This window comes from Pseudomonas sp. GW821-FHT01C01, assembly GCF_059422645.1.
The window spans coordinates 1-54,957 of the sequence record NZ_JBWKXF010000041.1 but is presented as its reverse complement, the minus strand read 5'-3'; the positions used below and the strand labels follow the sequence as shown (position 1 = coordinate 54,957).

The 54,957-nt window shown below is 60.9% G+C and carries 51 protein-coding genes; 27 read left to right on the top strand and 24 right to left on the bottom strand.

Going from position 1 to position 54,957, the window contains the following annotated elements; translation table 11 throughout:
• Positions 1-193: 193 nt before the first annotated feature.
• Positions 194-2,632, bottom strand: a complete 2,439-nt coding sequence (locus AC07XF_RS21515) for a penicillin-binding protein 1A (protein WP_495028075.1) — start codon at positions 2,630-2,632, stop codon at positions 194-196.
• A 216-nt stretch (positions 2,633-2,848) separates the two neighbouring features.
• Between AC07XF_RS21515 and AC07XF_RS21510 the strand changes: the two genes are divergently transcribed.
• The 24 genes from AC07XF_RS21510 (at position 2,849) to AC07XF_RS21395 (ending at position 30,495) form a co-directional block, all read left to right on the top strand.
• Entirely contained in the window at positions 2,849-3,913 is a 1,065-nt protein-coding gene (locus tag AC07XF_RS21510) for a pilus assembly protein PilM (RefSeq protein WP_495028073.1), read from the top strand.
• A complete protein-coding gene (locus tag AC07XF_RS21505; RefSeq protein ID WP_495028072.1) occupies positions 3,913-4,479 on the top strand; it encodes a PilN domain-containing protein in 567 nt (188 codons plus the stop codon). The genes AC07XF_RS21510 and AC07XF_RS21505 overlap by 1 nt, the downstream gene beginning before the upstream one ends.
• Complete coding sequence (gene pilO / locus AC07XF_RS21500; protein ID WP_495028071.1) at positions 4,476-5,099, top strand: type 4a pilus biogenesis protein PilO; 624 nt, start codon at positions 4,476-4,478, stop codon at positions 5,097-5,099. Before AC07XF_RS21505 ends, pilO begins: the two co-directional genes overlap by 4 nt.
• Complete coding sequence (locus AC07XF_RS21495; RefSeq protein ID WP_495028070.1) at positions 5,096-5,623, top strand: pilus assembly protein PilP; 528 nt, start codon at positions 5,096-5,098, stop codon at positions 5,621-5,623. The genes pilO and AC07XF_RS21495 overlap by 4 nt, the downstream gene beginning before the upstream one ends.
• Positions 5,624-5,636: 13 nt before the next feature.
• Positions 5,637-7,706 carry a type IV pilus secretin PilQ gene (locus AC07XF_RS21490; RefSeq protein ID WP_495028069.1) on the top strand — a complete coding sequence of 690 codons (2,070 nt, stop codon included), beginning with the start codon at positions 5,637-5,639 and terminating at the stop codon, positions 7,704-7,706.
• A 4-nt stretch (positions 7,707-7,710) separates the two neighbouring features.
• Positions 7,711-8,229: a shikimate kinase AroK gene (gene aroK / locus AC07XF_RS21485; RefSeq protein ID WP_033063498.1), complete on the top strand. Its 519-nt coding sequence runs from the start codon at positions 7,711-7,713 to the stop codon at positions 8,227-8,229.
• A gap of 150 nt (positions 8,230-8,379) precedes the next feature.
• Entirely contained in the window at positions 8,380-9,480 is a 1,101-nt protein-coding gene (gene aroB, locus AC07XF_RS21480; RefSeq protein ID WP_007999227.1) for a 3-dehydroquinate synthase, read from the top strand.
• Between the two features lie 10 nt (positions 9,481-9,490).
• Positions 9,491-11,080 (top strand): AAA family ATPase, encoded by a 1,590-nt coding sequence (locus tag AC07XF_RS21475; RefSeq protein WP_495028068.1) that lies wholly within the window; start codon positions 9,491-9,493, stop codon positions 11,078-11,080.
• A 349-nt stretch (positions 11,081-11,429) separates the two neighbouring features.
• Positions 11,430-15,875 carry a glutamate synthase large subunit gene (gene gltB / locus AC07XF_RS21470; RefSeq protein WP_495028067.1) on the top strand — a complete coding sequence of 1,482 codons (4,446 nt, stop codon included), beginning with the start codon at positions 11,430-11,432 and terminating at the stop codon, positions 15,873-15,875.
• 32 nt (positions 15,876-15,907) lie between these two features.
• Entirely contained in the window at positions 15,908-17,326 is a 1,419-nt protein-coding gene (locus tag AC07XF_RS21465) for an FAD-dependent oxidoreductase (RefSeq protein WP_007975602.1), read from the top strand.
• 209 nt (positions 17,327-17,535) lie between these two features.
• Positions 17,536-18,603: a uroporphyrinogen decarboxylase gene (gene hemE / locus AC07XF_RS21460; RefSeq protein ID WP_495028066.1), complete on the top strand. Its 1,068-nt coding sequence runs from the start codon at positions 17,536-17,538 to the stop codon at positions 18,601-18,603.
• Positions 18,604-18,894: 291 nt separating this feature from the next.
• Complete coding sequence (gbpA, locus tag AC07XF_RS21455) at positions 18,895-20,361, top strand: N-acetylglucosamine-binding protein GbpA (protein WP_495028065.1); 1,467 nt, start codon at positions 18,895-18,897, stop codon at positions 20,359-20,361.
• 78 nt (positions 20,362-20,439) lie between these two features.
• Positions 20,440-20,988 carry a cytochrome b gene (locus tag AC07XF_RS21450; RefSeq protein WP_495028064.1) on the top strand — a complete coding sequence of 183 codons (549 nt, stop codon included), beginning with the start codon at positions 20,440-20,442 and terminating at the stop codon, positions 20,986-20,988.
• A gap of 4 nt (positions 20,989-20,992) precedes the next feature.
• On the top strand, positions 20,993-21,535 hold the full coding sequence (locus tag AC07XF_RS21445) for a hypothetical protein (protein WP_495028063.1): 543 nt from the start codon (positions 20,993-20,995) through the stop codon (positions 21,533-21,535).
• Positions 21,536-21,543: 8 nt separating this feature from the next.
• A complete protein-coding gene (gene gspD / locus AC07XF_RS21440; protein WP_495028062.1) occupies positions 21,544-23,463 on the top strand; it encodes a type II secretion system secretin GspD in 1,920 nt (639 codons plus the stop codon).
• Positions 23,464-23,467: 4 nt separating this feature from the next.
• Complete coding sequence (gene gspE / locus AC07XF_RS21435) at positions 23,468-24,940, top strand: type II secretion system ATPase GspE (protein WP_495028061.1); 1,473 nt, start codon at positions 23,468-23,470, stop codon at positions 24,938-24,940.
• A 3-nt stretch (positions 24,941-24,943) separates the two neighbouring features.
• Positions 24,944-26,152: a type II secretion system inner membrane protein GspF gene (gene gspF / locus AC07XF_RS21430; RefSeq protein ID WP_495028060.1), complete on the top strand. Its 1,209-nt coding sequence runs from the start codon at positions 24,944-24,946 to the stop codon at positions 26,150-26,152.
• A 150-nt stretch (positions 26,153-26,302) separates the two neighbouring features.
• Positions 26,303-26,734, top strand: coding sequence for a type II secretion system major pseudopilin GspG (gene gspG, locus AC07XF_RS21425; RefSeq protein ID WP_495028059.1), 432 nt, complete (start codon positions 26,303-26,305; stop codon positions 26,732-26,734).
• Positions 26,735-26,737: 3 nt separating this feature from the next.
• Positions 26,738-27,205, top strand: a complete 468-nt coding sequence (gene gspH, locus AC07XF_RS21420) for a type II secretion system minor pseudopilin GspH (RefSeq protein ID WP_495028058.1) — start codon at positions 26,738-26,740, stop codon at positions 27,203-27,205.
• Complete coding sequence (gene gspI / locus AC07XF_RS21415) at positions 27,198-27,581, top strand: type II secretion system minor pseudopilin GspI (RefSeq protein ID WP_495028057.1); 384 nt, start codon at positions 27,198-27,200, stop codon at positions 27,579-27,581. Before gspH ends, gspI begins: the two co-directional genes overlap by 8 nt.
• Positions 27,574-28,116, top strand: coding sequence for a type II secretion system protein GspJ (locus tag AC07XF_RS21410; RefSeq protein ID WP_495028056.1), 543 nt, complete (start codon positions 27,574-27,576; stop codon positions 28,114-28,116). The genes gspI and AC07XF_RS21410 overlap by 8 nt, the downstream gene beginning before the upstream one ends.
• Positions 28,113-28,964: a type II secretion system protein GspK gene (locus AC07XF_RS21405; RefSeq protein ID WP_495028055.1), complete on the top strand. Its 852-nt coding sequence runs from the start codon at positions 28,113-28,115 to the stop codon at positions 28,962-28,964. Before AC07XF_RS21410 ends, AC07XF_RS21405 begins: the two co-directional genes overlap by 4 nt.
• Positions 28,961-30,067, top strand: a complete 1,107-nt coding sequence (gene gspL, locus AC07XF_RS21400; protein WP_495028054.1) for a type II secretion system protein GspL — start codon at positions 28,961-28,963, stop codon at positions 30,065-30,067. The genes AC07XF_RS21405 and gspL overlap by 4 nt, the downstream gene beginning before the upstream one ends.
• On the top strand, positions 30,064-30,495 hold the full coding sequence (locus AC07XF_RS21395; RefSeq protein ID WP_495028053.1) for a type II secretion system protein M: 432 nt from the start codon (positions 30,064-30,066) through the stop codon (positions 30,493-30,495). Before gspL ends, AC07XF_RS21395 begins: the two co-directional genes overlap by 4 nt.
• On the opposite strand, the gene AC07XF_RS21390 is transcribed toward AC07XF_RS21395, so the two are convergent.
• The gene (locus tag AC07XF_RS21390) at positions 30,488-31,768 is read right to left on the bottom strand and encodes an MFS transporter (protein ID WP_495028052.1); all 1,281 of its coding nucleotides are present in this window, start codon (positions 31,766-31,768) and stop codon (positions 30,488-30,490) included. The two genes, AC07XF_RS21395 and AC07XF_RS21390, sit on opposite strands and share 8 nt — an antisense overlap.
• A gap of 119 nt (positions 31,769-31,887) precedes the next feature.
• Here AC07XF_RS21390 and AC07XF_RS21385 point away from each other — a divergent pair, with 119 nt between their 5' ends.
• Positions 31,888-32,787 (top strand): LysR family transcriptional regulator, encoded by a 900-nt coding sequence (locus AC07XF_RS21385; protein ID WP_495028051.1) that lies wholly within the window; start codon positions 31,888-31,890, stop codon positions 32,785-32,787.
• A gap of 75 nt (positions 32,788-32,862) precedes the next feature.
• Here AC07XF_RS21385 and AC07XF_RS21380 read toward each other — a convergent pair whose 3' ends face one another.
• Complete coding sequence (locus AC07XF_RS21380; RefSeq protein ID WP_495028050.1) at positions 32,863-33,273, bottom strand: hypothetical protein; 411 nt, start codon at positions 33,271-33,273, stop codon at positions 32,863-32,865.
• A gap of 63 nt (positions 33,274-33,336) precedes the next feature.
• Positions 33,337-34,278 carry a lipid II-degrading bacteriocin gene (locus tag AC07XF_RS21375; protein ID WP_495028049.1) on the bottom strand — a complete coding sequence of 314 codons (942 nt, stop codon included), beginning with the start codon at positions 34,276-34,278 and terminating at the stop codon, positions 33,337-33,339.
• Between the two features lie 716 nt (positions 34,279-34,994).
• Between AC07XF_RS21375 and AC07XF_RS21370 the strand changes: the two genes are divergently transcribed.
• Positions 34,995-35,258: a DUF6124 family protein gene (locus AC07XF_RS21370; protein ID WP_429489062.1), complete on the top strand. Its 264-nt coding sequence runs from the start codon at positions 34,995-34,997 to the stop codon at positions 35,256-35,258.
• 117 nt (positions 35,259-35,375) lie between these two features.
• On the opposite strand, the gene AC07XF_RS21365 is transcribed toward AC07XF_RS21370, so the two are convergent.
• The 20 genes from AC07XF_RS21365 to AC07XF_RS21270 form a co-directional block, all read right to left on the bottom strand.
• Positions 35,376-36,608: a beta-ketoacyl-ACP synthase gene (locus AC07XF_RS21365; protein ID WP_495028048.1), complete on the bottom strand. Its 1,233-nt coding sequence runs from the start codon at positions 36,606-36,608 to the stop codon at positions 35,376-35,378.
• Positions 36,608-37,336 carry a 3-oxoacyl-ACP reductase FabG gene (gene fabG, locus AC07XF_RS21360; RefSeq protein ID WP_495028047.1) on the bottom strand — a complete coding sequence of 243 codons (729 nt, stop codon included), beginning with the start codon at positions 37,334-37,336 and terminating at the stop codon, positions 36,608-36,610. The genes AC07XF_RS21365 and fabG overlap by 1 nt, the downstream gene beginning before the upstream one ends.
• A complete protein-coding gene (locus tag AC07XF_RS21355; RefSeq protein ID WP_495028046.1) occupies positions 37,333-37,794 on the bottom strand; it encodes a hotdog family protein in 462 nt (153 codons plus the stop codon). The genes fabG and AC07XF_RS21355 overlap by 4 nt, the downstream gene beginning before the upstream one ends.
• Positions 37,791-38,987 carry a beta-ketoacyl-[acyl-carrier-protein] synthase family protein gene (locus tag AC07XF_RS21350; protein ID WP_495028045.1) on the bottom strand — a complete coding sequence of 399 codons (1,197 nt, stop codon included), beginning with the start codon at positions 38,985-38,987 and terminating at the stop codon, positions 37,791-37,793. The genes AC07XF_RS21355 and AC07XF_RS21350 overlap by 4 nt, the downstream gene beginning before the upstream one ends.
• Positions 38,984-39,601 carry a hypothetical protein gene (locus AC07XF_RS21345; protein ID WP_495028044.1) on the bottom strand — a complete coding sequence of 206 codons (618 nt, stop codon included), beginning with the start codon at positions 39,599-39,601 and terminating at the stop codon, positions 38,984-38,986. The genes AC07XF_RS21350 and AC07XF_RS21345 overlap by 4 nt, the downstream gene beginning before the upstream one ends.
• Positions 39,601-40,326, bottom strand: coding sequence for a class I SAM-dependent methyltransferase (locus AC07XF_RS21340; RefSeq protein WP_495028043.1), 726 nt, complete (start codon positions 40,324-40,326; stop codon positions 39,601-39,603). Before AC07XF_RS21340 ends, AC07XF_RS21345 begins: the two co-directional genes overlap by 1 nt.
• Entirely contained in the window at positions 40,323-41,570 is a 1,248-nt protein-coding gene (locus AC07XF_RS21335; RefSeq protein ID WP_495028042.1) for an NAD(P)/FAD-dependent oxidoreductase, read from the bottom strand. The genes AC07XF_RS21340 and AC07XF_RS21335 overlap by 4 nt, the downstream gene beginning before the upstream one ends.
• A complete protein-coding gene (locus AC07XF_RS21330; protein WP_495028074.1) occupies positions 41,557-42,714 on the bottom strand; it encodes a sodium:proton antiporter in 1,158 nt (385 codons plus the stop codon). The genes AC07XF_RS21335 and AC07XF_RS21330 overlap by 14 nt, the downstream gene beginning before the upstream one ends.
• On the bottom strand, positions 42,714-45,053 hold the full coding sequence (locus AC07XF_RS21325; protein WP_495028041.1) for an MMPL family transporter: 2,340 nt from the start codon (positions 45,051-45,053) through the stop codon (positions 42,714-42,716). Before AC07XF_RS21325 ends, AC07XF_RS21330 begins: the two co-directional genes overlap by 1 nt.
• Complete coding sequence (locus AC07XF_RS21320; RefSeq protein ID WP_495028040.1) at positions 45,037-45,741, bottom strand: outer membrane lipoprotein carrier protein LolA; 705 nt, start codon at positions 45,739-45,741, stop codon at positions 45,037-45,039. Before AC07XF_RS21320 ends, AC07XF_RS21325 begins: the two co-directional genes overlap by 17 nt.
• Complete coding sequence (locus tag AC07XF_RS21315) at positions 45,738-46,163, bottom strand: acyl-CoA thioesterase (RefSeq protein WP_495028039.1); 426 nt, start codon at positions 46,161-46,163, stop codon at positions 45,738-45,740. Before AC07XF_RS21315 ends, AC07XF_RS21320 begins: the two co-directional genes overlap by 4 nt.
• Positions 46,156-47,700 carry an HAL/PAL/TAL family ammonia-lyase gene (locus AC07XF_RS21310; protein ID WP_495028038.1) on the bottom strand — a complete coding sequence of 515 codons (1,545 nt, stop codon included), beginning with the start codon at positions 47,698-47,700 and terminating at the stop codon, positions 46,156-46,158. Before AC07XF_RS21310 ends, AC07XF_RS21315 begins: the two co-directional genes overlap by 8 nt.
• Complete coding sequence (locus AC07XF_RS21305) at positions 47,681-48,622, bottom strand: lysophospholipid acyltransferase family protein (RefSeq protein WP_495028037.1); 942 nt, start codon at positions 48,620-48,622, stop codon at positions 47,681-47,683. Before AC07XF_RS21305 ends, AC07XF_RS21310 begins: the two co-directional genes overlap by 20 nt.
• Positions 48,619-49,353 carry a glycosyltransferase family 2 protein gene (locus AC07XF_RS21300; RefSeq protein WP_495028036.1) on the bottom strand — a complete coding sequence of 245 codons (735 nt, stop codon included), beginning with the start codon at positions 49,351-49,353 and terminating at the stop codon, positions 48,619-48,621. Before AC07XF_RS21300 ends, AC07XF_RS21305 begins: the two co-directional genes overlap by 4 nt.
• A 131-nt stretch (positions 49,354-49,484) precedes the next feature.
• Positions 49,485-51,164, bottom strand: coding sequence for an ApeI family dehydratase (locus AC07XF_RS21295; protein ID WP_495028035.1), 1,680 nt, complete (start codon positions 51,162-51,164; stop codon positions 49,485-49,487).
• Entirely contained in the window at positions 51,161-51,706 is a 546-nt protein-coding gene (locus tag AC07XF_RS21290; protein WP_495028034.1) for a COG4648 family protein, read from the bottom strand. Before AC07XF_RS21290 ends, AC07XF_RS21295 begins: the two co-directional genes overlap by 4 nt.
• A complete protein-coding gene (locus tag AC07XF_RS21285) occupies positions 51,703-51,957 on the bottom strand; it encodes an acyl carrier protein (protein ID WP_110965992.1) in 255 nt (84 codons plus the stop codon). The genes AC07XF_RS21290 and AC07XF_RS21285 overlap by 4 nt, the downstream gene beginning before the upstream one ends.
• 9 nt (positions 51,958-51,966) lie before the next feature.
• Positions 51,967-52,242: a phosphopantetheine-binding protein gene (locus tag AC07XF_RS21280; RefSeq protein WP_495028033.1), complete on the bottom strand. Its 276-nt coding sequence runs from the start codon at positions 52,240-52,242 to the stop codon at positions 51,967-51,969.
• Positions 52,220-53,032: a lysophospholipid acyltransferase family protein gene (locus tag AC07XF_RS21275; protein ID WP_495028032.1), complete on the bottom strand. Its 813-nt coding sequence runs from the start codon at positions 53,030-53,032 to the stop codon at positions 52,220-52,222. Before AC07XF_RS21275 ends, AC07XF_RS21280 begins: the two co-directional genes overlap by 23 nt.
• A complete protein-coding gene (locus tag AC07XF_RS21270) occupies positions 53,008-53,733 on the bottom strand; it encodes a beta-ketoacyl synthase chain length factor (RefSeq protein ID WP_495028031.1) in 726 nt (241 codons plus the stop codon). The genes AC07XF_RS21275 and AC07XF_RS21270 overlap by 25 nt, the downstream gene beginning before the upstream one ends.
• A gap of 356 nt (positions 53,734-54,089) precedes the next feature.
• Here AC07XF_RS21270 and AC07XF_RS21265 point away from each other — a divergent pair, with 356 nt between their 5' ends.
• Positions 54,090-54,860: a ParA family protein gene (locus tag AC07XF_RS21265; RefSeq protein WP_442096037.1), complete on the top strand. Its 771-nt coding sequence runs from the start codon at positions 54,090-54,092 to the stop codon at positions 54,858-54,860.
• Positions 54,861-54,957 lie beyond the last annotated feature (97 nt).

Sequence of the window (54,957 nt, the reverse complement as noted above, 5' to 3'; positions counted from 1 at the left end):
CTACACTGGTATACCATCTTCGGCGGCGTCAGAGGGGTAGAAGAGACAGAGCAAGCCCGCTCCCACATTGGAACGCATTCTCCTGTGGGAGCGGGCTTGCTCGCGAAGAGGCCGGACCAGACAACATCAAAACCGGTAGGCAAAAAAAGCCCCGCACTTCTTTCGAAGGCGGGGCTTTTCATCATTACTGCAATCAGAACAAATCGATCGGTGCCGCTTCATCCGCCGGCAGCGGGCTGCCCGGTACATTGCCGTTGCCCAGTTCGTTGACCGACGGGGGCGTGTCTTCAGCCTTGAACAGCTCGAAGTAGGCGCCAGGCGTGCCCGGGCTGGCTGCGCGCCCGCTGACCGGGTCGACGCGCAGGCTCAGGATGCCTTCCGGCTCTGGCTGCGTGTGCGGCGGTTTGCCTTTGAGCGCGGCGCCCATGTAGTTCATCCAGATCGGCAGCGCGACGGTGCCGCCGAATTCCTTGCGGCCCAGGCTTTCCGGCTGATCGAAACCGGTCCACACGGTCGTCACGTAATCGGCGTTGTAACCGGAGAACCAGGCGTCCTTCGATTCGTTGGTCGTGCCGGTCTTGCCGGCAATGTCAGGGCGGCCCAGGGCCAGCGCGCGGCGACCGGTGCCGAGCTTGATCACGTCCTCAAGCATGCTGTTGAGAATGAAGGTGGTACGTCCGTCGACAATGCGTTCGGCCACGGCCGGAGGTTGTGGCGCCGGCGTGGTGCCCGGGGCATCACCCGGCGTCACGTTGACCGTGAAGGCCTCGGCGACCGGTGCAGCAATGCCGTCACTCGCCGCGCCACCCTTGGGCACGCTTGGCGGGTTGGCGACGAACAGCGTGTCGCCGTTGCGGCTTTCGATCTTGTCGATGATGTACGGGGTGATCTTATAGCCACCGTTGGCGAAGGTGCTCCAGCCAGTGGCGATCTCCATTGGCGTCAGGGTCGCGGTGCCCAGGGCCAGCGACAGGTTGGGCGGCAGGTCCTGCTTGTTGAAACCAAAGCGCGTGATGTAGTCAATGGTCTTGCCAACGCCCATCGCCTGCAGCAAGCGGATCGACACCAGGTTGCGCGACTTGTACAGCGCTTCACGCAGGCGAATCGGGCCGAGGAAAGTGTTGGTGTCGTTTTTCGGGCGCCATACCTTGTCCAGGTACTCGTCGACAAACACGATCGGTGCGTCGTTCACCAGGCTGGAGGCCGTGAAGCCGTTATCCAGTGCGGCGCTGTAGACGAACGGTTTGAAGCTCGACCCCGGCTGGCGCTTGGCCTGCAATGCGCGGTTGTAGTTGCTCTGCTCGAAGGCGAAACCGCCGACCAGCGAACGAATGGCGCCGTTCTGTGGGTCCAGGGAAACCAGCGCGCCCTGGGCCTGCGGGATCTGGCTGAACTTCAGTGAATTGTCCGGCTGACGCTGCACGCGAATCAGATCGCCGACCTGCGCAACATCCGAAGGCTGCTTCGGATTGGCGCCCATGCTGTTGGTGTTCAGGAACGGACGGGCCCATTTCATGGTGTCCCAGCTCACGTGTTCCTGGCCGGTGCGGGTCAGTACTTGCAGGCCATTCTTGTCGACCTGGGTCACGATGGCCGGTTCCAGGCTGCTGATGGTGCGTTGTTTGGTCAGTTCGGTCGCCCAGGCTTCGCGAGTCTTGCCCGGCAGGCGCGACTCAGGCCCGCGATAGCCGTGGCGCTGATCGTAGGTCATCAGGCCTTCATGGACCGCGGTGTTGGCCAGCTCCTGGAGGTCGCTCGGCACCGTGGTGGTGACGCGGAAGCCTTCGGTATAGGCGTCGCTGCCATAACGTCCGACCATTTCGGCACGGGCCATTTCGGCGATGTACGGGGCGTTCACTTCCGGGGTCGGCACGTGATAGCTGGCGTTCAGTGGCTCGTTGACTGCAGTGGTGTAGTCGGCCTCGCTGATTTTCCCGAGCTTGTACATGCGCCCCAGGATCCAGTCGCGGCGCTCCTTGCTGCGCGCCGGGTTGGCCAGCGGGTTGAAGCGCGACGGCGCCTTGGGCAGGCCGGCAATCATCGCCATCTGCGCCAGGCTGACATCGCGGATCGATTTGCCGTAATAGACCTGCGCCGCCGCCTCGATGCCATAGGCGCGGTTACCCAGATAGATCTTGTTGACGTACAGCTCGAGGATCTCGTCCTTGGTCAGCTGCCGTTCGATCTGCAGGGCCAAAAGGATCTCGGTGGTCTTGCGCGAAAAGCTGCGTTCGCTGGTCAGGAAGAAGTTCTTCGCCACCTGCATGGTGATCGTGCTGCCGCCGGACTGGATGTGCCCGCTTTTGACCAGTTGGGTGGCGGCACGCATCAGGCTGCTGGGGTCGACGCCATAGTGGTTGGCGAAATTGTCGTCTTCAGCACTTAGTAACGCATTGATGAAATTGGGGGGAATGTCGGCGAAACGGATCGGTGTGCGGCGCATTTCGCCGAATTCTGCGATCAACTTGTTGTCGCTGCTGTAGACCCGCAGGGGAATCTGCAACTGGATGCTTCTCAGCGCCTCCACGGACGGTAATCCGGGACTAAGGTAGAGATACGCCCCGCTCAGACCCAGAAGGAGTCCGCAGAAAACCGCGACGATGGACCAACCGAAAAACTTCAGCAGACGAATCAAGGCTTTTGGATATCCAGGGCAAAAATGAATTGGGCAACAGGGTTCAAGCTAAATGAGAACGACCCGCGCTTGAGCAAATGCGGAAAAAAACGCTGGGCATTATAAGCATTTTTCTGCTCGGGAGCGTCATTGGCGCTGCTGTCAAGACGGGTGGATTGAACGCAATGGACATTGCAGAGTCCGTAACTCACGGATAGTCATAGGGAATTGGTAGTGCTAGGACTCTTCAACAAAAAATCCAATACGCTCCTGGGAATCGATATCAGCTCCACCTCGGTGAAACTTCTGGAGTTGAGCCGTCAGGGTGAGCGTTACCGGGTCGAGGCTTATGCGGTGGAGCCGTTGCCGGTCGGCGCGGTGATCGAAAAGAATATCGCTGAACTCGAAGGCGTGGGGTTGGCGCTCACTCGCGTGCTGGTCAAGGCCAGAACCGGCCTCAAGAACGTGGCGGTGGCCGTGGCAGGCTCGGCGGTCATCACCAAGACCATCGAGATGGATGCCGGTCTTTCCGACGACGAGATGGAAAGCCAGCTGAAGATCGAGGCTGATCAGTACATTCCTTATCCCCTGGACGAAGTCGCGATCGACTTTGAAGTCCAGGGCGCCTCGGTGCGCAATCCCGAGCGCGTCAATGTATTGCTCGCCGCTTGCCGCAAGGAAAACGTCGAGGTCCGCGAGGCAGTCCTGACACTGGCGGGGCTGACCGCCCGCGTGGTCGATGTCGAGGCCTACGCGCTGGAGCGCTCATTCGGGTTGCTGGCCAGTCGGCTCGCGGTTTCCCAGGAGCGTTTGACGGTCGCGGTGGTGGATATCGGCGCCACCATGACCACCCTGAGCGTGCTGCACGGCGGACGGATTATCTACACCCGCGAACAGCTGTTCGGCGGACGGCAGTTGACCGAGGAAATCCAGCGCCGCTACGGCCTGACGCTGGAACAGGCGGGCCAGGCGAAAAAGAAGGGCGGCCTGCCGGATGACTATGTCAGTGAGGTCTTGCAACCGTTTCGCGAAGCGCTGGTGCAGCAAGTGTCGCGTTCGTTGCAGTTCTTCTTTGCCGCCGGCCAGTACAACGCCGTCGACCATATCCTGCTCGCCGGCGGAACCGCGTCGGTCCCGGGGCTGGACCGTTTGATTGAGGAGCAATTGGGCACACCGACCCAGGTCGCGAACCCTTTTTCCGAAATGACTCTGGGCAGCAAGGTCAATGGTGCTGCCCTGGCGAGTGATGCTCCGGCGTTGATGATTGCCTGTGGTCTGGCCCTCAGGAGCTTCGACTGATGGCGCGGATCAACCTTTTACCCTGGCGCGAGGAGCGGCGTGAAGCCCGTCGCAAGCGCTTCCTGCTGACCATGATGGCCGTAGTGGCGGGCGCGGTGGGCGCGGTGCTAGTGGCGAATCAAGCCATCAGCGACGCCATCGACCGGCAAGTCGCCCGCAACGATTACATCGGCAAGCAAATTGCCGTGGTGGACGAGCGGATCAAACAGATCAGCGACCTCAAGGAGCGCCGTCAGCAACTCGTTGAGCGCATGCGCATCATCCAGGACCTGCAAGGTAATCGGTCGATCAGCGGGCGAATGTTTGACCAGTTGGCGCGCGCACTGCCCGATGGCGTGTACTTCACCGAAGTGAAAATGACCGGCAAGACCTTGTCCATCACCGGTGCGGCGCAATCCAACAACCGTGTTTCAGACTTGATGCGCAACCTGGAGGCGTCAGACTGGTTCGATGCGCCGAGCCTGACCGAGGTCAAGGCCACGACTGCCGGCCAGGTGGATCAGGTCAGTGTCTTCCAGTTGACCGTACGCCAGACTCGACCCGCAGCACCGGAGGGGGGCAAATGAGTCCGTCCGAGTGGTTCGAAGGGTTGCGCAAGATCGACATCAACGACCTGGATATCAACAACATCGGTTCCTGGCCGTCGGCGATCAAGATTCTGCTGGCCGGTTTGCTCATGCTCCTGGTACTGGCCCTGGGCTACAACTTTTCCACCCGCGAACTTGAAAGTCAGCTCGATCTCAAGCGCGAGGAAGAGTCGACGCTCAAGGAGCAGTTCGCCACCAAGGCGCGCGTGGCGGCGAACCTGGAGCTCTATACCCAACAGTTGAAAGAAATGGAGAACTCCTTCGGCGTGCTGTTGCGGCAATTGCCCAGTGATACCGAAGTCCCCGGCTTGCTGGAAGACATCACGCGTACGGGGCTGGGCAGTGGCCTGGAGTTCGAAGAGATCAAGCTGTTGCCGGAGGTCGCCCAGCCGTTCTACATCGAACTGCCAATCCAGATCACCGTCGTCGGTGCCTATCACGACCTGGCCACGTTCGTCAGCGGCGTGGCCGGATTGCCGCGCATCGTCACCCTGCATGACTTCGATCTTGCACCGGTCAACCCCGAAGGCGGGCCGAAGCTGCGCCTGAGCATCCTGGCGAAGACTTACCGCTACAACGACAAGGGGCCGCATCAATGAGCCGGGTTCGTTATGGGGTTATTGCGGTGTTGTCGGCTTTTCTCGGTGGTTGTGGCGCCAGCGATGATTTCAGTGATCTGGACGCGTACATGAACGAAATGCGCCTGCGCGCACCGGGCAGGATTGAACCAACGCCCACATTCCGGTCTTACCCGACATTCACTTACAACGCGGCGAAGCTGCGCAGCCCGTTTTCGCCACAGCTCAGGGTCGATCTGGCGGGGCGCAAGCACGGCTCGCGCAACGTCAAACCCGACCCCGATCGGGTCAAACAGTACCTCGAAGGTTTCAATATCGAGCAGTTTGAAATGGTCGGAACCCTGTCCAATACGACCGGCTCCTTTGCGTTGCTGCGAGGAGCGGGCGGGGTCCATCGGTTGAAAGTCGGCGATTACCTGGGGCGCAACGATGGGCGGATCGTCGCTATCAGCAGCTCCCGGGTCGATGTGATCGAAATCGTCCCCGATGGCGAGGGGGCCTGGCTGGAGCGTCCCCGGACCATCCCTTTGAAAGAGCACTCATAGTGGAACTCGAATAATGAACAGGATTTTCTCCACCTTCGGACTGTCGCTATGGATAGCGCTGTTGTCGCCGATGGTACAAGCGGCCAATCTCAAGGCGCTGGATGTCGCTGCGCTGCCGGGAGACCGTGTCGAGTTGAAGTTGTCTTTCGATGAGCCACCCCCGACGCCCCACGGCTACACGACGGAGTCGCCGGCCCGGATTGCGCTCGATTTGCCGGGTGTCGTCAGCCAGCTGACCAGCAAAACCCGCGACCTGGGCGACGGCAACGCTCGCAGCGCCACAGTGGTCGAGTCCAGGGATCGGGCGCGGTTGATCATCAATCTGGGTCAGCCGGCCCCTTACAGTTCGCGGGTCGAAGGCAACACGCTGTTCGTGGTGGTCGGGCAAGGGGCCAAAGGTCCGGCGCCCCGGTCGGTTGCCTCTCCAGCGCCAGCCCAGGTACGAACCGCGACTCCGACAGGCAAGATCATCCGCGGTGTGGATTTCCAGCGGGGAACCCAGGGCGAAGGCAACGTGGTGATCGACCTGTCGGACCCCTCGATTGCCCCGGATATCCAGGAGCGCGACGGAAAAATCATCCTCGGTTTCGCCAGGACCCGATTGCCTGAACCCTTGCGAGTTCGCCTGGATGTGAAGGATTTCGCCACCCCGGTGCAGTTCGTCAATGCCAGCGCCAGCGGCGACCGGGCCACCATCAGCATCGAACCCGGCGGCACCTTCGATTACTCGACCTACCAGACCGACAGTAAGCTCACGGTCAGCGTTCGCCCGGCGACGGTCGATGACCTGCAAAAGCGCAATGCCGGGCAACACGCCTACAGCGGCGAGAAGCTTTCGCTGAATTTCCAGGACATCGATGTGCGCTCGGTACTGCAACTGATCGCCGACTTCACCAATCTCAATCTGGTAGCCAGCGACACGGTGCAAGGGGGGATTACCCTGCGCCTGCAGAACGTGCCGTGGGACCAGGCGCTGGATCTGGTGCTGAAAACCAAGGGGCTGGACAAACGCAAGGTTGGCAATGTGCTGCTGGTCGCCCCGGCCGATGAAATTGCTGCCCGCGAGCGCCAGGAGCTGGAGTCGCAAAAGCAGATCGCCGACCTGGCGCCATTGCGTCGGGAGCTGTTGCAGGTCAACTACGCCAAAGCGGCGGATATCGCCAAGTTGTTCCAGTCGGTGACCAGTGCCGAAGCGAAGGCCGATGAGCGGGGTTCGATCACCGTCGATGAGCGCACCAACAACATCATTGCCTACCAGACCCAGGAACGGCTTGATGAGCTGCGCAGGATTGTCACGCAACTGGATATCCCGGTTCGCCAGGTGATGATCGAAGCGCGGATCGTCGAAGCCAACGTCGACTATGACAAAAGCCTCGGGGTGCGCTGGGGCGGTTCGATACAGAACAGGGGCAACTGGAACACCTCCGGCGTCAGCAATGGGGTCAATGGCTCGTCGACCATTGGCACGCCCGGCAGCACCAGCACCAACACACCGTTCGTCGACATGGGAGCGGTCAACAATACCTCGGGAATCGGCATCGCGTTCATCACTGACAATGTTTTGCTGGACCTGGAGCTGACGGCCATGGAGAAAACCGGCAACGGGGAAATTGTCTCGCAACCCAAGGTGGTCACGTCCGACAAGGAAACCGCCAAAATCCTCAAGGGCACCGAGATTCCCTATCAGGAAGCCAGCTCCAGCGGCGCGACTTCGGTGTCGTTCAAGGAGGCGTCGTTATCGCTTGAGGTGACGCCACAGATCACGCCAGACAACCGGATCATCATGGAGGTCAAGGTTACCAAGGACGAACCGGACTTCCTGAACAAGGTTCAGGATGTACCGCCGATCAAGAAAAACGAGGTCAATGCCAAGGTCCTGGTCAACGATGGCGAGACCATCGTCATTGGCGGGGTTTTCTCAAATACTCAGAGCAAGGTTGTAGATAAGGTGCCATTTCTTGGCGATGTGCCGTATCTTGGCCGCCTTTTCCGGCGTGATGTGGTTTCGGAGAAAAAATCCGAGCTGTTGGTATTCCTCACTCCGCGTATCATGAATAATCAGGCGATTGCTGTGAGTCATTGATTCTGTGCGAAATTTGATTCTTGTTGGACCGATGGGCGCTGGAAAAAGCACCATCGGCCGGTTGCTGGCCAAAGAGCTGCGCCTGCCGTTCAAAGATTCCGATAAGGAAATTGAATTGCGCACGGGCGCCAATATCCCTTGGATCTTCGATAAAGAAGGCGAACCGGGCTTTCGTGATCGCGAGCAGGCAATGATTGCCGAGCTGTGCGAATACGACGGAGTGGTGCTGGCGACAGGTGGTGGCGCGGTCATGCGCGAAGCCAATCGCCGCGCGCTGCATGCCGGTGGGCGGGTGGTTTATCTGCATGCGTCGGTCGAGCAGCAGGTCGGCCGCACGGCCCGCGACCGCAATCGGCCACTGCTGCGTACTGCCGATCCGGCCAAGACCCTGCGGGATCTGTTGGCGATCCGCGATCCGCTTTATCGGGAAATTGCCGACCTGGTGGTCGAAACCGATGAGCGGCCGCCACGAATGGTCGTACTCGACATTCTAGAGCGCTTGCAGCAGTTGCCACCCCGTTAAAGCGCCGCGCGAAATGCGCTATCCTCGGCGTCCCGCCATGACCGTTCAAGGTTGTGGCGGATGGCTAAGGAGCGGCGTCACACCAGCAGAGGCCGTGGACATTCGTTAACTCAGGCAGGACGCCTGATTCCATCTTCACTGTGGGGACACATGCAGACACTCAAGGTCGATCTAGGCGAGCGCAGCTACCCGATTCATATTGGCGAAGGTTTGTTGGATCAGCCTGAGCTGCTGGCCCCGCACATTCGTGGACGGCAAGTAGCGATCATCTCCAACGAGACTGTTGCGCCGCTCTATCTCGAGCGTCTGACCCGAAGCCTGGCGCAGTTCTCGGTGATTTCCGTGGTGCTGCCCGACGGCGAAGCCTTCAAGACCTGGGAAACCCTGCAACTGATTTTCGATGGTCTGCTGACTGCCCGGCATGACCGTCGCACCACGGTGATCGCCCTTGGTGGCGGTGTGATCGGTGACATGGCCGGCTTTGCCGCCGCCTGCTACCAGCGCGGCGTCGATTTCATCCAGGTTCCGACCACACTATTGTCGCAGGTCGACTCTTCGGTGGGCGGCAAGACCGGGATCAACCATCCGCTGGGCAAAAACATGGTCGGCGCCTTCTACCAGCCGAATGTCGTGCTGATCGATACCGCCAGCCTCAATACCCTGCCTGCCCGCGAACTGTCCGCCGGGCTGGCTGAAGTCATCAAGTACGGGCTGATCTGTGATGAGCCGTTCCTGACCTGGCTCGAAGACAACGTCGACCGCCTGCGCAATCTGGACCAGCAAGCCCTGACTTATGCGATCGAACGCTCCTGCGCAGCCAAGGCGGCGGTGGTCGGTGCCGATGAGAAAGAGACGGGTGTTCGTGCCACATTGAACCTCGGCCACACTTTCGGCCACGCCATTGAAACCCACATGGGCTATGGTGTGTGGCTACATGGTGAGGCAGTGGCTGCTGGCACCGTAATGGCACTGGAGATGTCCACGCGACTGGGCTGGATCAGCGAGCAGGAGCGCGATCGTGGCATTCGTCTGTTCCAGCGTGCGGGGCTGCCGGTCATTCCGCCAGAAGAGATGACAGAAGCCGATTTCCTCGAACATATGTCCATTGATAAAAAAGTGATCGACGGTCGTTTGCGCCTGGTGCTGCTGCGCCACATGGGTGAAGCGGTGGTGACCGACGATTATCCGAAAGAGGTTCTACAGGCCACGCTGGGGGCAGACTACCGCGCCCTGGCCCAGCTTAAAGGTTAATAAGAACACGATGACTAGTTTGCATGCCGACGAGGCTTTCCTCGGCCATTACCAGTTGAGTCATGACCCTTTTGCTCCACGGGTGCCTGGCTTCAAATTTTTCCCGGCCCAGCGCAAACCGGTGCTGGGGCAACTGCATCACCTGGCCCGTTACAGTCAGTTGCTGCTGGTGGTCACCGGCCCCGAGGGCAGTGGCAAGACCCTGCTGCGTCAGGCCCTGGTCGCCAGCACCAACAAGCAATCGGTACAAAGTGTGGTGGTTTCTGCCCGCGGCGCCGGCGATGCGGCCGGAGTGTTGCGCCAGGTGGCTCAGGCGCTGAACGTTGGCCAGGCCGATGTCGACGCTATCCTGGCTCAAGTGGTGCAGCTTGCCCTGACCGGGCAGGAAGTCTATTTGCTGGTCGATGACGCCGAACAGCTGGAAGAGTCTGCCCTTGAGGCTCTGTTGGTCCTGGCGGCCGGCGCGCCTGAAGGCCGTCCGCATGTGTTCTTGTTCGGTGAAACCTCGCTGATTGCTCAATTGGATCAGTTGAGTCTCGAAGAAGAGCGCTTCCACGTCATCGAACTGCAACCCTACACCGAGGAAGAAACCCGCGAATATCTGGAACAGCGGCTCGAAGGTGCTGGCCGCGGTATCGAACTTTTCACCGCGGATCAGATCTCTGATATTCACGAAAGCTCCGAAGGTTGGCCTGGAAGCATCAATCAGGTCGCCCGCGATGCAATGATCGAAGCCATGATCGCCAGCCGCTCAGCGGTCAAGCGTCCAAAAATGGGGTTCAATATGCCGAAGAAACACGTGTTGGCGATTTCCGCCGTGGTCGTGGTCGCGGTAGCTGCCGCCTGGTTGATGCCGGGTCGCAACAAGGCACCGACCACGGGTGCACCGGCCAACGAACAGGCGCAATTGCCGCTGGGTCAGGGGCAGCCAACAGCGAATGGCGGTGCTCCGGCCGTCGAATTCGCCGGTAACACACAGCCGATGCCGTTGCCGTTGGTCGGTAACTCGCAGCCGGTCATGCGCAGTCCGCTGGCGGAAGCGGCGGGTGGAATTACTGAAGGCGACGACGGCGTGCCGGTCGAAGGCTCCAGCGCCACACCGCCGACGGTGACCACCACTGCGCCGCCTGTGGGCGTTCCGGCCGGTCCTGCACCGACACCAGCGGCCAAGCCGACGCCGGCGCCGACTCAGGTCGCCACCGCCAAGCCAGCGCCTGCTCCTGTGGCCAAGCCTGCTCCAGCGCCAGCCAAACCGGCCGTTGCGGCGGCGGCCAAGCCTGCCGAAAAACCAGCCCCGGCAGCCAAGGCGGCCGGTGGTACCTGGTACGCCGGTCAGGCGCCTGGTAACTACGTGGTGCAGATCCTCGGCACCAGCTCCGAAGCGGCCGCGCAAAACTTCGTCAAAGAGCAGGGCGGCGAGTACCGTTACTTCAAGAAAGTCCTCAACGGCAAGCCGCTCTTCGTGATCACCTACGGCAACTTCGCCAATCGTGATGCAGCCGTTTCCGCCATCAAGGCCTTGCCAGCGAAGGTTCAGGCTGGTAAACCTTGGCCTCGCACTGTCGCCAGCGTCCAACAGGAACTGGCAACAACTCGCTGAAGATTCGGCGGCCTTACCCAGGCCGCCTCTCCAAGCACCTCAAAATTTCTACAAGTGCGCGCTGCCCTACGGGTCGCGTGCCTTGTGGTGTCTGCGTCACAGTAGTCTTTGAGTCGTTGCGGTCAAAATTAAAAAAGTTTTGACTAGCACAGCAGATCGCTTTAAACCTTTCACAAATGCGACATAGATTTGCGACATTTCGTCGTCAAATTTGTGAGGCCAAGTGTCGGTGTGTACAATGACCTCCCTTTTGTCCCCGCAAAGCTGGCGTACGTTCGGCGCGGATGGCAAGTGGTTGAATTGAAAAGAAATTTGCCTCGATCAGAGGCAGCCTGGTGAGAAAGTGTCTATGAAAGCAGGTCTGTACCAACCAGATGAATTCAAGGATAACTGCGGTTTCGGCCTGATAGCCCATATGCAGGGCGAGCCCAGTCATACCCTATTGCAAACGGCCATTGAGGCCCTGACCTGCATGACCCACCGCGGTGGGATTAATGCCGACGGCAAGACCGGTGACGGTTGCGGTCTGCTGATTCAAAAGCCGGACGTGTTCCTGCGAGCCATCGCCCAGGAAACCTTCGGCGTCGAAATGCCCAGGCAATACGCCGTGGGCATGGTCTTCTTCAACCAGGACCCGGTCAAAGCCGAAGCCGCTCGCGAGAACATGAACCGCGAGATCCTGGCCGCCGGCTTGCAGCTGGTCGGCTGGCGCAAAGTGCCGATCGACACCAGCGTCCTCGGCCGCCTGGCCCTTGAGCGCCTGCCACAGATCGAGCAAGTGTTCATCGGCGGTGAAGGCCTGAGCGACCAGGACATGGCGGTCAAGCTGTTCACTTCCCGTCGTCGTTCGTCCGTGGCCAACGCCGCCGACACCGACCACTACGTCTGCAGCTTTTCGCACAAGACCATCATTTATAAAGGCCTGATGATGCCGGCGGACTTGACCGCCTTCTATCCGGACCTGAGCGATGAGCGCCTGCAAACTTCGATTTGCGTGTTCCACCAGCGCTTCTCCACCAACACCCTGCCGAAATGGCCGCTGGCTCAACCGTTCCGCTTCCTGGCGCACAACGGCGAGATCAACACCATCACCGGCAACCGCAACTGGGCCGTGGCCCGTCGCACCAAGTTCACCAACGATCTGATGGACCTGGAAGAGCTCGGCCCGCTGGTCAACCGCGTCGGTTCCGACTCCTCGAGCATGGACAACATGCTGGAGCTGATGGTCACCGGCGGCATCGACCTGTTCCGTGGCGTGCGGATGATCATTCCGCCAGCGTGGCAGAACGTCGAGACCATGGACCCGGACCTGCGGGCGTTCTACGAATACAACTCGATGCACATGGAACCGTGGGACGGCCCGGCCGGCGTGGTAATGACCGATGGTCGCTACGCGGTGTGCCTGCTCGACCGTAACGGTCTGCGTCCGGCGCGTTGGGTCACCACCAAGAACGGCTTCATTACCCTGGCCTCGGAAATCGGTGTCTGGAACTACCAGCCTGAAGACGTGATCGCCAAGGGCCGTGTGGGACCTGGCCAGATCTTTGCCGTGGACACCGAAACCGGTCAGATCCTCGACACCGATGCGATCGACAACCGTCTGAAGTCGCGTCATCCGTACAAGCAATGGCTGCGCAAGAATGCCCTGCGCATCCAGGCGACCATGGAAGACAACGACCACGGTTCGGCGTTCTACGACGTCGACCAGCTCAAGCAATACATGAAGATGTACCAGGTCACGTTCGAAGAGCGCGACCAGGTGCTGCGTCCGCTCGGCGAACAGGGCTACGAAGCCGTGGGCTCGATGGGCGACGATACGCCGATGGCCGTGCTGTCCCAGCGCGTGCGCACGCCGTACGACTATTTCCGCCAGCAGTTCGCGCAGGTCACCAACCCGCCGATCGACCCGCTGCGTGAAGCCATCGTCATGTCGCTGGAAATCTGCCTCGGTGCCGAGCGCAACATTTTCCAGGAGTCGCCGGAACACGCTTCACGCGTGATCCTCAGCTCGCCGGTTATTTCCCCGGCCAAATGGCGCTCGCTGATGAATCTCGACCGTCCGGGCTTCGAGCGCGCGATCATCGACCTCAACTACGACGAAAGCGTCGGCCTCGAAGCGGCCATCCGCAATGTGGCCGATCAGGCTGAAGAAGCCGTGCGCGCCGGTCGTACCCAGGTCGTGCTGAGTGACCGTCACATTGCCCCGGGCAAGTTGCCAATCCACGCTTCGCTCGCCACCGGCGCGGTGCACCACCGCCTGACCGAAAAAGGCCTGCGTTGCGATTCGAACATCCTGGTGGAAACCGCGACCGCTCGCGATCCGCATCACTTCGCCGTGTTGATCGGTTTCGGCGCCTCTGCCGTTTACCCGTTCCTGGCCTATGAAGTGCTGGGCGACCTGATCCGTACCGGTGAAGTGCTGGGCGACCTCTATGAGGTGTTCAAGAACTACCGTAAAGGCATCACCAAGGGCCTGCTGAAGATCCTGTCGAAGATGGGTATCTCGACCATTACTTCGTACCGTGGTGCGCAGTTGTTCGAGGCCATCGGCCTGTCCGAGGAAGTCTGCAACCTGAGCTTCCGTGGCGTGCCGAGCCGCATCAAGGGTGCGCGTTTCGTCGACATCGAAGCCGAGCAGAAAGCGCTGGCCAGCGAAGCCTGGAGCCCGCGCAAGCCGATCCAGCAGGGTGGTTTGCTGAAGTTCGTCCACGGTGGCGAATATCATGCGTACAACCCGGACGTGGTCAACACCCTGCAAGCCGCTGTGCAGCAGGGTGACTACAGCAAGTTCAAGGAATACACGTCGCTGGTGGACAACCGCCCGGTGTCGATGATCCGTGACCTGCTGAAAGTCAAAACCCTCGACACGCCGCTGGATATGAGCGAAATCGAACCGCTGGAGTCGGTACTCAAGCGTTTCGACTCCGCCGGTATCTCGCTGGGCGCCCTGTCGCCGGAAGCTCACGAAGCCCTGGCCGAAGCCATGAACCGCCTGGGTGCGCGTTCCAACTCCGGTGAAGGCGGTGAAGACCCGGCGCGCTACGGCACCATCAAGAGCTCGAAAATCAAGCAGGTCGCTACCGGCCGCTTCGGTGTGACCCCGGAATACCTGGTCAACGCCGAAGTGCTGCAGATCAAGGTCGCCCAGGGCGCCAAGCCGGGCGAGGGTGGTCAACTGCCGGGCGGTAAAGTGAACGGTCTGATCGCCAAGCTGCGTTATGCAGTGCCAGGCGTGACCCTGATTTCGCCACCGCCGCACCACGACATCTATTCGATCGAAGACTTGTCGCAGCTGATTTTCGACTTGAAACAGGTCAACCCGCAGGCGCTGGTCTCGGTGAAGCTGGTAGCTGAAGCGGGCGTCGGCACCATCGCTGCCGGTGTGGCCAAGGCCTATGCGGACTTGATCACCATCTCTGGCTACGACGGTGGTACCGGTGCATCGCCGCTGACCTCGATCAAATACGCGGGCGCTCCGTGGGAACTCGGCCTGGCCGAAACCCACCAGACCCTGCGCGGCAACGACCTGCGTGGCAAGGTTCGAGTACAAACCGACGGCGGCCTGAAAACCGGCCTCGACGTGATCAAGGCAGCCATCCTCGGCGCTGAAAGCTTCGGCTTCGGCACCGCGCCGATGATCGCCCTGGGTTGCAAATACCTGCGCATCTGCCACCTGAACAACTGCGCCACCGGCGTCGCGACTCAGAACGAGAAGCTGCGCAAGGACCACTACATCGGTACCGTCGACATGGTGGTGAACTTCTTCACCTACGTCGCCGAAGAAACCCGTGAGTGGCTGGCCAAGCTGGGCGTGCGCTCCCTTGAAGAGCTGATCGGCCGTACCGATCTGCTGGAAGTTCTCGAAGGCCAGACCGCCAAGCAACATCACCTGGACCTGACCCCGTTGCTGGGCAGCGACCACGTGCCGGCGGACAAACCGCAGTTCTGTGGCGTAGAGCGTAACCCGCCGTTCGACAAAGGCCTGCTGGCCGAGAAAATGGTCGCCATGGCCACTTCGGCGATCAACGACCTGAGCGGTGCCGAGTTCGACTTGGAAATCTGCAACTGCGACCGTTCCATCGGTGCACGGATCTCCGGCGAAATCGCGCGCAAGCACGGCAACCAGGGCATGGCCAACGCGCCGATCACGTTCCGCTTCAAAGGCACGGCCGGGCAGAGTTTCGGCGTGTGGAACGCCGGTGGTCTGAACATGTACCTGGAAGGCGACGCCAACGACTACGTCGGCAAGGGCATGACCGGCGGCAAGCTGGTGATCGTTCCGCCGAAGGGCAGCGTCTACCGCACTCAGGACAGTGCCATCATCGGCAACACCTGCCTGTACGGCGCCACCGGCGGCAAGCTGTTCGCTGCCGGCACCGCGGGCGAGCGTTTCGCCGTGCGTAACTCCGGGGCCCACACCGTGGTGGAAGGCACTGGCGATCACTGCTGTGAGTACATGACCGGTGGCTTCGTCTGCGTATTGGGCAAGACCGGTTACAACTTCGGCTCTGGCATGACCGGCGGTTTCGCCTACGTGCTCGACCAGGACAACAGTTTCGTTGACCGGGTCAACCACGAACTGGTGGAAATCCAGCGGATCAGCGGCGAGGCGATGGAAGCCTACCGTAGCCACCTGCAACGCGTGCTGAACGAGTACGTCGAGGAGACCGACAGCGAGTGGGGTCGTGAACTCGCCGAGAACCTCGATGATTACGTGCGTCGTTTCTGGCTGGTCAAGCCCAAGGCTGCCAACCTGAAATCGTTGCTTTCCAGCACCCGTGCCAACCCGCAGTGATATGCGCCTGAAGAGTTTGATGAGGTTTTAAAATGGCTGAACGTCTGAATAATGACTTCCAGTTCATCGAGGTCGGGCGCAAGGATCCGAAGAAGAAACTGTTGCGTCAACGCAAGAAAGAGTTCGTGGAAATCTACGAACCCTTCAAACCCCAGCAGTCGGCCGACCAGGCCCACCGCTGCCTGGGTTGCGGTAACCCGTATTGCGAATGGAAGTGCCCGGTGCACAACTTCATTCCCAACTGGCTGAAACTGGTGGCCGAGGGCAACATCCTCCAGGCCGCCGAGCTGTCGCACCAGACCAACACCCTGCCGGAAGTCTGCGGCCGGGTGTGTCCGCAGGACCGTTTGTGCGAGGGTGCCTGCACCCTCAACGACGGCTTCGGCGCGGTGACCATCGGTTCGGTGGAGAAGTACATCACCGACACCGCGTTTGCCATGGGCTGGCGCCCGGACATGTCCAAGGTCAAGCCGACCGGCAAGCGTGTCGCGATCATCGGTGCCGGGCCTGCTGGCCTGGGGTGCGCCGACGTGCTGGTGCGTGGCGGCGTGACCCCGGTGGTATTCGACAAGAACCCGGAAATCGGCGGTCTGCTGACCTTCGGCATTCCCGAGTTCAAGCTGGAAAAGACCGTGCTGAGCAATCGCCGCGAAGTCTTCACTGGTATGGGCATCGAGTTCCGCCTCAACACCGAGGTGGGCAAGGACGTGACCATGGAGCAACTGCTCGAAGAATACGATGCCGTATTCATGGGCATGGGCACCTACACCTACATGAAGGGCGGTTTTGCCGGTGAAGACCTGCCGGGCGTGTACGACGCGCTGGACTTCCTGATCGCCAACGTCAACCGCAACCTGGGCTTTGAAAAGTCGCCGGAAGATTTCGTCGACATGAAAGGCAAGAAGGTCGTGGTCCTGGGCGGCGGCGATACGGCGATGGACTGCAACCGCACCTCGATCCGCCAGGGCGCCAAGTCGGTGACCTGCGCCTATCGTCGCGACGAAGCGAACATGCCGGGCTCGCGCAAAGAGGTGAAGAACGCCAAGGAAGAAGGCGTGAAGTTCCTCTACAACCGCCAGCCGATCGCCATTGTCGGCGAGGACAAGGTTGAAGGCGTGAAGGTGGTCGAGACCCGTCTCGGTGAGCCGGACGCCCGTGGCCGTCGCAGCCCCGAGCCGATCCCGGGCTCCGAAGAGATCATCCCGGCCGACGCCGTGGTCATCGCATTCGGTTTCCGCCCGAGCCCGGCGCCGTGGTTCGAGCAGTTCGAGATCCAGACCGACAGCCAGGGCCGCGTTGTGGCACCGGAACAAGGCCAGTACAAGCACCAGACCAGCAACCCGAAAATCTTTGCCGGTGGCGATATGGTGCGCGGTTCCGACCTGGTGGTGACGGCGATCTTCGAAGGCCGCAATGCGGCGGAAGGGATCCTGGATTACCTGGGCGTCTGATCAAAAAGCTTCGCTGGCAAGCCAGCTCCTACAGGATTGCGCAAGACCTGTAGGAGCCGGCTTGCCGGCGAAGAGGCCGGTCGAATCAACACAGATTTAGCGCGTGCAGACCGCGACAAATTGACCCGATAGACAAAAGGCTCCGCTCTTGCCGTGCCTTTTGTGCCGCGCTCTGAGAAAATACCCGCACTTTTTTTCCGGATGCCGACATGACTGCCCTGAAGAACGACCGTTTTCTCCGCGCCCTGCTCAAGCAACCCGTAGACGTCACTCCTGTGTGGATGATGCGTCAGGCCGGTCGCTACCTGCCTGAATACCGCGCCAGCCGTGCCAAGGCCGGCGACTTCATGAGCCTGTGCATGAACCCGGCGTTCGCTTGCGAAGTCACGATGCAGCCGCTCGACCGCTATCCGCAACTGGATGCGGCGATCCTCTTTTCCGACATCCTGACCATCCCCGATGCCATGGGCCAGGGCCTGTACTTCGAATCCGGCGAAGGTCCGCGCTTCAAGAAAGTCGTCAGCACCCTGGCCGACATCGAAGCCCTGCCGATTCCCGATCCACAGAAAGACCTGGGCTACGTGATGGACGCGGTCAGCACCATCCGTCGCGAGCTGAACGGCCGTGTGCCGCTGATCGGCTTCTCCGGCAGCCCGTGGACCCTGGCGACCTACATGGTCGAAGGCGGCTCGTCGAAAGACTTCCGCAAAACCAAGTCCATGCTCTACGACAACCCGCAAGCCATGCACCTGTTGCTGGATAAACTCGCGCAGTCGGTCACCAGCTATCTCAATGGCCAGATCCTGGCCGGTGCACAAGCAGTGCAGATTTTCGACACCTGGGGCGGCAACCTGTCCGCCGCGGCGTATCAGGAGTTCTCCCTGGCCTACATGAAGAAAATCGTCAGCGGTTTGATCCGCGAGCATGAAGGTCGCAAAGTGCCGGTGATCCTGTTCACCAAGAACGGCGGCCTGTGGCTGGAAAGCATTGCCGAAGCGGGCGCCGATGCGTTGGGCCTGGACTGGACCTGCGACATCGGCAACGCCCGCGCCCGTGTCGGCGATAAGGTCGCGCTGCAAGGGAACATGGACCCGACTGTGCTCTACGCCAAACCGGAAGCCATTCGCGCTGAAGTCGGGCGTATTCTCGCCAGCTACGGCAAAGGCAGCGGCCACGTGTTCAACCTCGGTCATGGCATTACACCGGAAGTCGATCCGGAACATGCTGGCGCGTTCCTGCGTGCGGTACATGAGCTGTCGGCGCAGTATCACGAATAGCAATTGCCCGGTTTCAAAAAAGCCTGTCCCGCCTCGTGCCGGACAGGCTTTTTTGTGCCGTTTAAAGGCTCAATCGATAAAGCATCTCTTGCTGTAAGAATGTTTTCTTTCTTTGTCGGACCGAGGAATGAAGAGACTGTTCCTGCCTCGCACGGTGATTACTCCTACATAGAATTTTCTTCCATCCCCGTAAGGTTCCAGGCCCTTGTCCGGCGTATCGCCGAACAATCACGAAGCGAACAGGGACGCTCACAAGGCGCCCTGTTTTCGATAAGCAGTCTGGAATACATCATGAAAATTACATTTGATAAAAGAAGTGCCTTAACCGCCTGCACTTCATCGATGATCCTGTTATCGGCAATGCTGGCCTCTCAAGCCGTTTCCGCCCATGGCTACCTGGAAGTGCCGCCTTCGCGCGCATTGGCTTGCCAGAAAGGTTTGAACACCAACTGCGGTGGCGCGCAATACGAGCCGCAGAGTGTCGGTGAAACCTTCAAAGGCTTTCCGGCCGGCGTTGGCGGTACTCCTTTGCAGGGGCCGGTCGATGGCAAGATCGCCAGCGGTGGTCACTCGCTGTTCTCCGCCATGGACGCACAGTCCGCCACCCGTTGGCACCTGACGGAAATCAAGGACCGTAACATCGATTTCAAATGGCATTACACCGCGGTTCACCCCGCGACCAAGCACGAGTATTTCATCACCCGCAACGGCTGGAATCCGAACGAATCGCTCAAACGCGCCACTTTCGAAAGCACGCCGTTCTGCACCATCGACGGCGGCAATCAGCGCCCTGGGTCCAGCGACAAGCACAACTGCAACATTCCTGCAGACAAGTCTGGCCATCACGTGATCCTGGCGATCTGGACCGTGGGCGATACTGATGCTGCGTTCTACAACGCGGCAGACGTGAACATCCTTGCCGAACCGGAGCTGCCGGGCGGCTGGACCTCTGTGGGCAGCATCGCGCCTTCCACCGCGTTGCGGGTGGGTGACAAGGTCAAGGCCCGCGCGTTCACCGCCAATGGCGAGAGCCCGGATTACAGCGTCGAAATCAGCATCGATAACGCTGAAGATGGCACGCCGCAAAACTGGTCGTTCAAGCTGGCTGAAAAAATCAACCAGACCCACACCCTCGTTCGCGCCGGTATCCGTGACGAGAGCGGCAATGTCGAGCCGGTCAAAGGCACCAACAGCCTCTACGCGCAAAAAGAAAGCGGCGTAGTGCGCTACGAAGTGCAACTGGGCATGAAGGAAGACGCCGCTGCTCGCATGTCGGTGGCCTCGCAACAAGCCGAATACGTTCTGGATAAAGGCCAGGCCAAGGTCGAGTTCAGCATGATTTCGAACCGCCCGATGAACGTCGAAGCGACTTTGCTCGATCAGAGCAACAAGCCAGTGGGAACCACTTCGGCTCAGGTGGCCAGTGGCTCCACTTGGCTATCCATGGATGTGCGCAGCAACCCGGGCGCGCACACCCTGACCCTGGTCGGCACCACCCTGGATGGCCGCACGACCCGTCAGGACACCCAGACCACCCAACTGACCGGTGAAGGCGCAGGCGTCGAATACGACTTCGTGTTCCCTGAAGGCCTCAGCGACTACACCGCAGGCACCAAGGTGCTGCAACCGAAGACCAACGAAGTCTTTGAGTGCAAGCCATTCCCCGAGTCGGGTTATTGCAAGCAGTACAGCCCCACCGCCAACGGCTTTGAACCGGGTGTCGGTGCTCACTGGCACATGGCGTGGGACAAGTTGTAAGTCCCACCTTGTAGCACTTCAGGCGATCGGTAGCCGATCGCCTGAAGGTTTATTCCTCTGACGTTGATCGAGTTGAAAATGATGGTTTCGGGTTATTCCAGACAGCGCGTACTGCTGCATTGGTTGTCTGCGGTGGTGATCCTGTGGACCTTGCTGTCTGGTTTTTTTGTCGCCGCTTTCGAGGTGTCAGCGCACATCAAAGAGTCGGTTGCATTCTTCAATGTTTCGCTGACGACAGTGTTCATACCGTTCTATGTACGGCGCCTGTTTCTGTTTTTCTCTCATACCTGTTTTTCGGGCATCAGGACGTTGTCGATTGTCGAAGTACTCGCGTTGTTTGCGCATACATTGATTTACCTCCTCGTCGGTGCCGTTCTGGCGACCGGCGTGTTGATGATGGATCGCCCGATCGATGTATTCGGGGTTGTCGAGATTGCTCAGCCGTTAAGCGATCCACGACTGATCGCTTTGTTCGTCATGGTCCACATGTGGGCGTGTGTGGTGTTGTCACTGTTGATTGCCGCGCACATCGGCGCCGTCATCGTGCATGAGGCCTGCAACCATCGGGTGTTGCGACGGATGTCTTTGCGGCTGTGCGGCAGGCCTGCATCCGGGCGACTCGAGTGAGCCCATGGTGATGTTTTCGCGCGGGCGTTTGACCGGACTTGCTTTGCTCCTAAGCAAGGCGGGCCTGCTGATTGTGCCGCTGGTCTACGGGGCATTTCTGGGCTGGCAGGAGTGGCGCTATCGCGAGCAGCTGACCTCACCAATGCTGGTCGAAACACCGCGAATCGCTCCCGCCCCCCGTCAAGCGCTCGACACAACGGCCGTTGCAACGGTACTCGGCCTGATGACTGGCGCCGAACTGCTGCCAAGTGCCGAACCGTTGACCTTGCAGGCGAGTTTCGTCGTTACCCACGGTTTGTCCCGGGTGTTGCTGGCTGACTCGCAAGGCGCGCGCATCTACCAGGTCGGCGAGCGCTTGCCAGGTGGCAGCGTCTTGCGTCACATCGAGGCCGATCATGCCGTGTTGTGGAGCAAGGGCCGAGAGGAACTGTTGACGCTCCAGACTCCCGTCACGGGTTTTCTGCAACGCCTCGACCCCCACGACAAACCGAAAGTGCCCAGCGTTTCTCCGCGTTTTTTTAGCCCGCTGGCCGGGCCGACAGAGTGATCAAGTTCATGAAAAGCTTTCTCGGTGCACGCGCACTGCGGCCGGTGCTTTTATTCCTCGCCATGGTGGCAACGCTCTACCACGGCGCACCTCAGGCCGAAGAAGAAAAATGGCAACTGGCGATGAACAACGCAGAGCTGCGTGACATCGTCGAAGAGATCTCCGGCATTCTGGGAACCACTGTTGTGCTGGACCCCAAGGTCTCCGGTCGCATCACTGTCATGTCGCGGCAGGCCCTCGATCGTGAAGGGGTGCGTCGGTTGTTCTATTCGGTACTCGACGCCCACCACTTTACGGTGATCGATGAGGGCGACCGGATTCTCATCACCCCGGTCGCCGAGGCCAGGACCCGGGCCGGTCAGGGCACGGTGAAAACCACCACGGCGTCGCAGTTCGTGACCGAAGTCATCGGCTTGAACACCGGCAGCGCCTCCGATATTGCCGGGCTGGTGCGACCGCTGGTCTCTGCCAATGGTTATGTCGGTCCTTCGGTGTCGGCCAACGCGTTGGTGCTGACCGATACGGCCGCCAACGTGAAGCGCATCGCCCGGGTGATCCGCGAACTGGACTCGGGCCAGAACAACCTGCACGCGGTGATTCAGCTCAACCATGCCCAAGCGGGCGATGTCGCGCCGGTGATCGAGGCCTCCATGGGCAAGCGCAATGCCGAGTCAGCGATACAGGTACTGGCCGACACCAGGACCAATCGCCTGATTTTCATTGGCCCGCCGGTCGTTCGCCAGCGCTTGATCGAACTGGCCCGAGGTCTCGATACGCCGGCCACCACGACCCTCGACAATGCCCGGGTGATTCGCCTGCGCCACAGCGATGCCAAGCATTTGGCCGAGATTCTGGAGTCGATGGGGCAGGGCCGAAAGCAAGCTTCCGCCATTGGCGGCACCAAGGACACGTCTGGCGGTGCAACCTTCATGATCAGGGCCGACGAAAGCCAGAATGCACTGGTGCTGATCGCCGAGCCGGCGCAGGTGCGGACCATCGAAAACATCGTGCGTCAGTTGGACCAGCCACGGGCCCAGGTGTTGATTCATGCCGCCATCGTCGAAATCTCCGGAGACATCGCCGAGGCCGTCGGTGTGCAATGGAACCTCAACGCGGGCGATGCCAAGGGCTTCATCAACTTTCCCGGCACCGACATTCCGATTGTCGGCGGGCTGAAGTTCGACGAGAAAAGATCGGCACCGGAAGGGGCGATCCTGCAACTGGGCAGTGACCGCTTCGGTGCGTTGATTTCGGCCCTGGCCAGCAACACCCACAGCAACCTGCTGTCCACGCCGAGCCTGTTGACCCTGGACAATCAGGAAGCGGAAATCATCGTCGGCCAGAACGTGCCGTTCAAGACCGGTTCCTACGCCACCAACAGCAACGGCGCGGAGAATCCGTTCACTACCGTCGAGCGCAAGGACGTCGGCATCAGCCTGAAGATCAAGCCTTACATCAACGAAGGTTCGACGTTGCGCCTGGAAGTCGAGCAGGAAGTGTCGGACATCGCACCGTCGGTGTCGGGTATTGATTCATCGGACCTGATCACCAACAAGCGCGCGCTCAAAAGCACCATCCTCGCCGACGATGGCGAAATCATCGTGATCGGCGGCCTGATCAGAGACAGCGTGCGCACGCAGAAAAGCGGCGTGCCGCTGTTGCGTGACATTCCCTATCTCGGTGCGATGTTTCGCTGGAGCCGCGACACCCAGACCAAAAGCAATCTGATGGTGTTCTTGCGCCCGACCATTGTGCGCAGCAAGGAAGACCTGTCCCAGGTCAGCCAGCAGCGTTACAACGCGCTGCGTGACTTGAGCAAATCAGGGGCGGGGGAAAACAACTCGTTGTTGTTGCCGTCCGAGGCGCGCGGGTTGTTCGAGCCGGCCATCGACGCGCCAGTGTTCGATTTACGCAGCAAGGCGCAGTAAATCCATGAGCGAACTCTGCGAGCAATTGCCCTTCGGCTTCGCCCGACGCTTTGGTGTGTTGCTGGAGCGTGATAGTGACAACCTGCGCCTTGCCCTGCGTGCCGATGCGCCGCTCACCGCATTGGCGGAAGCGCGCCGGGTGTGCGGGCGGGCGCTGCCGGTGCAAATCGTCGGGGCCGATGAGTACGCCGCGCGCCTGGTGGCGGCCTATCGCGAAGGGCACAGCGCGATGGAGCAGGTTGCCCAAGGGCTGGACGAAGAGCTGGACTTGCTCAGCCTGGTCGATCAAGTCCCGCAAACTGCCGACCTGCTGGAGCAACAGGGCGATGCGCCAATCATTCGCCTGATCAACGCGCTGCTCGGTGAAGCGGTACGCGAGCACGCCTCGGACGTTCATCTGGAAACCTTCGAGCAGTACCTGTCGGTGCGTATGCGGGTCGATGGCCAACTGCGTGAAATGCTCAGGCCCAAGCGCGAACTGGCGACGCTGCTGGTGTCGCGGATCAAGGTCATGGCGCGTCTGGACATCGCGGAAAAACGCGTGCCCCAGGATGGGCGAATGGCCTTGCGCCTGGCCGGGCATGAAGTCGATGTGCGGGTCTCGACGCTGCCTTCGGCCCACGGTGAACGGGTGGTGCTGCGTCTGCTCGACAAGCAGGCCGGGCGCCTGGACCTGCATCGGCTGGGCATGCCGGACGCGACCCTCGTGGCCCTGCGCCAGTTGCTGGGTAAACCCCACGGCATCCTGCTGGTGACCGGGCCGACCGGGTCCGGCAAGACCACCAGCCTGTACGCCGCTCTGAGCAGCCTGAATGACCAGACCCGCAACATCCTGACCGTCGAAGACCCTATCGAATATCACCTGCCCGGTGTCGGCCAGATGCCGGTCAATCCGAAAGTGGACATGACCTTTGCCCGAGGCCTGCGGGCGATTTTGCGCCAGGACCCGGACGTGGTGATGGTCGGCGAAATCCGCGACCGCGAAACCGCCGAAATCGCTGTCCAGGCGTCCTTGACCGGACATCTGGTGCTCTCGACCTTGCACACCAACAGCGCGGCCGGCGCCGTCACACGGCTGGTGGACATGGGCGTCGATGCCTACCTGCTGGCGTCCTCGCTGGTAGGCATTCTGGCCCAGCGCCTGCTGCGCACTCTGTGCCCCCATTGCAAGGTTTCGTACATCGCCGACGCGGCCGCATGCCAGCGCCTGGGGCTCGACACGGACACACCACACACACTGTTCAAAGCCTCGGGCTGTGAACAGTGCCAACACGGTTATCGCGGGCGCATCGGCATTTACGAACTGATCAGCGTGACGCCCGCCGTCTCGGCGCTGATCCATCAGGGCGCCCATGAGCAAGTCCTGGTCGACGAAGCGCGCAAGGTCTCGGGCAGCCTGTTCCAGGACGGTCGCCAGCGGGTGCTGGAAGGATTGACCAGCCTCGATGAGTTACTGCGTGTGACACAGGAGAACTGACCGGTGCCGACCTTCGATTACCGCGCCCACGATGCCCGGGGACGCTCCTGCAAGGGACGACTGGAGGCCGATGGACCCCGCCATGCGCGACAGTTGTTGCGTGAGCGTGGACTGTGGCCGCGTGTCTTGATCGAGGTCAGCGCTGGCAGCGGTGCAGGCAAACCATCGCGTGGCGGACGCCTGAGCGCTGCTGATCTGGCGCTGTTGACGTTGCAACTGTCAACGCTGGTTCAGGCTGGACTGCCCCTGGAGGAAGCGCTCGAAGCAGTGGCCAGGCAAAGCTCAAAACCCAGGGTCGCAGGCCTGTTGTCGGCGGTCAGGAGCCGGGTGATGGAAGGTCATGCACTGGCCTCGGCACTGGGACAATATCCCAAGGCCTTCCCCGAATTGTTCCGCGCCACCGTGGCCGCCGGCGAACGTTCGGGGCATTTGGGCCATGTGCTGGAGCAACTGGCGGCCTACACCCAGGCCCGCCAGGCCTCGCGGCAAAAGATCCAGATGGCCCTGGTGTACCCGTTGATCCTGATGTTAGCCAGCGTGGCGATCGTCGGTTTTCTGCTCGGCTATGTGGTGCCGGATGTGGTGAAGATCTTCGTCGACAGCGGCCAGCCCTTGCCCTGGCTGACCCAGGCACTGATTAGCGTGAGCAACGGCCTGCGCAACCATTTCCTGTTGTTGATCAGCGTGCTGGCGACGCTGTTCGGCCTGTGGCGCTGGAGCTGGCAGCAGCCGCAGTGGCGTCTGCGCTGGCATCGTTGGCTGCTGAATGCGCCCGTCATCGGTGAAGTGCTGCGTGCCATGGAAGCCGCACGGTTTGCCAGCACCCTGGCCATTCTCGGCAAAAGTGCCGTGCCGTTGGTGGACGCACTGGAAATTGCCGCCGCGGTCATCGGCAACCTGACCATCCGCGCGCGGATGGTCGATGTCGCCCGCTCGGTCCGCGAAGGCGGAACGCTGACCCGTGGCCTGGAACTGAGCGGCGACATTCCACCGATGATGCTGCACATGATCGCCAGCGGTGAACGTGCCGGCGAACTCGACCGCATGCTGGCCCGGGCCGCCGAACAACAGGAAAACAGCCTCGCCGCGCGCATTGCGCTGGTGGTGAGCCTCTTCGAACCGGCCATGCTGGTGTTGATGGGCGGCGTCGTACTGCTGATCGTCATGGCCATCCTGCTCCCGATTCTCAGCCTCAACCAATTGGTGAATTGATCCATGCAACCTGTCCGCAGAAACTTCCGTTCCCAGTGCCATGCTGGCCCATCAAGACAGTGTCGAGACGAACGAAAATATGTGGCGAGGGAGCTTGCACCCGCTGGGTCGCGCAGCGGCCCCCCGACAAGCTCCCTCGCCACGGGCGCGGTGTCGCGCCAGCGCGGTTTTACCCTGATCGAAATCATGGTGGTGGTGGTCATCATCGGCGTACTGGGGGCCATCGTGGTGCCGCAGTTCATGAGCCGCCCCGATCAGGCCAAGGTCACCGCCGCCAGAATCGATATCCAGGCCATCGCCACCGCCCTGGAAATGTATCGCCTCGACAACGCCCATTACCCTTCGACCCAGCAGGGCCTGGAAGCGTTGGTCAAACGTCCCTCCGGACTGCCCGCGGCCCGCGGCTGGAACCCTCAGGGTTACCTCAAGAACATGCCGGTCGACCCGTGGAGCACGCCTTACCAGTACCTCAATCCGGGTGTGCGTTCGGCGGATGGCACCTACGACCTGTATTCCCTGGGCGCCGATGGCGTCGCGGGCGGCGAAGGGTTTGCAGCCGAAATCGGCAACTGGAGCAATTGATCCGTGGGTTACCGCTGCCGGGGGTTTACCTTGCTGGAATTGATGATCGTGATTGTCGTGGTCGGCGTTTTGCTGGGCATGGTGAGCCTCGTCGGTGGGGGCAGTCCCGCACGCCAGGCCAGGCAGGAAGCCGAGGCGATGGTGCAGGTGATTCATCAGTTGCGTGAGCGTGCGGTGTTCGAGGGCCAGGAGTATGGCTTGCGGCTGAGTACCGATGGCCACCGGGTGATGCGTCGGAGTGTTCGTGGGTGGGAGCCGGTAGCGGCGCTTTCTACCTGGCCCCGGAGCGTGCGGCCACGCTTGAAGGAGGACGGTTACTCGATAGACCTGGGGGCTGACGAAGGTCCCCCGCAGTTGCTGCTGCTCGGCAACGATGAAACCAGTGCCTTCACGTTGACCTTCGAGTCTGGCAGCAGGACCTTGTTGAGCCTGTCCGGCGATGGCATCGGCGAGGTGGCGATCGATGGCTAGCCGGCCATCCTTGTCGTCCATGGACGGCTTCACGCTGCTGGAGATCATGGTGGCCCTGGCGGTTTTCGCGACATTGGCAGCTGCCGTGCTGTCGGCCAGTCAATACGTGGTGAAGCAGCGCGGTGCTGTCGAGACGCGACTGTTCGCGGCGTGGCTGGCGGACAACCGCTTGAACGAATTGCGCCTGCAATCCGGCTTGGCGGCCGGGCAGCAACAACAGGTCGTGTCGATGGATCGGCGCGACTGGGTGCTGCATCAGCACATCAATGCGACCGGCGATTCGCGATTGCTCAAGGTCGATGTTCAGGTCAGCCCCGGGAACAGTGCGTACGTTTTACATCGTGCCAGCGGCTGGGTACTCGTGGGACATGAGTAAGCAGCGCGGGTTTACCTTGCTGGAACTGGTCATCGCCCTGGCGATCTTCGCCGTGCTGGGGCTGGCCAGTTGGGGCTTGTTCGATAGCGTGGTGCGGGTGCAACAGGGCACGACGGCCCACGAGCGAGAACTCCGGAACCTGCAACGAGCCGTGGCGGTGATCGAGCGCGATCTGCTGCACGTTACTGCTCAATCGATGGTGCTCGCCCCGCCGCTGTTGCAGTTCCAGCGCAGTCACTGGCGCAATCCTCTGGACCAGCCTCGCAGTGAGCGCCAGGCGCTGACCTATCGACTCGACGACGGCGTGTTGTGGCGCGAAAGCCAGGGCGAAGGCACGGAGCTCGTGCAGCGGCAAAAACTCCTGGAAGGGGTGCGCGAGTTGCGCTGGCGTCTGTTCGACAGGCAGTCCGGCTGGGTTGTTGATTGGCCGGCCGGGCAGAACGCGAAGGCGCCCATGGCGCTGGAGGTGCAAGTGTCGGTCGGGCGCTTCGAATCGATTCGTCGGGTGTTGCCGATGCCGGGTGCATTGCCATGAACGGGCGCCAACGTGGCATTGCGTTGATCAGTGTATTGCTGGTCATGAGCCTCGCGTTGTTGATCACCGGGGGCTTGTTGCGCAGCCATCACCTGTCGCTGCAAAGCTCCGGGCAACAGTTGCAGCAGATACCCCTGCGCCAACTCGCAACGGGCGGGGAAACCTGGGCGTTGTTGCTGTTGCGCGACGCGTTGCAAGACACGAAGAAACCCGTCGAGCGGGTTCAAGGCTGGACGGCCATGTCACCGGGTTTCGACGTTGAAGATGCGCAAATCCGCATCGATATCGACGACCTCGGCGGGCGCTTCAATCTCAATGCTTTGTTACGCCAGGGGCAGGTGGATCAGGTCACCCTCAACCGTTGGGCGCGCCTGCTCGAGCTGCTCGATCTTGCTCCTCTGCAACTGAGCCAGGTCGGGCCGCTGCGGGAACTGAGCCAATTGCGCTTGCTGCCTGGCGTTGACGCTAGCCTGTTGCAGCGGCTGGAGCCCTGGGTGGCGATGCTGCCGACCGATGCCGCCTTGAACATCAACACCGCACCGGCCCTGCTGTTGAGAACACTCGGAGAGGTGGACGCCGCGACCGCCGATGCATTGGCGCGCCAGGCAGCGATGGCGCCCTGGGCGAGCGTCCAGGCATTCACGCAGGACCCGTTGCTCTCCGGGCAGGGCGTGAGCAGTCACGGACTCGGAACCCATAGCCGCTGGTATCGGATCAGCGTGCAGGTGACCCGGGATGGGCGCGAACTGCACCTGGCCACGGATGTCGGGCACGACCCCGAGACTCAACAACTGACGGTGCTGCAACGACGTTTTCTTCCCATGATTCGCCACGAGAGGCCGCGATGAATACTTGGCTTTACCTGACCGCCGATGGCCAGGACGCGCCATCCAGCCTTTGGCCTTGCGCCCTGTGGTCACAAACCGGTCAACGCCAGTCGATGCCACTGAATCAGGCAGCCTCGGCATTGAAGGGGCAGGCGGTCGATGTGCTGCTGCCCATGGAAATGTGCAGTTGGGTACGCAGCGACCCGTGGCCGGCCCGGCGCAAGCCCCAGCCCCAGGCCATTGCCTACGCCGTGGAAGATCAACTGAGTGAAGTGCTGGAGGTTGTGCATCTGAGCGTTGGCGCTCGTGATCGTGACGGCTGCTACCCGGTCATGGTCATTGGCCGGGAGCGGTTGGCCGCCGTGCTCGCTTTGCTGCGCGAGGCGGGTATAGAGGTGCGCGGGGTTTTCGTCGATGCCGATGTGCTGTCCGGCGATCAACCGTGCGGTGCATGGTGGTTTGGTCGCTGGTTGTTGGGTGGAGGCCTGTCGGCGCGCCTGGCATTGTCGCAAGACCACCTGACGCTGCTTTCCCCGTTATTGCCCAGGGACATGCAATGGCTGGACGAGCGTGAGGACCCCGCTGCAATCGATCAATGCTTGAGCCGTCGTCCGACCCAGGCCATCAACCTGTTGCAAGGCGCGTTCGCCCCAAGGGGCAAGCGCCTGCCCCTGCGTGCCGGCGGGTTGGCGCTGTTGATGCTGGCGCTGTTGAGCTGGGGCGCCAATGAAGCGCGAATCGGCTTCCTCGAAAACGAGGTCCGCCATCTCACCAGCCAAAATGAACAGCGATTCAAGGCGCTTTACCCTGATCAGAGCCGCATCGTCGACATGGCCGCGCAACTCAAGGCGCTGCAAAGCCAGCCTGTTGAAGCGCAATACACACGTATTGCAGGGCTGGTTCGTTTGATTGAGCAAGTGATCGGCGCCAGTCCGGTCGAGGTCCAGCGCATCGACTTTCGGGAGGGCGAAGGCTGGAAAATCCAGCTGACCGCCAGCAGCTTTGCCGAACTGGAGCAATTGCGTGAGCGGGGGCGACAGCAAGGGATGCCCGTCAGGCTCGATAGCGCGAACAAAGCCGCTGATAGGGTGCATGCCACCCTCATCGTGGAGGACGAGGCATGAAGCAGATCTGGCGGCGAATTTCCTCGCGCGAACAAACGCTGTTGCGGGTGTTGGGCGTGTTTTTATTGACGGTTGTGGCCTTCAGCCTGATCTGGCAGCCGACCCGGCAGCGGCTGGAAGCCGTTGAGCGGCAACATCAGCAGCAAGTGGGACTGGCCGCGCAATTGCAGCGGGCGTCACCGCGTAGCCATGTCGCCGTTGGCACCGATCAGCCGCTATCTCTGCGCGTCAGCGAAAGCGCCACGGCGGCGGGGCTGGAAATCCGGCAGATGGAGACCGACAGCGATCTGTTGCGCCTGACTCTCAATGGCAATTCACAAACATTGCTGCAGTGGCTCGATGGCATGGAGCGCAGCGGTGTCGCGCTGCAATCGCTGACGTTGGAAAAACGTGACGATGCCCTGGAGGCGCGGCTGGTGCTCAGATAGTCGAGGTGTGCTGTGGCAACAGCGGCAACTTCGCCAGCTTCAATGCGATCAGCAGCGCAATCACCAGCAGCGTGCCGATGAACAGCCCGATTCCGTTCCAGCCACCCAGATGCCAGAACACGCCGCCCGCCGTGCCTGCAATGCTCGACCCGGCGTAGTAGCTGAACAGGTACAGCGACGACGCCTGCCCCTTGGCCTTGGTGGCGCGGCGGCCGATCCAGCTGCTGGCCACCGAGTGGGCACCGAAGAAACCGAAGGTGAACACCAGCATGCCGATGATCACCAGCGGCAGCGGCGTGAACATTGTCAGGGCAAGGCCGGCGATCATTAGTGCAATGGTGCTCCAGAGCATTTTGCGTCGACCGAGTTTGTCGGCCAGGGCGCCGATTTTCGCCGAGCTGTAGATGCCCGACAGGTACACCACCGAGAGCATGCCGACGAACGCCTGTTCCATGTGATAGGGCGCCGCCAGCAAGCGATAGCCGATGTAGTTGAACAACGTGACAAACGCGCCCATCAGTACGAAGGCCTCGAGGAACAGCAGCGGCAGGCCGGCGTCGCGAAAGTGCATGGTGAAGCCGTCGAGCAGGCTGCGCGGGTGCAGCGAGCGGGCGCGGAAGTTGCGCGACTCGGGGAGGATTTTCCAGAATACCGCTGCCGCAATCAGGGCCAGGCCCCCAATCACCAGCATTGCCGTGTGCCAACTGACAAAGTCGATCAACACCCCGGTAATCAGGCGCCCGCTCATCCCGCCAATCGCGTTGCCGCCGATGTACAGGCCCATCGCCAGGCCAATGTGCTGCGGGTGGATCTCTTCACTCAGGTACGTCATGGCAACCGCCGCCAGACCACTCAATGACAGGCCCACCAACGCCCGCATCGCCAGCACCGCGTGCCAGCTCGGCAGCATGGCGCTGGCAATGGTGCACAGGGCGGCGGCGAACAGTGCGGCGACCATCACCGGTTTGCGCCCGACGCGGTCGGAGATCGGCCCCGTGATCAGCAGGCCGAATGCGAGCATGCCGGTGGCTACAGAGAGGATCAGGCTGCTTTGCGCCGCGTTGATGGAATATTCGTGGGACAGCAGCGGCATCATCGGTTGCACGCAGTAGAGCAGGGCGAAGGTGGCGAAGCCGCCGCAGAACAGTGCCAGCACGGTGCGCATGAACGCCGGCGTGCCTTTTTCGATGTAGATCTCCGCTAACTCAACGGCGATAGCGTCCGGCGCTACGGGAGGAACTTCATGGGCGAGTGGAGCGACAGCAGTTTTCACGGGGGACCTCGGAGGACGCAGCCGGTCAGGCAATGAAAAAAAGCATATAGCTGGCTAATGATTCAATCCAATATATTGTTCGACCTAATTGATAGCTTCTACGACCTAATGGGGTTTTCATGGAATTGCGTCATCTGCGCTACTTCATCGCCGTCGCCGAAGAACTGCACTTCGGCCGCGCCGCACAGGTGTTGGGCATCTCCCAGCCGCCGCTGAGCCAGCAAATTCAGGCGCTGGAACAGGAAGTTGGCGCACGGCTGTTCGAGCGTACCAATCGTCGGGTCGAGCTGAGCGAGGCCGGTCGGCTGTTCCTGGAAGAGGCGCGGCTGGTGCTGGCGCAGGTCGACAAAGCGGCGGATGTCGCGCGACGGGCGCAACTGGGCGAGTTGGGCGAGCTGAAAATCGGTTTCACCTCGTCGGCACCCTTCAACTCGACCATTCCCCAGGCGATTTTCTCTTTTCGTCAGCGCTTCCCGGCGGTGCACCTGAACCTGCGGGAAATGAGCAGCACCCAAGTGGCCGAAGCGCTGGTGGACGAGTCGATTGAAGTCGGGATCATGCGCCCGCTCGGGTTGCCGGATTGCCTCAGTGTGGTCGAGTTGATGCGTGAACCGCTGGTTGCGGTGCTCAGTTCCAAGCACCCACTGGTGCATGGCAGTGACGAGGGCTTGTTTCTGTCAGCCCTGGCCCTCGAACCCTTTGTGTTTTTTCCACGCAGCTATGGCAGTGGCCTGTATGCGCAGCTGCTCAGCCTGGCCCGGGACGCCGGTTTCAGCCCGCACTTCGCCCAGGAGGCCGGAGAGGCGATGACCATCATCGGGCTGGTGGCGGCAGGGCTTGGTGTGTCGGTGTTGCCGGCGTCTTATCAGCGGATGCGTATTGATGGCGTGGTCTACCGGCCGCTGCTCGATCCGGCGGCGGTATCGGCGGTGTGGCTGGTGCAGCGCAAGGATCAGAAATCGGCGATGGCGCGGGCGTTTGTGGAGTTGTTGACGCGTAAAGTTGAGTCCAAAGCGTAAGGATATCTTGATGATGCTCTATTAGCTTAACTTGCAAGCGTTGGGCCGTCACCAATGGTGCCAAGTGTGAGTTGGTCATTTTCTTCGCGAGGCGAATTTTTTGTAAAAATTTAATTGGTGAATTACATAGGTAGTAAATGTGATGAAGTAAAGTGCGGAAATGCCTAAGTGATTTGGAGTGAGCCAGTAATTAATAGATCCAATAAGCAATGCTGATGAGGCTGTTGTTGAAAATAATGCCAAGGCGGTTGAGACAATATTGGTTGTCTTTTGGTGGTGTAGCTGTTTGTAAAGCGGATTTTGGATGATGGACAATAATAACAGTATGGCAAGCAATCCGGTCATAGAGACTAATGGGATTGCTACCGTGTCTTGCATGGTAGGATAAATGCCGTTTGTGTAATTTAAAATAACGATGTAACAACCCGCAACTGAAGAGATTGGCAGCATTGTGAGGTACAGTGTTCGAAAGTACTTATTGATCATGGTTATAGTGCCCTGCTGATAATGAAAAAGGCAGTCAGATATTATTTGACTGCCTGGATGTTGTTAGAATGGTTGAACTTTATGTCCTCTGCCAGCTAAATGTATTTTGTGTTCGCCTGAAATATCTATTTCAAAACCGGTTCCCGGTAGTGCCCTGCCGGCAGTGGTTAAGTGTTCTAATGCAGGAGGTCTGTCACTCTCGTTGAAGTCGTATTTGTCATGGTAGGCTTTTATTACACCAATGAATCGCCAGGAATCATCGTGACTTCGTATAAAGTCTCCTGCCATGCTCAAAGTAATTCTGCCCAGATAAGCCCAGGTCGCAAGGTTATCGTTAAATGTGTCGTATCCAACGCGCGGGTCGACAAGATTATATACACCAGGTAGTTTTGTGTGTTCAATCGCCTGTCTTAATAATGGTAGTTTATGCTCTAAAATATTAAGTCCGATGGTGTTGATGTCGACTTCAAGCTTTTGCCCTTTACCCCATAGGTAATGTCCAAGTGCCTTGACAGGGCTGAACGTGCCTCCAGAAAGTTTTGGGGTTTCCAGCTTGTATGAAGTGCTGTCTGCATGCCCGGAGCTGGCGACTGCAATAATAGCTTCTCTTGAGCTGAAACCGCTTTTTTGTAGAGCGTCAGCCAAGCTAAAATTCACGATTTTATTTTTGAAAAGGTCATCGTTGATTCTCCAGTGTGGATCTACCCATCCACGATCGCTTTCCACGATATGCCAAATATCTTTTACTGCGCCATATGCATCGTTTTTGTTCAATGCTTTATCTAGGATTCTCAAGTTGAAAGTAAACTCGTCAAGTCCCGTTTGCCGCTTTATCATGTCGATGTTGTAGAATTTTTTATCTTCCGTAACCACCTCGGGTTGAGGTGGAGGAAAAACGTAGGTGCCATCAATAATGATCCCGTCTGTAGACCAATATCCACCTGATGATCCTCTCCATGTTCCAATAATGTCTGTGGCGGGTAAGTTGATTCCATTTTGAGCCATTACCTACATCCTTGTTCGGTATTGATTTATGGGGTTCTGAGTTTTTTGTTCAGACTCCTCGGTAATTAAGCATGAACAAGAAAAGTGCTCAATGGGGTAAGTGTACGCTCGGAAACGTATTACAAAGATTGCGGAATGATCCGATGATCCGGGTTTTCTTGGTTCTGATTAATGAAGCTACGATCTCGGTCGAGTAATCAGAGAAGTATCCACCTCGCCATATGCAAAGTTGTTGTTGCTATTTTACCGATTACTCATCTGCTGAGCTCGCCGCGAAGGTAATCGAGCCTGCTCGCAAAAGCGTCTGCAAGAACACTAAAAAATCAGCTATCTGGAACGAGGATGTATCATCCCCTTCGGAATACTTCACCAGCAATCGTGGGACATTTCTGAAATCCTGCGCAAAGGCTACAGCGCCTTGCGGCCTTGCCTACAACTACTCCAGAATCCGCCGGCTTGTGCGCTTTGAGGGCCATCGCTAACTTGATTCGCGTCACTGATGGTCAGTGATCGGGTTTAGCAGCCCGTATCGAAGTAAAGCGCATTTGCGCTCCTGATAGGCAGGTATGTCCATACCTGCCCTTGACGGTAGCTGTGCGCAGGGCGCCTTCGGGCGCGCCGGTTTCGCTTCGGCCGGTCTGCTAACCTGCGTACAGCTGCCACCCTGATGATCAGTAGCGATTCGGTGTGGCCGCCCACTTTCAGGACGCTGAATCATGACCAATACGCCAAACCCACCGGATACCGATCGGGACGCGCCACACCAACCCAGCCCTCTCTTCCTCATCGCGCCCGATATCGATAACCACACCCTGCTGGAATACGCCTGCGTGTCGCTGGCCTCGGCAAACGTCATGGCGAGTGACTTCGCCAGAGACCTGAAGGGATCGCAGGGCCACACCCTGCTGGGCATTCAGCAATCGATCATGCTGGGGGAAATGGCGGTGAATCGGGTGTTGGATAACCTTGATCCACCATGACCGATCCGGGTGTCAGAGCCCCTGTAGGAGCGAGCTTGCTCGCGAAAAACGTACGGGCAACGCGTTCATTCAGGCAGCACGCGTTATCGTTGACGTCCATCGCGAGCAAGCTCGCTCCTACAGTTGTGGCCAGCGTTTGAAAATCAGTGACGTATTCACCCCGCCAAACGCAAAGTTGTTGTTCATCACGTACTGATTGCTCATCTGCCGAAACTCACCGCGCAGGTAGTCGAGCTTGCCGCAATGCGGGTCGACTTCGTCGAGGTTGAAGGTGTGCGCGTAGAGGTCGCGGTTCATCATTTCGATGCTGAACCAGGACTCCAGAGCACCACAGGCGCCGAGGGTGTGGCCGAGGAAGCTCTTTTGCGAGCTGATTGGCATGTGCTCGCCGAACAGGCTGCTGGTGGCCAGGGTTTCGGCGATGTCGCCCTGTTCGGTGGCGGTGCCGTGGCCGTTGACGTAGCCGATATCCGAAGGTTTCAGCCCGGCGTCTTCCAGGGCCAGTTCCATTGCCCGGCGCATGGTGACTTGTTCGGGGCGGGTGGTGTGCTGGCCGTCGGCATTGCTGCCGAAACCGACGATTTCGGCATGGATGTGCGCACCGCGCGCCAGGGCGTGTTCCAGTTCTTCGAGCACCAGCATGCCGCCGCCTTCACCGATGACCAGGCCGTCGCGTGCGGTGTCGTAAGGACGAGGGCTGCGTTGTGGAGTGTCGTTTTTCAGGCTGGTGGCGTAGAGCGCGTCGAAGACCATGGCTTCGGTCGGGCACAGTTCTTCGGCACCGCCGGCGAGCATCAGCGGCAGGCGACCGAACTTGATCGCCTCGTAGGCATAGCCGATGCCCTGACTGCCGCTGGTGCAGGCGCTGGAGGTGGGAATCAGGCGACCGGTGAGGCCGAAGAAGATGCTGATGTTCGCCGCGGTGGTGTGCGGCATCATCCGCACGTAGGAATTGGCGTTCAGGCCCTCGGCCACCGAGTTGAGCAGCATGTTGCCGAAGGCCTTGATCTCGTCGGTGCTGCCGGTGGAGGAGCCGCAGGCGACACCCATGCGCCCGTCCTTGATCGACTCGTCGCCCAACAGGCCGGCATCGGCCAGCGCCATCTCCGCCGCGCCCACAGCAAGCCGCGAAACCCGGCCCATGCTGCGCAGTTGCTTGCGGGTCCAGTGGCTCGGCACCTTGAAGTCATCGATGGGGCCTGCCAGCCGCGTGTTGAGCTCGGTAAAGCGATCCCACTCGTCCATCCGGCGGATGCCGCTGCGGTTGGCCGCGAAGTTGCCGGCGATGGTTTCCCAGTCGTTGCCCAGCGAGGTAATGCCGGCCATGCCGGTGACGACGACGCGCTTCATCAGCACAGGCCTCCGTTGACGGCCAGAACCTGCCGGGTGATGTACGAGGCTTCCGCCGACATCAGGAAATTCACCGCGCCGGCCACCTCTTCAGGGGTGCCCATGCGTTGTGCGGGGATCATTTTCATCAGTTCTTCCACCGGCACGTTTTCGTCGAGCATGGCTGTGTCGATCAGGCCGGGTGCGACACAGTTAACGGTAATTTTGCGCTTGCCCAGTTCGATCGCCAATGCCTTGGCCGCGCCGATCAACCCGGCCTTGGAGGCGCTGTAGTTGACCTGGCCACGGTTGCCGATCAGCCCCGACACCGAGGTGATGCAGACAATTCGCCCGGCGGCGCGACGACGGATCATCGGCATCATCACCGGGTGCAGCACGTTGTAGAAACCGTCGAGATTGGTGCGCATCACCACATCCCAATCGTCCTCGCTCAGGGCCGGAAAGGCTCCGTCGCGGGTCAGGCCGGCGTTGAGTACCACGCCGTAATAGGCGCCATGTGTTTCCACGTCGGCTTCGAGAATTTCTTTGCAATGGGCACGGTTGGACACGTCGAACTGCAGGATGCGCGCACGACGGCCCAAGGCCTCGATTTCGGCTTTGACAGTTTCGGCATCCCCCAGGCCACTGCGGCAATGCAGCACGATGTCGTGCCCGGCCTGGGCCAGACGCAAGGCAATTGCGCGGCCGATGCCACGGCTGGAACCGGTGACCAGTACGGATTCAGTCATGACTGGACTCCTTCGGGTTCATGGAGATATTGAGCGGCCTGGGGTGGGCGGTACACGTTCAGACGGGCGCTGGCGTGAATGCCGGGGGCGTTGATGTGACACTCGAACACGCCCATGCCGTTATCGTCTTCCAGGGAGCGAATGCCGTGGATGGTCAACTCGGTGCCGGCGGGAAAACTTTCGACGTTGCATTCGAACTTGCGGCTGCCGAGCAGGAAACCCAACTCCACCGCATCCCCGCGCTGACGCGCATGGCAACCGGCGAAGGCGGCCACGCTCTGGGCCATCAGTTCGATGCCGACCCAGGCCGGCAGACCACCGTCGGGGCGGTTGAACAGGCCATCGGGCTTGACGGTCAGGCGGGTGTGAATCTGCTCTTCATCGAACGCCAGGATCTGATCGATAAGGATCATGTCGCCAGCGTGGGGCAGCAGTTCGGCGAGCGGCCAGTCAATCATGGGGCGTCTCCGATAATCAGGCTGACGTTGTTGCCACCGAAGGCGAACGAATTGCTCATCAGGTAGCGCGGTGCAATGGACGCCAGGCGCGTGGCCGGGGTCACCCAATTCAGCACAGGCAGTTGCGGGTCGGGTTGACCGTCCCAGACATGGGGGGGCAGGGCATGCCCGGGGTTGTCCGTGCCAAGGCTCAACCAGCAGAACGCCGCTTCCAGTGCGCCGGCGGCCCCGAGGGTGTGGCCGGTCATCGGTTTGCTCGACGAGCAGGACACGCCGGCCGGGAACAGCGTCGCCACGGCCTGGCTTTCCATGGCGTCGTTGTGCTGGGTGGCGGTGCCGTGCAGGTTCAGGTAAGTGATCTGCTCCGGTTGCAGGTTGGCGCGGTCCAGGGCTTTGCGCATGGCTTGCAGGGCGCCGCGGCCGGTGGGTTCCGGCGCGGAAATATGGTGCGCATCGGAGCTGGCGCCGCTGCCGAGCAGGGCAATCGGTTGCTTGTCGCCCGCGCTGCGGGTCATCAGGAACAGCACCGCCGCTTCGCCGATGTTGATGCCGTTGCGGTTCACCGAGAACGGATTGCAGCGTTGCCCGGACACCGCTTCCAGTGCACGGAAACCATTGAGTGTCAGTTTGCACAGGGTGTCGACACCGCCGCACAGCACCGCGTCGCAGACGCCCAGATCCAACAGGCGCCGGGCGCTCATCAGTGCCCGGGCGCTGGAGGTGCAGGCCGTGGAGATGACATAGGCCGGCCCGCTCAATTGCAGCCACTCGGCGAGGAAGTTCGCCGGCGCAGCGAGCTCTTGTTGCTGGTAGTCGTACTCAGGCGGGAACTGCTGCTCGCGCAGGTAATGGGCCAGGCCCTGGCTGGCTTCGTCGATCCCCGAAGTGCTGGTGCCGAGCACGATACCGATGCGGCCGCCGCCGTAAGTCTGGATCGCGCTGTCGATGTCCTGGCGGATTTGCAGCGCGGCTTCCAGCAACAATTGATTGTTGCGGCTGTGATGCCTGGACAGTGCGGCCGGGATCGCTGGCAACTCGCCATGGACTGCACCGACCGGCAACGAACGCTCTGGCACCCATCCGGCGGCGTCGCGCATGCCGGAGCAGTCGCCGGCAAACAGGTTGCGCGCGACTTCCCGTTTGCCGCGGCCCAGAGCGCAAACCAAACCGAGGGCATTGAGGTAAGCCGTCATGGCGTTTCACCGCTCAGGGGCGTGACTTGATAGGTCGGACCTTTCGGAAACTGCAATTCAAAGTTCTGCGGTTGTACGTAGCGGATATCCCAGCGCTCGGGCAGGGACCGTTGTTTGCCGTGTTGCCAGGCGCCGGGATAGTTGGCCGCCAGTTCATCTTTCGGCGTCAGCGCAAACAGCAGCGCCGCGAACAGCTCCCGGGCTTCCGGATTGGGTGGCAAGAAACCATCGGACTCCCAGGTTTTATCGATCAATTTCTGGCGTGCCTGGGGAATGCCCAACAGGTCCATCATCGACCAGCGAATACCAGGTTCTTCGCGCTGGATCACCAGTACCCAGTCCTGGCGTTTTTCGGCCTGCAAGCGCTGGATGTGCAATTGCAACGGCAACGGCAGATCCGGATTGTGCTCGGGCAGCGGCGCCCGGCCGGCACAGGCGCTCAGCAGCAGCGCCGCGGCAAGTAGCAGAAATCGCAGAGCACCCGTTACTCCTGTAGGAGCGGGCTTGCCCGCGAAAGCGGCAGTACATCCGGCAAATCCGCTGGCTGACCCACCGCTTTCGCGAGCAAGCCCGCTCCCACAAGTTTGGTATTTCAAGCGACTGGCAATGAACATCACACAGTTCCTTCAAAAGGTTTGCGCGCCACCACATTGACCAGGGTTTCTTCCCGTTGGCCAAAGGGTTTTGGCTTGCACACACCCAAGTATTCGAGCAGGCCGAAATCCTTGGCGCGACTCCACCACAGATACGGATAAGACACGTTTTGCGCCGCGAATTCGAAACCCTGTTGGCGAATCATTTGCAGATACTGTGCAGCGCTTTTCTGCACGTGCATCGGGTGGCGAAACAACCAGCGGATCACCCAGGTATCAATGTAAGCCTCGGTGGATTCGGCGAACAGCAGATAACCGCCGGGTTTGAGCACGCGGTAGAACTCGGCCAGTGCCTGTTCCTGCTCCACCAGATGATGGAAAGTCTGGTGACAGAACAGCAGGTCGATACTGGCGTCCGGCAGGTTGAGACTGGCGCAGTCGCTGCCGATCAACTCCACTTCCATGCCCTGCCGGACCGCTTCTTCGCGGCTCTGGTTCAGGCTGTGGGGATCAGCATCGACGCCAATCAGACGACCGGGCGCAAAGGCTTGGCGCAGCAACGGGAATGACTTGCCCTGGCCGCATCCGGCATCCAGCAGCACCGGGCTGACAGGCAGCGCTTCGCTGAACAGGCTGCGCAAATCGTTGATCGCCAGCCGCAGCACATAGTGTTGCCAGATCCGGCTGCGCAGGAACCACAAACCGAAGCGGGTTTCTTCGACGTAATGGTCGCTCAAGTAGTTCATGACGCGTCCCTTGCACAGAATTCTGATATCACCTTCAACCGGCGCCTGGCTTCGCTGACGAACGGGTTGCGTGGGTCCCAGGCATATCCGGCAAGAATGGAGCTGATCATCCCGCGGATTTCCGGCGAACTGCTCTCATGGAAAATCACGTCCTGAAACGTCCCCGCATACCAGCCTTCGACGTAGCAACGGAAGGTGTCGACGCCGCGCTTGAGCGGTTCGGCAAACTCGGTTTGCCAATCGACGGCTTCGCCCAGCAGTTGGCGGTGCAATACCCCGGCAGCCATGCTCGCCGAACGCATGGCGATCGTCACCCCGGAGGAAAACACCGGGTCAAGGAATTCCGCTGCATTGCCCAGCAGCGCGAAGCCAGGACCGTGCAGGGTTTTGACGTTTGCCGAGTAACCGCCGATGGTTCGGGCTGCGGTATCCCAGCGCGCGTTGGTCAATACGCTGGCCAGACTCGGCGTCTCGGCGATAAAGCCGCGCAGGCACTCGTCCAGATTATCGCTGCGGCCGGCGAAACGTTCCTCTGCGGCGACCACGCCGACCGAGCAGCGCCCGTTGCTGAACGGGATGGTCCAGAACCACACGTCGCGCTGGGTCGGATGAGTGGTCACGAGGATCTTGCTGCGGTCGAAGGCCGGGTGGTCGATACGGTCCTCGACGTGAGTGAACACGGCTTGGCGCAACGGAAAATTCGACGGTGCCTCGAGGTCGAGCAAGCGCGGCAGCACGCGGCCGTAGCCACTCGCATCGAGCAGGAAAGCCGCCTCGACGCGGTATTCGCTACCGTCTTCACGACGTACGCCGAGCTGCGGTTTTTCCGGGTCAGTGTCGACGCTGACGATGGTTTCGCCATAGCGGATCTCCACGCCTTGGAGCGCGGCCTGATCGGCCAGCAGTTTATCGAAGTCGGCGCGCTGGACCTGAAACGTCGTCGATTTGCCGTGGCTGAACGTCTCGCTGAAATCGAACGCGCTGTAGCGCTCGCCCCAGGCAAACGCGGCACCGGTTTTCAGCTGGAAGCCGGCGGCGTTGACGGCGTCGAGCATGCCCGCCTCTTCGACGAAGTCCAGGCAGTGCGCCAACAGGCTTTCACCGATGGAAAACCGCGGGAAATGCTGGCGCTCGATCACCAGCACATCGTGTCCCTTGCGCTTGAGCAACGCGGCGGCGATGGCACCGGAAGGGCCGGCACCGATGATCACGACCTGGCGGCATTCCATTTCAACGGTTGGCATGAGGGCTCCTTGCCGGGACAGCGGTTTTCAGGGGGATTCGGTGCATGCCGGCCAGGGCCGGCAGCAGTGTAGCGATCAGGCCCATCAGCATCAGTGCAAAGTACAACGGCGGGGTGATGAGTTGCTGTTGCAGCAGCAGGTTGAGAAAAACGATCTCGCTCAAGCCACGGATGTTCAGCAGCACACTTTCCCGCCAGCGACTGGCGCCCTTGAACGAGGCCCCGGCCCAGCCGAGGCCGAGCCAGTTGCCCAGCAGTTTGCTCAGCATCGGCAACAGCAGCAGGGCTAGCAGTTGCACCCAGCCGAGGCTGTCCATCGCGCTGTGCACGTTGATCTGCACAATGCCGAACGTGAGGATCAGCGGGATGGCGATGTACGTCTGCAAGCGGCTCATCCACAAGGCCGGCAACGGCAGCACGAGGGGGGCTTTCAACGCCGCCATGATCAACACATAACCGATGCCGAAAATCAGCGCATTGAGCTTGTAGTGTTCGGCGACGACCAGCAGGGCGAAAAAGCACAGGCTGTAAAGCCAGGTCTGGCGCAGACCCAGTAGTCGCAGCAGCACCGGCAGGCAGGCACCGGCCAGGGGCAGTAACAGGCTGCTCAGGTGCAGGCTGCCCTGGGCGATGCCGAACAGCGTCCAGCAGGCGAGGTCGATGAGGATCGCGGTTTGCACCAGTCGCCGGGTGGCGCCGGGCGGGTAATCGATGTGCCGCAGGTACAGGTACAACACCGGAATCGCGGTGATGGCGAACAACAGGCCGACGGCCAGCGAGCTGATCCACGGTTGCGGCGGCAACAGCCAGATCGCCGTGGCCAGGCCGCAGACAAACGGAATGCAAAAGCTGGGCAGGGCGATTTTCAGGCTCTGGCGATCCAGTTGCAGGTCGATCACATCGCTGAGGATATAGCCCAGCAACAGGGCAAAACTCAGGCTGTAGAGGTTCTTCAGCCAGCCCGGCGACACCAGCTGCGCACCGCTCAATTGCCATTGGGGCTCGATCCAGAAATACATCAACAGCGGCAAGCCGAGGGTCGCCAGCAACAACTGGCTGACGATGGGAATCAAACCAAAATGGCGGCCGACACGGGTCGCCACCGCGAACAACGCCAGTGCCATCGCCCAGAACAGAACGACCATCACGCTGCCCGCTCCACAGTAGTCGCCTCATGCACCTGTCGGCCGGCCCACGGCGCGAGCAGGAAGCTGAAGATCAGGCCGAGGCTCACCGACAGTCCGAAATTGCTCACCGCCGGGGTACTCGACACCGCCAGCAGCCCGAACGACAGCCAGGTGGTCAACGCCGCCAGCAAGGTACCCAGCAGGCTCACGGCGGCACCGCCGACCTGTTCGCGCATCAGGATCGCGTAATCGACACTGATCGCCGTCACCAGCAGCAGGCCGAACAGGCTGAACAGGGTCAGCGGCTGCCCCAGCCAACCGAGGCTGGCCAGGCTGCACAGCGCCGCCAACAGCGGCAGGGAGACGATGCGCAACGCACCGCCGAGACCGAACGGCAGGATCAGCACCAGCACGATCAGCACGCAGGAGGCGAGTTTCAGTTCGGCGGCACTGATTTGGGTGGCTGCGAAGACGTTGTTCAATTCACCCAGTCGATCCACCAGTGTCACGCCGGGTAAGTCCTCGCCCTGGAGCCGCAGCAGGGCCGGGTTGTTGATGCCTTGCAGGCTGACCATCGCCGCCACGCCGTCTTCGGTTGGCCCCAGCCACAGGGGCCGGTAGGGTTCTGCCAGCGGGCCGGTGAGCGCGGTGTCGATGTCCACGGCAGGCAATGCCTGTAACTTCGTCAGCTCGGCTTGCAGCGCCTCGCCCGGTACGCCGATCTCGAGCAACGGTTGCCAGAACGACGGCAGTTTGCTCAGCGCTTCGCGTACCTGTTGCTGTTGGTTCGGCGGGCTCACCAGCTGATTGAGCGACAGATAACCCTGGAGCTTTTCCAGGCCAATCAATTGATCCAGTCGTTCGCCCAGGGCGGTCTGGCGTTCGAGCAGTTGTTGCTGGTTGGCGGCGCGTATCAGGAAGAACTGGCTGGTGGGTTGATAGCCAGTGATCCGTGCAATGGTCCGGGCTTCGTCGGTCAGTTGTTGCGGCGCGCTGATCCACTGGCGGATGTCGTTTTTGCTGCTCAGCTGTAACAGGCCGCCCACGCAAAAGGCGATCAGCAGCGCCAGCAGGACGGGGGTTTTTGCCCGTTCGAGCAGCGCTTCGCGGCAGTCCAGTAAAAATTCGCAAACGCGCAATGGCCACTGCGCCGGGCGCAGGTCCAGGCCCTTGAGCAATGCCGGCAACAGGCACACGGCGGACAGATAGGCGCCGAGCAAGCCGGCGGCAGAGAACGCGGCAATCTGGGTCAGTGCCGGGAAGGGGGTCCAGGCCAGGGCCAGATAACCGATACCGCTGGTGATCAGGCTCAGGGTCAGCCCGGGCAAGGTCATGCGCAGTGCCGGCCAGCTGCGCCAGGGTTTCAGGCTCCAACTCTTGGACAGGTAGTGCAACGGGTAGTCGACCGCGACACCGATCAGGCTCGAACCCAGCACCAGCGTCATCACGTGCATATGGCCGAACAACGCCACGCAGGCCACCGCACCGAAGAGCATGCCCACCAGCACCGGCACGAACGCCAGCAAGACGCGCCAGCGCCGGAAGGCCAACAGCAGCAACAACAGAATCCCGAGAGTGGCACCGCCACCGACCCAGGTCATCTCCCGGGTGGCCTGCTGTTGTCCGCTGGCTGCGTACAACAAACCGCTGGCGGCGAGCAGTTGCACGTCGTGCTGCGCGGCTTCTTCGCGGCTGTGCTTGAGCAAGTCAGCCACCTGCAGCGGCAGGTTCATGTCGAAGGCGTTGCCGGTGGTGCGCGCGCGCAGCAGCACCCAGCTCTTGCCATCGGCATCGGCAATCAAGGCGCCGCTGCCGATGTCCAGTTGTACCGAACCGCGTTGCGGCTGGCTGTTCTGGATGCGCCCGGTCAGGCCGAGCCAGTCGTCCTGGCTCGGCACCAGGCTGAAACCGTTGAACGGGTCGAACAATGCCTGTACGCGTTGCTGGATGAAGGTGTCGGGGTGCTCGATCAGCAGTTGTCGGTCCGCCGCCGAGAGCATCGCCAGGCGACCTTGCAGCAATTGTGTGCGCAGCGCCGGCAAGTCGGCTTGCAGGGTCCACTGGACCCTTTCGAACACTCCGCTGGCCTGCCACTGCTCGCCGAGTGTTAGCGCCATGGCGACGGCCTGCTGGCGATCGGCGTGGCCGACCAGCACCAGCATTTCGCGATTCAGCGGTTCTTGCATGCGTTGTTCGGCGCGCAGTTCCAGGGCGTCGGGCGCCGTGCCGGGTACCAGTTCCATCAGGTTGGCCGACAGCGGCGCGCCGTCACGCCATTGCCAACCGGCGAGCGCCAGTACTGCCAGCAGCAGGAGCAGGAAAAGCCGTGGCAGTAAGCGTTCACTCGGCAAAGTCATGCTGCTCCGCGTCACTCAATGGTTGGGCGCTGGTGCTGTCCTGCATGCGCAACAACGTACTGTCGCCCTGGGTTTCGAGCAGTTGGATGCTGTGCACCAGTTCTGCACCGGTAATGTTGATCTGGTTGAACACCTGCTTGAGCAGCATCGAACGTGGCACCAGCGTGAGCTTCCAGTTCTGTGCATCGCCGCTCAGGGACAACTCGAAATCCCGTTGCAGTCCACTGCTGTCGCCTTGCAGCACGGCGAGGAACAAACGGTTCTGTTCGGCACCGGCGCTTTTACCCGGCAGCATTTGCCAAGTGCTGGCATCACGCCGGGCAATGCCTTTGGCGGTGATGCGGTAATCCTGTTGCAACGGTGTTTTGAGCAGCCACAACAGGCCGTGGTTTTTCGCCAGGACGAACGTGCCCTTGCTGGTCAGCGGCTGGGGCAGGGCGCGCAGGTGTTTTTCCTGGATGAAATTACCGTGGATCACCTCGGGCCTGGCCAGTTGAACGCTGAGCTGTTGCAGGTCGAAGGCGTTGGCCAACCCTGGAATGCCCAGTAACACGCAGAACACTGTAGGAGCGAGCTTGCTCGCGAAAAACCTGAGAAAGCCGCGGGGTGTCAGGTGCCCGGTGTCATCGTTAACGACCATCGCTGGCAAGCCAGCTCCTACAGGGGAACGGGGGGGGCAGAACATCATGGCAGCACCCTCTCAACCGCATCGGTGAACACTTTCGGCGAGGCCAGTTGCATCTCGCGGCTGGCGATGTCGACGGCGACCTGTACCGACATCGCCCGGGTCAAGCGCTCACCGGTTTGCAGATCGCTGATCAGGTAGTTGATCTTCAAGCGGTTCTCCCACTCCACCAGGTTGGCGCGCACGTTCAGTTTCTGGCCGAACACCGCACCGCGCACGTAGCGCAATTGCAGGTCGATCACCGGCCACGCGTAGCCTGACTCGGACATGGCGGTGTAGTTGTGGCCGATCCTGTCCAGCAGCGCACAGCGGGCGACTTCCAGGTATTTGACGTAATGGCCGTGCCAGACGACGTGCATGCTGTCGACGTCAAAGAACGGTACGACGATTTCCGTGTCGGTGTGCAGAAATCCCTTGCTACGCATGCAGCCTCCAGTGTTGTTCGGCGATGCGTTGCAGGCACAGGCGCAATTCGCCTTCCAGCGCGCGGTCTTCGATGACCGGTGGGAAGTCCTTGGCCAACGCTTCATGCATGGCGGCCAAAGCGGGTGGCAGTGGTCGTGCATCTTCGGCCTGGCTGCGGAGCCAGACGCCCTGATTGGCCGCCAGCAACGTGGCGGCTGCCACCTGCTCGGTGAGTTCCAGCACGCGGATAGCATCCCGGGCGGCGATGGTGCCCATGCTCACTTTGTCCTGGTTGTGGCACTCGGTGGAGCGCGAGAAAACGCTGGCCGGCATGGTGTTTTTCAGCGCTTCGGCGGTCCAGGCACTGGTGCCGATCTGCACTGCCTTGAAGCCGTGGTTGAGCATGGCGCGGTCAGCCGTGGCGCCGGACAGGTTGCTCGGCAAACCATGGTTGTAACGCTCGTCCACCAGCAGCGCGAGTTGCCGATCCAACAGGTCGGCGACATTGGCCACGAGGTTTTTCAGGCTGTCCATGGCGAATGCGATGTGCCCGCCGTAGAAGTGTCCACCGTGCAGCACGCGCTCGGCTTCGGCGTCGATGATCGGGTTGTCGTTGGCGCTGTTGAGTTCGATCTCGATGAACGAACGCAGCCAGTTCAGGCTGTCGGCCAGCACGCCCAGCACATGGGGCGCACAACGCAGGGAATAGCGGTCTTGCAGGCGATGCAACGGTGCGGTCGGCGCGTCGATGGCCAGATCCTTGCGCAGCCACGCGGCGACCTGCATCTGCCCCGGATGTGGCTTGGCAGCGAACAGGCGCTCGTCGAAGTGTTCCGGGTTGCCTTGCAGGGCGACCACGTTCAGCGCGGTGATGCGGGTGGCCAGTTGCAGCAGGTAATCGGCGCGGGCGAATGCCAGGCAGGCCAGACCGGTCATTACGGCAGTGCCGTTCATCAGTGCCAGGGCTTCCTTCGGACGCAACACCAGTGGCTGCCAGCCGAGTTCGCGGTGCACATCGGCAGCCTGCCGGCGTTCGCCGCGGAACAGCACTTCGCGTTCGCCGGACAGCGTCGCGGCAACGTACGAAAGCGGTGTCAGGTCACCACTGGCGCCCACCGAACCTTCTTCCGGAATCAGCGGCAGGATGTCGTGTTCAAGGAACGCCTGCAGGCGCTCCAGCAGCTCCACGCGGACCCCGGAAACACCCTGGCACAACGACTGCAAACGCGCCGCCAAAACCGCACGGGTGGCCTGGGCATCAAGCAGTTTGCCCAAGCCGCAGCCGTGGAAGGTGAACAGATGACGGGGCAGCGCCTCGACGTGATGCAGCGGTACGGCGACCACGCAGGAATCGCCATAACCAGTGGTCACGCCGTAGATCACGCCTTCCTTGTCCAACAGGGAATCGAGGAACTGCGCACCCTTGGCGATGCGCCGACGGAACTCGGGATCGCCCTGTAACTGCGTCGGCACCTGACGGTTGGCCAGGGCCAGCACGTCTTCGATGCGCAAAGGGAGTTCGCCGAAGGTTACCGGCTCAAGCGTTGGCGTCGTCATCGGTCTTCCAGAAAGGGTAAAAGTTGAACCATTGTTGGGGCGCTTCGAGGCAATAGTGACTCAGGCGCTCGGCGTAGCGGGAGGCCCACTGATGAATGACCTGCTCGCGGTCGCTGCGTTTCCAGGTGATTGCGTCAGCGAACGGCTCAATGGTCAGTCGATAGTCGCCGTCGGGCTTTTTCAGGCACAGCAGCAGGTTGATCGGGCATTTCAGCAGGCCGGCCAGCAGCCACGGGCCTTGGGGGAACCTGGCCGGATGACCGAGGAAGTCCACGGTCACGCTGCGTCCGCCATGCAACGGTACGCGGTCGCCGGCAATCGCCAGCCACTCACCGCGCTCCAGGCGTTCGCTCAGTTGCAGCATGGTACCCGGGTCGAGCTCGCTGACTTGAATCAGGCGCAAGTTGGTCGCCCCGGCCTCGCCCAGCAATCGATTGAACTGCTCGGCGTGCTTGGTGTGCACCAGCACGTTCATCGTGACTTTCTCGCCGATTTCCGCCAGTGCGCGGCAGACTTCCAGATTGCCCAGGTGTGCGCCCACCAGCATCTGCCCGCGGGCACCGCGCAACTGGTCGCGCAGCAATGCCGGGTCGACGATTTCGATTTGCCCGATGCTCAGCTTGCCGTTCCATACGTCGAGTTTGTCGAGCATGGAATCGGCAAAAGCCATGAACTGGCCGAACACCCGCCAATGGGTCGGGCGCAATTCGCTGCGACGGCTCCAGTCGGCCAGGCGTTGCTGATATTGCCAGGCGCTTTTGCGGGCGCTGCGGCCGAACAGGAAAAAGTACAACACGATGCCGTATAACAACGGGCTCAGCAGGCGCCGGCCCAGTACTTTGGCGCCGAACGCGGTGAGCTTCATCAGCCAGAAACTGCCCCGTTCTTCGCGGTCGGCCCAGTGTTGATTGTCTGTGCTCATGCTCGCCACCGTCGCCAGAGGATCATTGGCGCACGCAGCAACATGCCGAAGAACAGCCGCGTATGCATGCTGGAAATCAGCACGTTGTCGTGGAACATACGAAAATGCGAAACGCCGTCCAGCGGGTAGTGGACTTTGGTATGCAGCCATTGCATCGGCTGATTGCGCCAGGCCAGGCGCACCAGGATGTCCGAGTCGAAGTCCATGCGCTTGCCGATTTTCGCTGACTCGATCAACGCCAGGACTGGCGGTAACGGGTAAACCCGGAAACCGCACATGGAGTCGCGAATCTGCAACGACAGGGTGTTGATCCAGACCATGACGTGCGTCAGGTAGCGCGCATACAAACGGCCTTTCGGCACGCTGGCGTCGTACTGCGGGTAGCCACAAATCACCGCCTGTGGGTGGGCGCGTGAATGTTCGATGAAGCGTTTGACGTCCTGCAAATCGTGCTGGCCATCGGCGTCCACCTGCAAGGCGTGGCTGAAACCCAGGCGCGAAGCTTCGCGCAAACCGGTCATGACCGCGCCACCCTTGCCCTGGTTTTCGGCGAGGCGGATCAGGTAAACCATTTCACGTTGGGCCAGGCGATCCAGCACTCGGGCGCAGCGTGGACTGCTGGCATCGTCCACCAGAATGCACGGCAGATGGCTGGCGATCAGGGCATCGACTACGGTGGTGATGGCCGTTTCGTGGTTGTACACCGGGACAATGGCGCAGGGGCTATGCATGTTGGTGTACACCTGAGGGACCGTGGTGTCTGCTTCGCGAGCAAGCCCGCTCCCACACTGGATTTGTGAACGCCGTGGACCCCATGTGGGAGCGGGCTTGCTCGCGAATGAGTGCGCAGCACTCACCAAACTTATACATGCGCCGCCTCCAGCAAGATCCGCCCGCTGGAGCAGGTGGCGGTTTCGTTGCGATAGGCGAAATACAATTTGCCGCGCGTCGGGTCGAAGCGCAGGTGCAGCTGGACTTCGTCTCCCGGACGCACCAGTTGCTGGAACTTCAAGACTTCCATGCCGGCGAATTTTTTCGGCAGATGCATCAGTTGCTGGCCCAGGCTCAGCGCCCAGTCCACCTGCACCACGCCCGGCAATACCGGCACCTTGGGGAAATGGCCGCTGAAATAGGCCAGGTCCGGTGGCACGGCCAGTTGCAGGCTCCATTCGCCATTGCTTTCGACTTGCTCCAGCACCTCCGGGGCTTTGGGGCGCGGCGCCAACAGCAGGGCGTCGACGTCGGCCTGGGGCAGTTTGCCCTGGGTGTTCAGCGGCAGTTGTCGCAGCAGGCGCCAGCGTCTTGGCAGGGCCAGGGCTTCGCAGTGTTGGCTCAGGTGCTGGCGCAATTGCTCGGTGAGGCTGCGTCGACCCTGATTGCGCAGAACATGCAAACCGGCCTCGCTCAGCACCAGCAACGCCCCCAGCGAGGCACGGTTTTCCTGAACGACGCCGAGCCGCGCTTCGACGACCCATTCATGAGCCATCAGCGCCTGTTCCAGCATCGGCAGTGAAATGCGTTTTTCTTCCAGTTTGACGATCCGGTCCAGTCGCCCGAGCAATTCGAAGCGACCATCGACGGCGATGCGCGCTGAATCGGCAGTCTGTTCGACATGACCGCCAGGCAAGTAGGGCGAAGCGATCAGCAGCGCACCATCACTGTCTTGAGTCAGCGTGACATCGGCAAAGGGCTGCCAGAGTTCAGCGCCCTGACGCCAGGCGATGCCGCCGGTTTCCGAACTGCCGAAAATTTCCGTTGGCCATTGCCCCAGACGCTCATGCAGGCTCTGTGCTGCCTCGAACGGCAATGCGCCGCCGGAGGAAAACACCCGGCGTACGGAGCTCAAGGCGGGCCAGTCGAGGTTGTCGCCCATGCGCTTGAGCAACGCCGGGCTGGCCACCCAGGCGAAGGCCGGGTACTCGCGGCTGGCGCGCTGCAGGTCTTCCGGGAATGCCAGCTGCTTGCGTACGAATGGGCGCCCGGCGCACAGCGGCCACAGCACCCGGAACAGCAGACCGTAGATGTGCTGGGTGGCGACGCTGCCAATGATGCACGCCGGACCCAGGTCTGCGCCCCATAATTGTTCCAGGGCTTCGACTTCATTGGCCAGTTGGCGCAGGTTCTTTTCGATGCGCTTGGGTTCGCCACTGGAGCCGGATGTGCACAGGCTGAGCTGGCAGTGATCGAGATCCAGTGCCACCGCACTCAGCGGCGGATGACGAAGGTCGCTCAGGTGCGCATCGTCGGGCTGATCGCTCAGCCACAGATCAACTTCGCCTGACCAGCGCTGGCGGGTCTGCGGTTGCAGGTCAGACGGCAGCAGCACACTGACCCCGGCACGCCAGGCGCCAAGCAATGCGACCGCCAGATCGGCGGCATCCTCAAGGTGTACGGCCATCTGCCGCACACCCCGGGCTTGCAGGCCGGCGGCCAGGCTCAGCGCCAGTTCGCACAGTCGGGCGTGATCCAGTGCCGGACCGGTCGTTACGGTGCGCTCCGGCTGAGCCTTGAGCAGCAGGTGCTCAAGTTTTATCCAATTCATGGGTGGCCTCGTACCCTTAGTCGTATCAGCCATTCAATGGCAAACATCAGGCCTATCAATCCGTAGGAGATCAGGCCGGTGTACAACGTCCACCAGCTCAGCGGCGCCCAGAGGGTCAGGGCGGCAGCGCACACACCGTTGCATAGAAAAAAGACACTCCAGGCGACGGTCACCTGACGGGTATAGCGAATGCCCTCGGCCGGCAATTGCGGCTCGCGCACCCGGGCCAGGCGTTCAACGATCGGTGGGCCGAATGTCAGGCTCGATCCGAACAGCGTCAGCATGAAGGCGCTGATCAACACCGGATACCAGCGCAACAGCGCCGGGCTGTCGAACAATGCCAGCAACAGACAGAACACAATGGCCACGGTGGCCATCCACAGGCTGCCAGGCCGTCGTTTGCCGGTCAGCGCCCGGGCCAGCCACAGTCCGCCCAGCAGCAGTCCGAACTGCCACGGGGCGAAATGCTCCATGCCGAAATACACCGCAAAGGGATATAAAAGGCCCGCCAGCAGCAGGCCGAGGCCAATCAGTCGGCTCATGCGGCTGGTTGAACCAGGCGATAGACCGCCTCGACCACGTCACTGACGGTACGCACCGATTTGAATTCTTCGGCAGCGATTTTCTTGCCGGTCTGACGTTTGATGTGATCAATCAGGTCGACCGCGTCGATGCTGTCGATTTCCAGGTCCTGATACAGGTTGGATTCGAGGCTCACACGCTTTGGATCCAGTTCGAAGAGTTCGACCAAGGCATCGCGCAGGGTGTTGAAAATGTCGTCACGAGTTTGCATGGTCCGGTCTCAAGCTGCCTGTTTTGCGGTGACGAACGCCGCAAGGCTCGCCACATTACTGAAGTGATTACGTGTGTCTTTGGCATCGGCGTCGATTTTGATGCCGTACTTTTTCTGGATGGCCAGGCCCAGTTCCAGGGCGTCCACCGAGTCCAGGCCCAGACCTTCGCCGAACAGCGTCTGGTCGCTGCCGATATCTTCGGCACTGATGTCTTCGAGACCCAGGGCTTCGATGATCAGTTCTTTGATTTCCAGCACCAGGCTATGGGTGTACAGATCGCTCATCTTCGGCGAGCTCCTTGATAAAGTAAGAATGCAAATAATCGTTGAGCTTGCGCGAGGCTTGCGGAGCCGGGCCCAGCGAGGCGAAGGTCTGTGGGTCTATATCGGCCCCAACCCGAAAACTGAAGTGCACGCGCCGCTTGGGGATGCGATACCAGGGCTCGGCCTTGGTCAATGTGGTCGGGCTGACCTTGATAATGACCGGGGTGAGGATTTTCGCACCACGCAGGGCGATTGCCGCGCCGCCCCGATGAAAGGCCGGCGCCTGGCCTGGCCGGGTGCGCGTGCCTTCGGGGAAAATGATCAGGGTCTGGCCTTCTTTCAGCGCGTCGGCGGCCGCGTCGAGCATGTCCATGCTGCCGTCGTTGCTGATGTATTCGGTGCAGCGTAGCGGTCCGCGGGTGAAAGGGTTTTCCCAGAGGCTTTGCTTGACCACGCAGTTGGCGTGACGCACCAGGCCGATCAGAAATACCACGTCGATCAGCGACGGGTGATTGGCCATGATCATCTGCCCGGGACGACCGAGCTTTTCCGCGCCTTCAATGTTGTAGGTCAGCACCCCGGTACGGGCCATGAAACGCACAAAAATCCAGAAACAACGGCTGACCGTTTGCCGGGCGCGCAGCCGATGGGTCTGGGCATCACCCGGCAGGCAGTTCAGCACAGGGAAAATCACCAGGCGCAGGCACAGCCCGCCCAACCCGAACAGGGCAAAGCTCGCGGCGGTGGCCAGCAAGCGCCAGTAATAGGCGTCGCGGTTTTTCTCGGTCACGGGTTGCGTTGCCAGGTCCATACACGATTTTTCCAGGCATGTTGGCAGGTGGTTTGCTGGCCGAGCAGCATACGCAGCAGATTCAGTGCATGTGGCCAGCGGGATTTGGACAACGCATCCGACGGGCTGTTCAGGGACAACTGCCAGTCGGTACCGGGGGTAATCAGCAGGCCGACGGCATAAGGGAACGGCACGTCGTCGATCCAGGTTGAGTAAGCCTGCGGCGGCTGCTCTTCGGTGATCACCAGCAGTACCGCGGGAGCGCCTTCAGCCAGCAGCGCGGCAGCTTCCAGCATGCCGTGTTCCAGGCCGTCGCCTGCGGCGGCCAGGGCCGTCATTTCGCTGGTTTCACCCCGCATGATCGACCACAAACCAATAATCGCGTTATGCACAGACAGGCTGAACTGGGTCGGCGACAGCGGCTGATCGGCGGCCAGATCGCTGAGAATGTCGACCGTGCGGGGCGTTTCGCCGTGACGGGAAACAAAGACCAACGGCAGATCCTGCCGACCTTCGGCCAATGGCCAGCCGACACTGAATGCCATCCGTGCCAGGCGGCTGAGCCGCCGACGCTGCATGGCCGGCAGAAACGAAACGTCGGGAGCGGCACCGCTGTCCGGCGGCACGACCGGTTGTCGGCTCCAGGCCTGCCAGTCGTTCACGCTATCAAGCCCCGGGGCCCAGGCGCGCCATTGGGCGATGTTGAAGTTGATCACAGACATTCATCCCACCCTTACGGGCTTACTTGACGCGGGGAGTGGCCGAGAGCCGAGACTCGCCCTGCGCGGCGTTTGGCGCCGAGTGGCGCGCATTATCCCGGTGCCGGGAACGTGTAGCAAATGCTGGTTACATTTTGCTCAGCAAGATGAAGCGGCTGACGCGCAAAAAAATGAACGATTGGTAATTATTCACAAATTCATTACCCCGTCTGTCGGTTCTGGCGTCGTATCACCGGGCCGTTCAGGGCTTTTCAAGCAAGACAAGGCAACTGACTGTGTAGTCCCTTGACCGACAAGGTAGCGAAGCAACGCCGTGGACCACTACACTCGGTCATTCTTTGATACATGGAGGTTTTGACATGCGGCGCGTGGTGTTCAATCAGAAAGGTGGCGTTGGCAAATCCAGCATCGCCTGCAATCTGGCGGCGGTCAGTGCCAGCGAGGGCTTTCGCACCCTGTTGGTGGACCTCGACGCTCAGGCCAACTCCACTCAGTACCTGACGGGGCTCACCGGTAACGACATCCCGATGGGCATCGCCGATTTCTTCAAGCAAACGCTGTCTTCCGGGCCGTTCTCCAAGAAGAATCAGGTCGACATCTACGAAACCCCGTTCGATAACCTCCATGTCGTGACCGCCACCGCCGAGCTGGCGGACTTGCAACCAAAGCTTGAAGCCAAGCACAAGATCAACAAGCTGCGTAAGTTGCTTGAAGAACTGAGCGAAGACTATGACCGGATTTACCTCGATACCCCGCCGGCTTTGAATTTCTACGCGGTTTCGGCGTTGATCGCGGCCGATCGCGTGTTGATTCCTTTCGACTGCGACAGTTTTTCACGCCAGGCATTGTACGGCCTGATGGCGGAAATCGAAGAATTGAAGGAAGACCACAACGAAAGCCTGGAAGTCGAAGGCATCGTCGTCAACCAGTTCCAGGCCCGCGCCAGCCTGCCCCAGCAAATCCTCGACGAACTGATCGCGGAGGGCCTGCCGGTGCTGCCGGTGTACCTGGCCAGCTCGGTACGCATGCGCGAATCCCACCAGGCCAATACGCCGCTGATCCATCTCGACCCGCGGCACAAACTGACCCAGCAATTTGTCGAGTTGCATAACCTGCTGGAAAACGCCTGATTCTGGCTGCCAACACAAAACCCATGTGGGAGCGGGGGGGGGGGGGGGGGGGGGGGGGGGGGGGGGGGGGGGGGGGGGGGGGGGGGGGGGGGGGGGG

Bases quoted from the DNA above. Each gene is read 5' to 3' on its own strand.
- AC07XF_RS21385 (WP_495028051.1), top strand. From the start codon at position 31,888: ATGGAATTGCGTCATCTGCGCTACTTCATCGCCGTCGCCGAAGAACTG.
- AC07XF_RS21280 (WP_495028033.1), bottom strand. From the start codon at position 52,242: ATGAGCGATCTGTACACCCATAGCCTGGTGCTGGAAATCAAAGAACTG.
- gspE (WP_495028061.1), top strand. From the start codon at position 23,468: ATGAGCGAACTCTGCGAGCAATTGCCCTTCGGCTTCGCCCGACGCTTT.
- AC07XF_RS21325 (WP_495028041.1), bottom strand. From the start codon at position 45,053: ATGACTTTGCCGAGTGAACGCTTACTGCCACGGCTTTTCCTGCTCCTG.
- AC07XF_RS21365 (WP_495028048.1), bottom strand. From the start codon at position 36,608: ATGAAGCGCGTCGTCGTCACCGGCATGGCCGGCATTACCTCGCTGGGC.
- AC07XF_RS21375 (WP_495028049.1), bottom strand. From the start codon at position 34,278: ATGGCTCAAAATGGAATCAACTTACCCGCCACAGACATTATTGGAACA.
- AC07XF_RS21345 (WP_495028044.1), bottom strand. From the start codon at position 39,601: ATGTTCATTGCCAGTCGCTTGAAATACCAAACTTGTGGGAGCGGGCTT.
- AC07XF_RS21295 (WP_495028035.1), bottom strand. From the start codon at position 51,164: ATGAATTGGATAAAACTTGAGCACCTGCTGCTCAAGGCTCAGCCGGAG.
- fabG (WP_495028047.1), bottom strand. From the start codon at position 37,336: ATGACTGAATCCGTACTGGTCACCGGTTCCAGCCGTGGCATCGGCCGC.
- AC07XF_RS21475 (WP_495028068.1), top strand. From the start codon at position 9,491: ATGACTAGTTTGCATGCCGACGAGGCTTTCCTCGGCCATTACCAGTTG.
- AC07XF_RS21380 (WP_495028050.1), bottom strand. From the start codon at position 33,273: ATGATCAATAAGTACTTTCGAACACTGTACCTCACAATGCTGCCAATC.
- gltB (WP_495028067.1), top strand. From the start codon at position 11,430: ATGAAAGCAGGTCTGTACCAACCAGATGAATTCAAGGATAACTGCGGT.
- AC07XF_RS21285 (WP_110965992.1), bottom strand. From the start codon at position 51,957: ATGCAAACTCGTGACGACATTTTCAACACCCTGCGCGATGCCTTGGTC.
- AC07XF_RS21300 (WP_495028036.1), bottom strand. From the start codon at position 49,353: ATGCATAGCCCCTGCGCCATTGTCCCGGTGTACAACCACGAAACGGCC.
- AC07XF_RS21350 (WP_495028045.1), bottom strand. From the start codon at position 38,987: ATGACGGCTTACCTCAATGCCCTCGGTTTGGTTTGCGCTCTGGGCCGC.
- AC07XF_RS21265 (WP_442096037.1), top strand. From the start codon at position 54,090: ATGCGGCGCGTGGTGTTCAATCAGAAAGGTGGCGTTGGCAAATCCAGC.
- pilO (WP_495028071.1), top strand. From the start codon at position 4,476: ATGAGTCCGTCCGAGTGGTTCGAAGGGTTGCGCAAGATCGACATCAAC.
- AC07XF_RS21340 (WP_495028043.1), bottom strand. From the start codon at position 40,326: ATGAACTACTTGAGCGACCATTACGTCGAAGAAACCCGCTTCGGTTTG.
- AC07XF_RS21355 (WP_495028046.1), bottom strand. From the start codon at position 37,794: ATGATTGACTGGCCGCTCGCCGAACTGCTGCCCCACGCTGGCGACATG.
- AC07XF_RS21395 (WP_495028053.1), top strand. From the start codon at position 30,064: ATGAAGCAGATCTGGCGGCGAATTTCCTCGCGCGAACAAACGCTGTTG.
- AC07XF_RS21445 (WP_495028063.1), top strand. From the start codon at position 20,993: ATGGTGATGTTTTCGCGCGGGCGTTTGACCGGACTTGCTTTGCTCCTA.
- AC07XF_RS21505 (WP_495028072.1), top strand. From the start codon at position 3,913: ATGGCGCGGATCAACCTTTTACCCTGGCGCGAGGAGCGGCGTGAAGCC.
- AC07XF_RS21410 (WP_495028056.1), top strand. From the start codon at position 27,574: ATGAGTAAGCAGCGCGGGTTTACCTTGCTGGAACTGGTCATCGCCCTG.
- AC07XF_RS21305 (WP_495028037.1), bottom strand. From the start codon at position 48,622: ATGAGCACAGACAATCAACACTGGGCCGACCGCGAAGAACGGGGCAGT.
- AC07XF_RS21330 (WP_495028074.1), bottom strand. From the start codon at position 42,714: ATGGTCGTTCTGTTCTGGGCGATGGCACTGGCGTTGTTCGCGGTGGCG.
- AC07XF_RS21290 (WP_495028034.1), bottom strand. From the start codon at position 51,706: ATGAGCCGACTGATTGGCCTCGGCCTGCTGCTGGCGGGCCTTTTATAT.
- AC07XF_RS21495 (WP_495028070.1), top strand. From the start codon at position 5,096: ATGAGCCGGGTTCGTTATGGGGTTATTGCGGTGTTGTCGGCTTTTCTC.
- AC07XF_RS21370 (WP_429489062.1), top strand. From the start codon at position 34,995: ATGACCAATACGCCAAACCCACCGGATACCGATCGGGACGCGCCACAC.
- AC07XF_RS21405 (WP_495028055.1), top strand. From the start codon at position 28,113: ATGAACGGGCGCCAACGTGGCATTGCGTTGATCAGTGTATTGCTGGTC.
- AC07XF_RS21490 (WP_495028069.1), top strand. From the start codon at position 5,637: ATGAACAGGATTTTCTCCACCTTCGGACTGTCGCTATGGATAGCGCTG.
- gspD (WP_495028062.1), top strand. From the start codon at position 21,544: ATGAAAAGCTTTCTCGGTGCACGCGCACTGCGGCCGGTGCTTTTATTC.
- AC07XF_RS21320 (WP_495028040.1), bottom strand. From the start codon at position 45,741: ATGATGTTCTGCCCCCCCCGTTCCCCTGTAGGAGCTGGCTTGCCAGCG.
- AC07XF_RS21270 (WP_495028031.1), bottom strand. From the start codon at position 53,733: ATGTCTGTGATCAACTTCAACATCGCCCAATGGCGCGCCTGGGCCCCG.
- AC07XF_RS21450 (WP_495028064.1), top strand. From the start codon at position 20,440: ATGATGGTTTCGGGTTATTCCAGACAGCGCGTACTGCTGCATTGGTTG.
- AC07XF_RS21275 (WP_495028032.1), bottom strand. From the start codon at position 53,032: ATGGACCTGGCAACGCAACCCGTGACCGAGAAAAACCGCGACGCCTAT.
- gspL (WP_495028054.1), top strand. From the start codon at position 28,961: ATGAATACTTGGCTTTACCTGACCGCCGATGGCCAGGACGCGCCATCC.
- AC07XF_RS21465 (WP_007975602.1), top strand. From the start codon at position 15,908: ATGGCTGAACGTCTGAATAATGACTTCCAGTTCATCGAGGTCGGGCGC.
- AC07XF_RS21315 (WP_495028039.1), bottom strand. From the start codon at position 46,163: ATGCGTAGCAAGGGATTTCTGCACACCGACACGGAAATCGTCGTACCG.
- gbpA (WP_495028065.1), top strand. From the start codon at position 18,895: ATGAAAATTACATTTGATAAAAGAAGTGCCTTAACCGCCTGCACTTCA.
- AC07XF_RS21310 (WP_495028038.1), bottom strand. From the start codon at position 47,700: ATGACGACGCCAACGCTTGAGCCGGTAACCTTCGGCGAACTCCCTTTG.
- aroB (WP_007999227.1), top strand. From the start codon at position 8,380: ATGCAGACACTCAAGGTCGATCTAGGCGAGCGCAGCTACCCGATTCAT.
- hemE (WP_495028066.1), top strand. From the start codon at position 17,536: ATGACTGCCCTGAAGAACGACCGTTTTCTCCGCGCCCTGCTCAAGCAA.
- gspI (WP_495028057.1), top strand. From the start codon at position 27,198: ATGGCTAGCCGGCCATCCTTGTCGTCCATGGACGGCTTCACGCTGCTG.
- AC07XF_RS21335 (WP_495028042.1), bottom strand. From the start codon at position 41,570: ATGCCAACCGTTGAAATGGAATGCCGCCAGGTCGTGATCATCGGTGCC.